Origin of the sequence: Streptomyces sp. NPDC049687, assembly GCF_044465285.1 — a bacterium.
Taxonomy (GTDB): Bacteria; Actinomycetota; Actinomycetes; order Streptomycetales; family Streptomycetaceae; genus Streptomyces.
Genome location: NZ_JBITLN010000013.1, coordinates 1 through 57,671, shown reverse-complemented (window position 1 = coordinate 57,671; position 57,671 = coordinate 1). Strand labels below are relative to the sequence as shown.

The window sequence follows — 57,671 nt, the reverse complement described above, 5'->3', positions numbered from 1 at the left end:
CCGCCGAGGTGTACGCGCTGATCAGCGACCTGCCACGGAGCGCCGAGTGGAGTCCGGAATGCCAGGGCGGCACCTGGGTGGAAGGCGAACCGGCCACGGTCGGTGCCGTCTTCCGGGGCGAGAACGTCCGCAGCGCGGACATCGTTGCCTGGGCACCGGTCGTACGCGGCAGGTGGACCACGTACGCCGAGGTGGTGGCCGCCGAACCGGGCCGCACCTTCCGGTGGGCCATGCGCGACAGTGCGGGCCGCCGTCAGGAGAGTGTCTGGGGCTTCGACATCGTTCCGGCGCCGGAGGGCAGCCTGCTCGTGCACCACTTCCGGATGGGCCGGGCCACCGAGGGCATACGAGGGATCACCGCCGGGATGGACGGCCAGGCCAGACGGCGCTTCTTCACGGAGTGGTCCGACAAAGTCCAGCACGACCTGGAGAGCACCCTCCAGCGGATCAAGGCCGTCATCGAGCAGCACTGAACCGAAGGGCAGTCAGGTGCTTCTGCAACGCGTGGGGAACAGAGGTATCCACCTGGGCAGGCTCTTCGAGCGAGCTGCCGCCCGGCATGCGTCGAACGTCCTCATCCTGGACCATGACCTCGACATCGCCCCGGAGCTGGGCCGCCGTGCCACCATCGCCGAGGTCGCCGACCTGATCGACGACCTCGCCTCGCGGCTGTGGGCGGCGGCTGTCCGGCCGGGTCACCGGGTGGTGGTCTACAAGTCCGACGGCTTCGACATCACGCTGCTCGCCTGCGCTGTCGCCCGCATCGGCGCCGTGCCGGTGCTGCTCTCGCCCATGTTGGACGGCGCGACGGCCGCGGAGCTCGTCCGCCGGACCGGCCGGCCCCACCTGATCACCGACCAGGCGACGCTCGAGCGCGAACTGCCGGGCGACGCGGCCGACGCGGCCGAGCAGGTGCTGCTCACATCCGGCAGCCACCCGGCAGGCATCGGGCTGGGCTCACTGGCGGGTGCCGCCCGCGTCGACCCCGTCACCATGCCCGCCGACCACCCGACGCTGATCACCCACACCTCCGGCACCACCGGCATTCCCAAACTGGCCGTGCACACCGGCTACAGTCTGCAATCGCGCTACCGGCCCCAGGCATCCGTCCTCGCCCCGCTGATCAGCGGGCGGGAGACCATCGCCATGCACGTCTCGTTCGTGCACTCCCGGCTGATCACCGCGCTGGCCATCTCGCTCCTGCGGGGCTTCCCGATCCTGATGCTGCGCGACGCGGACGCCGCACACGTCGCCGAGATCTTCGCCCGGCTCAAGCCCGGCATCCTGGAGGCGCACCCCAACTCCTTCATGGAGTGGGAGGAGCTGGCGGACGACCCGCGCGGCCCGCTGTCCAACGTCAAGCTGTTCAGCAGCACCTTCGACGCCATCCATCCGCGCACCGTGCACCGCCTGCTGCACGCGACCAGCCGCCGCTCGCCGGTCTTCGGCCAGCTCTACGGGCAGAGCGAAGTGGGCCCCGCGGTGGTCCGCGGCTTCACCCGGCGGCGCACCCTGGACGACGACGGCCGCTGCGTCGGATTCCCCTTCCCCGGCTTCACCGATGTGCGAGTGGTGAGCCGGGACGGCCGCCCTCCGTCAGCCGACAACCCGGGCTACATCGAGGTGCGCAGCGACGGACGGGTGGTCACCTACCTGGGCGAGCAGGAACGTTACGACCGGCAGCTCTCGCCCGGCGGCTGGTGGCGGATGGGCGATGTGGGGTACCGCAGCAAGTGGGGCTGCATCCATATGCTCGACCGGGAGGTCGACCTGATCGAGGGCTTCGGCAGCACCCTGGCCGCCGAGGACGCGCTGCTCAGCCGGCTGCCGCAGCTGGTCGAGGTGATCATCGTCCCGGACCAGGACGGCCGCCCGGTGCCCGTCGTGTGCACCCGGGGCGACACGCCGCTCGACCCGGCCGCCTGGCGCGCCGCCGCCGCCGGACTGCCACCCATGCGCGATCCGGTGCAGTGGCAGCACGGCAAACTGCCGCAGACCGCCACCACCAAGATCAAGCGACTGGAACTCGCCCGGCTGCTCGCGGCCGGCCCGGCCACCGAAGGGAAGCGGGGCCGCTAGGACGGGTTGCGGCAGGCAACGTTCGCACGTCAAGGAGTGACGTCATGGGGCCCCTGCCCGAAGAGCTGGGGGGAGCGGGCCGGGCGTCGCGACGGGGGCGCACGGTGCCTGCTACGGCCCTGGATGCCCGAGCCCCCGCAGCCGCGACTTTCGCCCGCGACGCGAACTGCCCGCACTGGGGCGACAGCTACGGCTTCGCCCGGGACCTGAACTGCCCGCACTGCCGACAGCTACGACTTCCGCCGACCTGAACTGCCCATACCGCAAGACCAGTCGCCCGTCTCATCACACACAGCGCGGCCGACTTGATGAAGTCCTCGGCACCTGACGGAGTGCGCGGACGGGCGTTGTCGCAAGCGGCAGCCCGGACCGAGCCTTTCCAGTGCCCCCGCGAGAAGCCGGGGGCCTCTCACCAACCCACCCTTGGGGGACCGTTGTTGACATCTCTGCTGGACGGCTGTGTCGACCGGCCGGTCCTGCACCAGCCGCTATGGGAAGACCGGTCGGAACTCAGGAGCGTCACGGCCGAACTGGCCCAGCGCCCGCAGCTGGTCAGCGCGGCCGACGTGGCCCGGCTGCGCGCCCTGCTGGCCCGGGTCGCCGCCGGCGAGGCGATGGTGGTGCAGGCAGGCGACTGTGCCGAGGACCCGGCCGAATGCGAGCCGGGCTCCGTCGCCCGCAAGGCAGGTCTGCTGGACGTCCTCGCGGGCGTGCTGATGATGGCGACCCACCGGCCGGTGCTCCGGGTCGGCCGTATCGCGGGGCAGTTCGCCAAGCCGCGCAGCAATCCGACCGAGATGGCCGGCGGCATCGAACTGCCCGTCTTCCGCGGGCACATGGTGAACGGCCCGGAACCGGATCCCGCCCGCAGGCGCCCTGATCCGCAACGGCTGCTGCTCGGCTACGCCGCCGCCGGCGAGGCGATGACCCACCTCGGCTGGCTGGGCGAGCCCCGTCGGCCCGGCCTCAGCCCCGAGGTGTGGACCAGCCATGAAGCGCTGCTGCTCGACTACGAGATCCCCATGACCCGCCCCACCGCGGACGGAGGCCTGCTCCTCGCCTCCACCCACTGGCCATGGATCGGAGAGCGGACCCGGCAGGTCGAAGGGGCCCACGTCGACCTGCTCGCGACGGTGGACAACCCCGTCGCCTGCAAAGTGGGCCCGAGCATGACCCCGGACGAACTGCTGGCGCTGTGCGAGCGGCTCGATCCGATCCGGGAGCCCGGCAGGCTCACCTTGATCTCCCGGATGGGAGCGGACCACGTCCGCGAGCGGCTGCCGCGGTTGGTGAGCGCCGTCAAGGGCGCCGGACATCCCGTCATCTGGCTCACCGACCCCATGCACGGCAACACCGTCACCACGCCGGACGGCCTCAAGACGCGTCTGGTGGAGACCGTCCTGCAAGAAGTGGAGGGCTTCCGGGGCGCGGTGCGCGCCGCGGGCGGCGTGGCCGGAGGACTGCACCTGGAGACCACGCCGGACGACGTTACCGAGTGCGCCCAGGACGGCGGGCACCTCGCCCGGGTCGGCGACAAGTACACGTCCCTGTGCGATCCGAGGCTCAACCCCGAGCAGGCGGTGGCGGTCGTCGCCGCCTGGCAGGGCTGAGTCCGGCGGTTCGCAGCCCGGCGGCACCAGCGCAGTCCCCGCAGAACACCCCCACAGAACACCCCGCAGACACGGAGACAGGGAGGCGCGGAGAACGTGGAACACACGGTTGCCATCGTCACCGGAGCGGCCGGAGGCATCGGCGCAGCGGTGGTACGGGCCCTGGCCAAGCGCGGGGCCGTCGTGGCCGCGATGGACCGGGACCAACAGCGCCTGGCCGACCTGACCGACAAGCTGGCCACGGAGGGCCTGACCGTGCACGGCGTCCCGGTGGACGTCAGCGACGCCGACGCGGTCGAGGCCGCCGTCGAGGAGGTCGAGCAGCGGCTGGGCCCCGTCGAGTACCTGGTCAACGCCGCCGGCGTGCTGCGCCTCGGCCCGGTTCTCGGCTACTCCCACGAAGACTGGCGTACGACGTTCGCGGTCAACGTGAACGGGGTCTTCCACACCTCCAGGGCTGTGGTCGACCGCATGGCGCGGCGCCGGCACGGGGCCGTCGTCACGGTCGCGTCCAACGCTGCGTACGTGCCGCGCAGTGCGATGGCCGCCTACGCGGCGTCCAAGGCCGCCGCGGCCATGTTCACCAAGAGCTTGGGCCTGGAGGCGGCCCCGTACGGGATCCGCTGCAACGTGGTGGCACCCGGTTCCACCGACACTCCGATGCTCACCTCGATGTGGCAGGACGAAAGCGGCCCTGCGGCCACCGTGCACGGCGATCTGGACTCCTTCCGGGTGGGCATCCCTCTCGGCAGGATCGCCCAGCCCTCCGCCATCGCGGACGCCGTCGTCTTCCTGCTCTCCGCGGAGGCCTCCCACATCACCCTCAGCCACCTGACCGTCGACGGCGGCGCGGCGCTCGGCGCCTGACCGCCGTCCGGCCCGACCGAAGGGAAGCGATGGCCGGCATACCCACCATCGAGCCGTACCGCATGCCGACCGCGGGCGACCTGCCCGCCAACACCGCCGACTGGGCGGTGGATCCGGCGCGCGCCGTCCTGCTCATCCACGACATGCAGCGCTACTTCGTGGCCCCGCTCCCGCAGGACGCTCCGCGGGCGGAGCTGGTGCGGAACATCGCTGCACTGCGCAGCCACTGCGCCGCGCTCGGCATGCCCGTGGGCTACACCGCGCAACCGGGCGGCATGACCGAGGAGGATCGCGGTCTGCTGCGCGACTTCTGGGGTCCCGGCATGCGGGTCGACCCCGTGGACCGAGACGTGGTCGAGCCGCTCGCCCCGGCCCCCGGGGACTGGATGTTCACCAAGTGGCGGTACAGCGCCTTCTACCGTTCCGACTTGCTGGAGCGCATGCACGCGCGCGGCCGCGACCAGCTGATCGTCTGCGGCGTGTACGCGCACGTCGGCGTCCTGATGACCGCCGTGGACGCTTTCACCCGGGACATCCAGGTCTTCCTCGTCGCCGACGCCGTGGCGGACTTCTCCGAGCGGCACCACCGGCAGGCACTGCGGTACGCGGCGGAGCGCTGCGGCATGGTCGTCACCACGAAGGAGATCGTGGCGTGATGACGCCGAGTCACCGGTACGAGGAGGCGCTGGCGCGGATCCTGGCGCCGAGCCCCCCGGCCTTCGCCCTGCTGCACCGACCGGAGACCACCGGTCCCGGCACCCTCGACGTCCTCCTCGGCGAGACCTCGACGGCGGACACGACCGACCTGATCCCGCCGGCCGGCAAGGTGCTGGCGCTCGTCCCGTACCGGCACATCGCAGAGCGCGGCTTCGACAGCCCCGACGACGGGGAGCCGCTGATCGCGCTCACCGTCACCGAGCACGGCCTGGCCCCGGTGCCCGAGCTGCTCGGCCGGATACCCGACCGCCCCGTCAGGCTGACCGGCAAGCACTTCGACGTGGCGGACGACGACTACGCCGAGATCGTGCAGCGGGTGATCACGGAGGAGATAGGAACCGGCGCGGGCGCCAACTTCGTCATCCGGCGGTCCTTCGTCGCCGACATCACCGACTACACGGTGCACAGCGCACTGGCCTTCTTCAAGCGGCTGATGGTGCGCGAGTCGGGCGCGTACTGGACGTTCATCGTGCACGCCGGAGACCGCACGTTCGTCGGGGCGACGCCCGAGCGGCACATCAGTGTGCGCGAGGGTACGGCGGTGATGAACCCGATCAGCGGGACGTACCGTTACCCGTCCTCGGGGCCGACACTGACGGGGCTGATGGACTTCCTGGCCGACCGCAAGGAGACCGAAGAGCTCTACATGGTGGTCGACGAGGAGCTCAAGATGATGGCCCGGGTCTGCGAGGCCGGCGGCCGGGTGGTCGGACCGCACCTGAGGGAGATGGCCCGGCTCGCGCACACGGAGTACTTCATCGAGGGCCGCACCGAGCTCGACCCGCGGGAGATCCTGCGCGAGACCATGTTCGCCCCGACGGTGACGGGCAGCCCGCTGGAGAGCGCGGCCCGCGTGATCGCCAGGTACGAACCCCGGGGACGCGGCTACTACAGCGGCGTCATCGCGCTGATCGACCGCGATGCGGCGGGCGGGCCGGCACTGGACTCGTCCATCCTGATCCGCACCGCCGACATCGACCGGACCGGCCGGGTCCGGATCGGCGTGGGCGCCACCCTGGTACGGCACTCCGACCCGCGCGCCGAGGTGGCGGAGACGGCGGCCAAGGCGGCAGGCCTGATCGCCGCCCTGGAGGCGGCGGACCGGGGCAGCCTGGGCGGGCACCCCGAGGTCAGGGCCGCTCTGCGGGGCCGCAACGCCGATCTGGCCGAGTTCTGGCTGATCGCTGAGGAAGAGCGGCGTCGCCCCGAGCCTGCGCTGGCCGGGCGCCGCGTCCTGGTGGTGGACGCCGAGGACACCTTCACCTTCATGATCGGGCACCAACTGCGCTCCCTCGGCCTGGAGGTGACGGTCCGCCGGTACGACGAGGACTGTTCCTTCGAAGCGCACGACCTGGTCGTCATGGGCCCCGGCCCGGGCGACCCGCGCGAGACCGGACACCCCAAGATCGCGCGCCTACGAGAGACCGTGGACGCCCTGCTGGCCGAGCGGCATCCCTTCCTCGCCGTCTGCCTGAGCCACCAGGTGCTCTCCATGCGGCTCGGCCTGCCCCTGGTGCGGCGTGACGTGCCGAACCAGGGAGTACAGCGGAAGATCGAGTTCTTCGGCCGCACCGAGCGGGTGGGCTTCTACAACACCTTCGCTGCCCGCAGCGAAGGGGAGACCCTGGAGTGCCCCGGTGTCGGCGCCGTCCGCGTGAGCGGGGACCCGGGAACCGGTGAGGTGCACGGGCTGCTCGGTCCGCACTTCGCGTCGATGCAGTTCCACGCCGAGTCGGTACTCACTCGGGACGGGCTACGGCTGACCGCGGGCCTGATCGCCGATGTGCTGGCCGCTCATGGTGCCTTGGCCGCGACCTCCTCCCACGGTGGCAACCGTGCTCCGGCCAGGACGCCCGCGGGTCGGCCTTGACGCGCCCTGCTCGCCCTCGGCCTCCGGCCCCGACCGGGCGATGACGGCGCCGGTCACCCGCGCACTCGGGGCGGGGAAGCCGGACGACGGCGCATGACCGTGGGCATGACCGGGGACGCCCGCGCCCGGATCGGAGGACGGGGGCTGCTTCCTGCGCCCCCGCCGGGCCCGACGGTCAGCAGGCGGAGCGCGCCCTGACATCGGTCTGGCCGCTCAGGGCTGCCACCGCGTGCGCCGCAGACGCCAGGGTGACGTGCCGGTGCCAGCCGTTGTAGGAACGCCCGGCGAAGTCCCGGATGCCCACCTGCTCGGTGATCCTGCCGAAGTCCCGGTCGACCTGACCGATCAGGCGGCTCAGGCGGAACAGCGAAGGCAGGGGCACGGCCGCCAGTGCCCTGGCAGGCGACGTCTGCCTGTCAAGGAGCCGCGTCCTGGGTGTCCCTCCTGCTCGAGCGAAGTCGAGGGCTTGGGGCAGCGCGAGCTCGGAGGACCGTGCCGGGCCTCGCGACGGGGCGAACGTCGCCTGTCGCGGCGCCAGATCGGTGAGCCAGAACTCCGTGGGCCACTGCGGACCGCACGGCCCGGCACCGAGCAGCAGCAGGTCGGGCCCCGTGGCCGGGGTGACCGCCCGGCTGCGGGAGGCCGGCCGGACCGGAGTCGCCGCCACCAGATGGGTGCGCAGCCGCCCGGCGTGATCGGACCACACCACCGGGCGGCGCAACTCACGGACGGCACCGGCGAGCTGATGCGCCGGCAGCAGGTCGTTCCCGTGCCCGGCAGGCGGCGCCTCGGCCGGCGTGAGCGGCAGTACGCCGTCGACCCGGACCAGGAACGGGTTCCCGGTCGCGCGCAGCCGCCACAGCAGCGCGGCGGCGTCCAGCTCCCGGGCGTCGATGATCACCGGCCTGCGGGGCAGCTCCCGGTCCACGGCGAGCTCCAGGAGGGCCTCCACCGCGCAGTCGCCCAGCGTCTCGGCGCCCGCGCTGTCCGGGATCGCCGCCTGTCTGCGGCGTGGCGCGTCGTCCAGCCAGGACCGGCCCAGGTGCAGCCGCCAGCCGACCGGGAAGCTCAGTTCCTCGGCGGCGGCCCAGACGCCCACCGCGCGCTGCGCATTGAGCACCTGTCCGAGGTCGGGGACGAATCTGCGATCGACGCCGACCGAGTGATCCCCGGCCTTGGGTATGACGATCGGCCGGACCACCCAGGCCTGCGCTGTGGCGGTACGGGCCAGGTACCGGGCCAACGCCCGCCGGACCGGTACCCAGTCCCAGGTGGAGCTGGAGATGAAGTGGTGCAGGCTCTGCTCCGTCGCCGGGCCGCCCACCAGAGCGGCGATCTTGCGAATCGACTTCCGGCCCTCCACCGCCAGCAGGCCCCGCACGTACTGGACCCCCCTCCGGCGCTGGTCACTCCGCGGCAGCGAAGCGAACAGCTTCGAGCAGACCTCGCCGAGGATGTGCTCCTGGGCCTCGGCGCGCCCCCTGCCGACGAGCTCGTGCACAACGGAACTGCTCATGGCTCCCCCCTGCATGCCCTGCGGTTTCCGTCCGGGCTCCCTTGCCAGGCTGGGCGGCGCAGCCGGGCGGAGATGAGCCGGCGCGCTTCATGGGACGACCGGGTGATCGAACGACTGGCCTGGTTTCGCTGTGCCGTAGGTGGATTGAGAACACCTCAGGTACTCAGGTCCTCTGAGGTGTTGTTGTTACTTTACCTACTCCTGGGGACCACGGAAAGACCTTCCCGGTCCCTCCAGCGCCTGCCACGGCCTGGGCCTACGGGCCGGTCGGCGGCTGCGTCGGCCCCGATCAGCCACCGGAGTTGACAAACGATCAACTGGTTCGGCCGCGGGCCGCTCGGCCTCTGCCAGGATCCGAACCATGCGAGCAGCATTCATCGAGCAACTGGGACCGCCGGAGAACATCCGCTGCGCAGAGCTGCCCCCTCCCGTGACCGGCCCGGCCGATGTCCTGGTCGATGTCCTGGCCACCACGGTCAACCCGGTGGACACCTTCGTCCGCTCCGGGGTGTTCCGGACGGCGCTCCAGTATCCGGCCGTGATCAGCCGGGACCTGGTGGGCACGGTGAGCGCCGCCGGCCCGGTCCCCGCCGGCTTCGCCGTGGGCGACCTGGTGTGGAGCAACAGCGCGGGTCACGGCGGACGCCCGGGGGCAGCCGCCGAACAGGTGGTCGTGGCGGCCGACCGTCTCTACCACCTGCCCGAGGGGGTGGACCCGGTGGCGGCGGTGGCCACCGTGCATCCGGCTGCCACCGCGTACCTCGCCCTGTTCACTCACGGGCGGCTGCGAGCCGGGGAAACCGTGCTGGTGGCCGGCGCGGCCGGCAACGTCGGCAGCGCTCTCGTCCGCTTCGCCGCCGACGCCGGTGCCAGGGTGATCGCCACGAGCTCGGCCGACGACGCCACGTACTGCCGCACCCTTGGCGCCGAAGCCGTACTCGACTACCGGGACCCGAAACTCGCCGAGGACATACGCGAGTTGAGCCCCGAGGGCATCGACCTCCATCTCGACACCTCGGGCGGCAACGACCTGACCTCCGCCGTCGAACTGCTCGCCCACCGCGGCCGGATCGTGCTGCTGGCGGGGGCCCGCTCCACCCCGCGCCTGCCGGTCGGCCCGCTCTACATGAAGGACGGCTCGATCGTCGGCTTCGCCATCTCCCACGCCACCGCGGCGGAGCTGTCCGAGGCAGCCCGCGCCATCAACCGGCTGCTCGCGACCGGCCGTCTGCGGCCCCGGACCGTCGACATTTGGCCGCTGTCCGCCGCCGCCGAGGCCCACCGACGGATGGAACGGGGCGAGTTGCACGGCAAGCGGCTGGTCCTCGAGGTCCGGGCCGCCGATGGGTGACGGTCAGTCCAGCGATGCCTGAACTGCCTGCGGGTCCCGATCGGTTGTCATCACGCGGCGCAGGATGTCCGCCACTTCGTCGGCGTGCTGTTGCGTGAAGAAGTGGCCCCCGGGCAGTACATGAACACGCAGACCGGAAGTCGTGTGCTGCTCCCATGCCCGTACGCCGAGAGCGCTGGTGAGGGGATCCGCAGCGCCCATGAGGGCGACGACGGGGCAGTCGACCGCCGAGTCGGCTTCCGGGCGGTAACGGCTGTGCGCCATGAGGTCGCTGCGTATGACAGGCAGGAACATGCGGCGCAGCACCGGATGGTCCAGGAGGTCGGCGTCGGCACCTCCCAGTGATGTGATGAGTTCGATCAGCGGGCCGTCGCGGTCCTCCGCATCGTCGCCGACAGGGTCCAGGGCAGGCAGTGTGATGCGTGAGGGGGCGGGATGCCCGGAGGCCACGAGAACGATCTGCCGCTGGTCGGGCGTGCGCCGGACGACTTCGTAGGCCACTACCGCGCCCAGGCTGTGGCCGAAGAAGATCATCGGCCCTTCCTCGCGTACGTCGGCGAGCGCTGCGGCCACCTGGTCCGCGAGGACGTGGACATCGGTGAAGAGGGGCTCTCGATCGCGTTCCGCACGCCCCGGGTACTGGACACACGCCGCCCATGCCCTGTCGGCCACCCGCTCGGCGAGGTGCTGGTAGGAGCCTGCGGAGCCTCCGGAATGCGGGAAGAAGAGGACTGTCCAGGGCGTGGCGGGCGATGCGGCGGTGGTCAAGCGCCGTATCCACGGTTCGGCATGGAGCATGGTCACCGCTCTTTCGAGACGACGGCGCAGGTCACAGGGAGGAGAGCAGAGCGAGCGTCTGCTCGAGCTCGTCCCGCAGCGCGCGTCCGGCCGCCTCGGCGTCTCCCCGGACGATGGCGTTCACGAGTTCGGCGTGCCCCTCGTCGCCGTGGTTCGGGTTGTCGGAGCGCAGGTTGAGCAGCTCGAGCAGATCGAGCAGCCGCTGCTGCAACACAGGTACGAACTCGCTGAACAAGCCGGTGAGTACCGGGTTGTGCGCCGCGGCGACCATGACCTCGTGCAGTGCGATGTCGGCCTCGACGAACTCGGCGTTCCCGGCGTGCGCGGCCTCGCGACGCCTGGCCAGGGCCCCGTGGAGAGCGGCGACGTCGTCGTCGGTCCGGCGCTGCGCGGCCAGCTGTACGGCCTCGACTTCGACGAGCATCCGGACCTCGTAGACATCGGTGATGGCCGCCTGGCGGAGTTGGGTGGACCAGTCCTCCTTGGGCTTGGTCGCGATGACGAAGACACCGGATCCCTGGCGCGCCTGCACCAGCCCGGCTCCGGACAGTGCACGGAGGGCCTCACGGACGGTCGAGCGCCCCACACCGAGGGACTTCGCCAGGGCGGTCTCGCCGGGGAGCTTGGTTCCCACGGCCCACTCACCGCCGGTGATCTGTTCCCGCAGGCGCACGGTGGCCTGCTCGACCAAGGGGGACGGCCGCAAGGCACTTAGTGACATGTGAGGTTCACCTTCCCACACCTCTCGGGTTGTCTGAGGAGCTGAGTTGTCGTTACTGTACCCCCATGCTGCTGCACGAGCTCCTTCTTCTCGGCTGCCGCTGCGGGGCCTGACACGACCGGCACCCCGCAGCGGGTGCCGGGCTGCGCCGGTCGCGGATGGCCGACTGAAGGAACCTCAGCACCATGACTCACTCCTCCCCGAGCATGTTCCCCACCCTGCGCACTCCTGCCGGCGAGGTGCCGGCCGACGCGCCGCGCTGGAATCCCCAGCGTCCCAGCGCGATGCCGCATCACCGCTACCGGCCCGCGCACGAGCGGGTGGCCCTGCCGCTGACGGACCGGACCTGGCCGTCGCGCCGGATCGAGCGGGCCCCGCTGTGGGTGCCGGTCGACCTGCGGGACGGCAACCAGGCGCTGGCCGAGCCGATGGACACCGAACGCAAGCGCCGGATGTTCGATCTCCTGGTCACCATGGGCTTCAAGGAGATCGAGGTGGGTTACCCCTCCGCCAGCCAGACCGACTTCGACTTCGTCCGCCACCTGGCAGACAGCGGCGCCGTCCCCGACGACGTGACCGTTTCCGTCTTCACCGCGGCCCGCCGGGACCTGATCGACCGAACCATCGCCTCGATCGAGGGGCTGCCCCGCACCCTCGTACACCTCTACACCGCGACCGCGCCCACCTGGCGGGACGTGGTCCTCGGCCGCTCCCGGGCCGAGGTCCACGCGCTGATCCGGGAATCCGCCACCTATCTGATGCGCCGGGCCGAGCAACGCCCGCAGGCCGACATCCGGTTCGAGTTCTCCCCGGAGGTCTTCAACCTCACGGAGCCGGACTTCGTCCTGGAGGTGTGCAACAGCCTGACGGAGCTGTGGGACGCGAGTCCGGACCGGCCAGTGGTGCACAACCTGCCGGCCACGGTGGAGATCGCCACGCCCAACGTCTACGCGGACCAGATCGAGTACATGCACCGCCACCTGGCGCGCCGCGAGTCCGTGATCCTGTCGGTCCACCCGCACAACGACCGCGGCACCGGCGTCGCCTGCGCCGAACTCGCCGTCCTGGCGGGCGCGCAGCGGGTGGAGGGCTGCCTGTTCGGCAACGGCGAGCGCACCGGCAACGTCGACCTGGTGACCCTTGCCCTGAACCTGTACGCACAGGGCGTGAACCCGATGATCGACTTCTCCGACATCGACGCGGTGCGCGAAACGGTGGAGCACTGCAACCGCCTGCCGGTCCACCCCCGCCACCCCTACGGCGGCGACCTCGTGCACACAGCGTTCTCCGGCACCCACCAGGACGCCATCGCCAAGGGCATGGCCCACCACGCCAAGCAGGCCGCCGAGCAGGGCGTCCCCGCCGGGGAGGCCGCCTGGGCGGTGCCGTATCTGCCCATCGACCCGGATGACATCGGCCGTACGTACGAGGAGGTCATCCGGATCAACTCCCAGTCCGGCAAGGGAGGCATCGCCCATCTGCTCCAGACCCACCACGGTCTGGACCTGCCCCGGGCGATGCGCCCGGACTTCTCGCGCGCGGTGCAGAAGGTCACCGACGCCACCGGTCAGGAGCTGTCCGCCAAGGAGCTGTGGGAGCTGTTCCGCACCACGTACATCGCCCCGGCTCTGGAGGGCCCGGTCACACTGGCCTCCTGGGCCGCCACGGAACCCACGCCCGGCGAGCACCGGTTCACCGGCACGCTGGTCGTCGGCGGACGCGAACGTCCCTGCCAGGGCACCGGCAACGGCCCGCTGTCCGCCCTCGCCGACGCTCTGCGTACCGTCGGGATCGGCGTCGACATCCTCAGCTACACCGAGCACTCCACTGCCACCGGCCCGGGCAGCCCGGCCGCCGCCTACGTCGAATGCCGTGTGGACGACATCCCCTGCTGGGGCGCGGGCTGGGACACCTCCGTGCTGACCGCGTCGGTCCACGCCGTCATGGCCGCCGTCAACCGTTCCGGGCGGGCCTCCTCGTGACGGCAGCCCCGGTCCTGCGTGTGGCGGATGTGGACGTCGTCCGCGACGGCAATCCGATCCTGAGCGAGGTCTCACTGACAGTACGAGCCGGCGAGCACTGGGCGCTGCTCGGTGCCAACGGGGCGGGCAAGAGCACCCTGCTCGGTCTCCTGGGGGCGCTGGCCCACCCCACCCGTGGCACGGTCGAGGTGCTGGGCCACCGACTGGGGCGGGTCGACATGCGCCAACTGCGCTCCTACGTCGGCCACGTCAACCCCCGGCACGACCTGCGCTCCCCCCTCAAGGTGCGGGACGTCGTGCTGACCGGGCTGACCAACACCCTGGAGAAGGTTCCCCGTTGGCGGCCGACACCCGAACAGGTCGCGACGGCGGAGCGTCTCATCGCCCTGCTCGGTCTCGGCGAGCGCGTGGAGGCGCGCTGGCCGACCCTGTCGCAGGGTGAGCGGGGCCGGGCGCTGATCGCCCGTGCACTCATGCCCAGTCCGCAGCTCCTGCTGCTGGACGAGCCGGCGACCGGCCTGGACGTCGCCGGCCGCGAACAGCTCATCGAACGCATCGACACACTGCAGCACACGTACTCGGACCTCGCGTCGGTCCTGGTCACCCACCACCTGGAGGAACTGCCTCCCGGGACGACCCATGTGATGCTGCTGCGCGACGGGCGCTGTCTGGCCGCCGGCCCCGCCGACGAGGTCCTCACCAGCGACCAGGTCAGCAAGTGCTTCGACCATCCGATCCGGCTCACGCGCGTGGACGGACGGTGGAGCGTGCGCGCGGGCCGCCCGGCCGGCAGCGGAAGCGGCTGACGTGGTGGTCGCGGTGGCACATGCCGACGGGCACGCGCCACCGCGACCGGCTCTGTCAGGCCAGCGATGTCCCGGCCTTCTCGACGGCGTCCTGTGCCTGGCTCCAGTCGCCGTCGAAGTGGTCGGCCAAGGCGTGCAGCCATCGCTCGATGCCGAAGCCGACGCAGCTGGTGGAGACGGGGCCGCCGCCGGACAGTGCTATCGAGCACCGCTCTCCGAAGAAGGCGTGATGGGTGTTGACGGAGGCGATCGCCATGCCCTTGTAGACGTACTCGTGCTTGACCGGGACCATCTGCTGGAAGGCGGCGCGCGCTCCGGACCGGTCGTAGAACGGGTCGGACGCCGCCCGCCGTTCCAGCGGCAGACCGATCGCACCGGCCAGCGCGTCCAGGAACCGCGCCGAGCGGTCGAGGTGGGCCGTGGCCTGTTCCGGCGTGCCCAGCGCCACGACCTCGCGCATCCGGAAGGCCTTGAGGCGGCGGAGTCCGTCGAAGTGGTCCTCGTTGCGGAAGCACTGTCCCAGCAGGGTCACCAGCTCACCGTCCTGAGGCACCTGCCGGTGGCGGTAGTGGAGATAAACCCCGTAGCAGGCGCTGGAGGGCAGGGCGAGGCCTGCCGGGCGCAGGGAGCCGGGGGCGAACCGGCCGGCGACAGCCTCCTGTTCGAGCTGCCCGGCCCCGACGGTGTCGACGTCGAGGGCCGAGGAGACCAGGGCGAGCTGGGGGAAGTTCCGGTAGACGTCGAGCACGGCGAGATCGGCGACCGGCAGCAGCGGTGGCACGGTCAGTGCGACAGCGCCCACCCCCTTTGCCCACCGTGTGCAGAGGCCGTCCAGCGTCTCAGCGAGCCGCGTCGGCTCCTGCTCCAGAGCGACGAGTCCTTCCCACACCTGAACACCGGTCATGACGCTCATCACAAGCTCCTTGGTGTGAATGCCTGATCTGGCGAGAAACCCCCCGTCGGCAGCGTCGAAGCGACATGTCGGCCGCCCGGACAGGCCTGCGGCCTCTCGTTCGGGCGGCGGGGAGCGCAGGGGGGTACAGCGGGCGAAGTAGGCCCAACGCGCTTGACGGGCATGGACTTTCCGCGCCCGGCAGCTCTCGCTAAGGTAACACCAGCAACACCTCAGAGGACCTGAGGACCTGAGGGTTTCACGTCACCCAGCGATCGAGGCAGACGTTTCATGAAAAAAGGGCAACTCGGCTTCCTGACCGGCACGCACGCGGTCAACGACCTGTATCAGGGCGCGATCCCCGCGATGCTGCCCTTCCTGATGTCCGAGCGCGACTACAGCTACGCCGCGGTCTCCGGCCTCGCGTTCGCGGCGAGCGGCGTTTCCAGCCTGTTCCAGCCGCTGTTCGGCGTCCTCTCCGACCGCAGGCCGCGGACCTGGCTGGTCCCGGCGGGCTTCATCACTGCCGCACTGGGCGTCGTCGCGGCCGGACTGTCCGGGAACTATCCGGTCACCTGGCTCTGTGTCGCGCTGGCCGGGATCGGCATCGCGGCCTACCATCCGCCCGCGACCAGCCAGGCACGAGCCGCGGGAGGTTCCTCGCAGAAGGCCATGAGCATCTTCTCCGTCGGCGGCACGGTCGGCGGCGCGATCGCGCCCTCGCTGGTCACCCTCGTGATCGGGTCGGCGGGATTCGACAGGAGTTACCTGTTGGCCGTCCCGGCCCTGGTCATGGCAGTTCTGTGGGGCCTCAAGGGACCGTGGATGCGATCTCGGGGCCATGTCGAGGCGGCCCCGCTGGTGACCGGAGCCGCCGCGAAGTCGTCGGCGCACGGCGCGCGGCAGGCCGACGACTGGCGTGCCTTCGGCCGGCTGGTGGCCGTCATCATCGGGTGGTCCATCCCCTTCGTCACCGTCACGTCGATGGTGTCCCTGCACGCGCAGCGCGACCTGGGGCAGTCGTCGGCGGCCGGTGCCGCCGCGCTCACCTCGTACACGGCCGCCGGTGCCGTGGGCACACTGCTGGGCGGCTGGGTCGGCGACCGGTACGGCCGGATGACCTCGGTGCGCGTGGGCTACCTGGTGGCACTGCCGGCCCTGCTGGGCGTCGCCTGGGCGCCGACCTTCCCGGTCCTCTTGGTGAGCGCCGTGGCGTTCGGCGCCGCCATGTTCGTACCGTTCGCCGCACAGGTCACGCTCGCGCAGGACTATCTGCCCCACCGCCCGGGCACGGCCAGCGGGCTGACGCTGGGTCTGGCCATGGCGGCGGGCGGCCTGTGCTCCCCCGCGTTCGGATGGTTGGCCGATTCCAGTGGCCTGCGGGCGGCCTTCTACGCCCTGCTCCTCGTCTTCGTCGTCCCCGTCGCCCTGGCCCTGCGCCTTCCCGACCGCGTTCTGGACACGCCGGACGCATCTTCATCGGAGCGGGTCGAGGCGACGAATACCACCGGCGCACAATAGAAATCTCGGCCACTTTGCAAGCACGAACGCCTGCCTGACCGTTACTCCGGTGCCCGAAATATGAGATGGCCGTTGAAAGTAACTACGTAGCTACGTACTGTCAGATGCGGCTCGAGAAACGTCCTAAAGGCTATGTCCACCCGACCCAAAAGGTCCCGGACCGGCCAACCTGTGAATCAGCAAGGAGAAACCTGATGAAGATCAACTGGGACGAGCACGAGGAACTCAAGGCCGAGGGGATTGCGCTGTCACGACGCTTCGCGTTCGGGCAGGAGATGTCCTGCCTCAAGGTGGTCGCCGACCAGTCCGGAGACCTGAACCTCCCGCCGCACTGGCACGAGAACGAGCAATGGGTCGTGGTCACCGAGGGCTCCATTCGCTTCGTCTGCGAGGGGACCGAGTACGAACTAAACGCCGGCGACGTGGCCTACATCCCGTCACGTCAGCGGCACACGGCCACCTTCGTCGGAGAGGAAGGAGCCGTCCTCATGGAGTTCTCCGCTCCCCCGCGGCTCGACCTCGCACCCGGTTCGATCATCCCGTCCTCGATGAAATTCGACTAAGGCCCGCATGTAAATCCGCCGCTCCTCACCGACTACGCCGATGGGGGATCAAACGTGCGTAGCAGCATGTACGGAAGGGCCAATTCACAGACAACCATCCACGAGGCATTCGAGCAGGTCGCACGGGAATTCCCGGAACGGAATGCCGTCATCACCGCAGATCGGGCGGTGACCTACGCAGAACTCGCGACCGCATCCCGGCGGATCGCCCACCGCCTGATCGGCCGCGGCGTGCGGCCCGGCAGCATCGTCCCTGTCGTGGCCCGCAGGTCACCGGACCTGGCCGCCGCCCTGCTGGGCGTGCTCATGGCCGGCGGAGCCTACGCCGTCCTGGACGTCAGGTGGCCGATTACCCGCATCACCCCGTTACTGCGCAGCATGCGCCCCCCAGTCGTGCTGGCGGACGCCGCCGGTTCCGCCCACCTCGACCGGGCCGACATCGGCCACACCACCTTCGACGACCTGCGGCAACCGGCCGCGGTCCCGGAAGCACCCGCCGACCTGCCCCGTGTCCCGCCGGAGGCCTGCGCAACCCTGTTCTGGACCTCGGGAAGCACCGGCAGCCCCAAGGCGGTCCTGTCCCCGCACCGGGCCACCACGCGACTGTTCACCCCGGACGCCTTCATGGACTTCGGCGGAGATCCGGTGATGATCCACGGGGCGGCAGTCGCCTGGGACGCCTTCACGCTGGAGCTGTGGGGCATGCTGCTCACCGGCGGAACCGTCCTCGTGCACGAGGAGGACCTCCTGCTGCCGCCCGCGATCCGCGCCTACGTCGGCGACCTGGGCGCCACCCACCTCTTCCTCACACCCTCGCTCTTCGACGTGATCGCGCACGGCGACATCGGCTGCCTCGGCGGTCTGCGGGCCGTGCTCCTCGGCGGGGACAAACCCTCTCCGGCCAACTGCCGGAAGCTGCTCGACGTCTACCCGGACATCGAGCTGTACAACGGCTACGGCCCCGTCGAATCCTGCGTGTTCGCCACGGTCCACCGCATCACCGGCACCGACACGGACGCGGCGAACGCCATCCCGGCCGGTCTTCCCGTGCCCGGTACGGAGCTGTACATCACACGCGACGGCACTCCGGTTGCCCGGGGTGAGACGGGCGAGGTCGCCATCGGCGGCGCAGGGCTCGCCCTCGGCTACCTGAACGCGCCCGGCCAGACGGCCCGCGTGTTCCGGCAGGTCATGGTCGACGGGGCGGAGGTCCCCGTCTATCTGACCGGTGATCACGGCTGGATGGACGACTCCGGCGTCCTCCACTTCGTGGGCCGCAAGGACGCCCAGATCAAAATCGCCGGCCATCGAATCGAGCCGGCCGAGATCGAGTCGGCCGTCCGCACTCTGGGCAGCACCCGGTCGGTCATCATGCCGATCCCCGACCGCAATGGAACGCCCCGCATCATCCTGTTCGCCGAGCGGCCGCACCAGGCCATGACCGAGCTGGAAATGCAGGGCCGGCTCAGGGAAACCCTGCCCGCCTACATGGTGCCCGCCAAAGTGCACTTCGTCTCCTCCATGCCGCTCCTGGAGAACACGAAAATCAACAAGCGAGAGCTCTCCGCGCGCTTCGGCTACACATCCTGAGCGCACCTTCGGATTCCCGAAGCACACGTGCCAAACCCGTGCACAGGCAAGGAATCGAATCTTGAGTACCCAGAACCTCACCGAAGAGAGATTCTCCGTCGCGCTCGAATCCATTCAGAGCAAACGCCGGATGGAGCGAGTCATAGAAGCGGCGAACGCCCTCCTCGACCGGTACACGACCCAACAGGACCCCGACGAGCGTCTCAAACTGGCCTTCGAACTCATCCGGCGGAACTTCACCCCGGAAACAGCCATCGTCTTCGGAAGCCTGGCCCTGGGCAGCGACGGACTGGTCGGTCTTGCCGGAACCGAGGCCGTTCCTCCTGTACCTCCCGGAGGAAATCGAGGAAATACAGTTTTCCATTGCAAAATACTGGTTCCGGGCGGCAGGAGCGGATCGCTCACCGCGTTCTACACGGCACCCGGCTCCATGGGACTGACCGACGACGAGTGGCTCGCGGCGATGCGACTGCTGGCCGGCATCGCCGGACTGGGCGTCGGGGGGCATGTGACATGCCCGGCGTAGCAACCGTGGAGTCCCCGGCGCACCTGCTGTCACAGCCGTACTGGTACCGGCACCTGCCGGCCGAGTCCGACGTGCACCAACTGGACGACGGCCTGTTCGCGGTGACGGGCAACGCGGCCGTGCAGGAGGCACTCTCCCACCCCTCGATCGTGGCCGAACACCCGCTGAAAGCCAGTGCACGTGCCTTCGGCCCCAACGTGCTCGACGCCGACGGGCCGAGCCACCGGGCCTTCAGGGCCCTCCTCGCCCCGATCCTGTCCGCCGGACGCGTCGCCGAGTACCGGCAGTCGCTGATGCCGGGGCTCGTCCGCGACCTGGTCGACGGCATCGCGGGCGTCGGGACCGACGACTTCTACAACTCCTTCGCGCACAAGGTGCCGTACGGAATCGTGTGCACGATCCTCGGTATCGACGCCTCGCTGGAGGACCGGTTCCACGAGCTGACCCGCCCACTGGCGCAGCTGCTGGACTATCCCACCCGGGAGACGGACCAGACGCACGCCAACGTCGCCGAGCTGCTGCGGCTGATCGAGGAACAGCGGGCGGCCGGGAGAGGCGGCGGGCGTTCCCTGCTGGAGACGATCGAGCGGACCCGGGACCGCAAGGGCATCTCACTGACGGACAGCGAAGTGCGCTCGACGGCACTGCTGTTCTTCCTGGCCGGCACCGAGACCAGCAGCGCGTTCATCACCTCGCTCGTGTACTGCATGGGGCGCGGCATCTTCGGCCTGGAAGAGCTTCGCGACGAGGCGGCCCGGGACGACTTCATCGAAGAGGTCCTGCGGCTCTACCCGCCCGTGCAGACGATCGTCCGGTTCGCGTGTGAGGACCTGACCCTGCACGGCGTGGACGTGCCCCGGCACTCGGCGGTACTGGCCTCGATCGCCGGAGCCAACCGGGACCCCCGGGTCTTCGACCATCCCGACCGGTTCCGCACCGGCAGAAGCCCGAAGGGCTCGATCCCCTTCGCGGTCGGAGCGCACGCCTGCCCGGGAGCCATGCTCGCCAAGACGGAGTTCTCACTGCTCATCGAGGAGATCGCCCAGCGCTGCTCGGATGTGGTGATCACCCGCGACCGCCTCGGCATGGAGAGCCAGTCGTTCTCCCATCCCGCCGACTTCTCCGTCGAGTTCAGGGCGAAGTAATGCGTTCGGCGTCCAGTCCAGAACCAGTTGCAGCACAAGAGAAAGAGGGCACGGTGGAAAGCAAGATAGCCTCGCTGCGCAAGTGGCTCGACGGCCTTCACGAGAAGCCGCTCGACATCCGGGACGACACGGACCTGATCCAGTCCGGTGTGGTGACGAGCCTCCAGTTCGTCCAGATGGTGATCGAGATCGAGCGCCTGCACGGGCAGAAGCTCGACCCGGGCGTGATCAGCATCGAGTCGATGCGCACGCTCAAGGCCATCGACGCGGCCGTCTTCCAGGCTGCCTGATGGGGGCGGACACCTCCAGGGCGGCGGTGGTCTCCGGAACCTCGTCGGGGATCGGCGCGGCCGTGGCCACTGAGTTCCTGCGGCGCGGATACACCGTCATCGGCCTGTCCCGGCGCGGCAACCCGGGCCTCGCCGAGGAAGGGGGCTACGTCGACCTCGTCGCCGACCTGCGCGACGGCGACGCCGTACGGACCGCCTTCGCCTCGGCGGCCGATGTCACCGCGGACGGGGTCGACGCCGTGGTGCTCAACGCCGGCGCCTCACCGGATCCGGCGGACCTGGTGAAGGTCGAGTGGCAGGTGGCGGCGGACACCTACGAGACCAACGTCCGCACGGCGCTGAACCTCATCCAGGTGACGGCTCCGCTGCTGGCCCGGCGCGGCGGCTCACTGACGTTCGTCGGAGCGAGCCTGGCCAACGGCTACGCCCCCGAACGCTGGGCCTACGCGGCCAGCAAAGCCGCCATGACCACGCTGATGCGAGCGTGCTCGGTCGAGTTCGCCGACGACGGCGTCGTGGCGAACGAGGTACGTCCCGGCCCCGTGGCGACCGCCATGACGATGGCCGGGCTGGATGGCGAGGTGAACGACCAGATCATCCGCGCCATCAACGCGGGATTCGGAACGGACTGGCTCAAGGCGCCGCGCACCGTGGCGGAGTGGATCGTCGCCATCGCCGAGTTCCCGTCGAACGGACCCACCGGTCAGGTCTTCAACTACAGCCGCAAGGTTCTGTAACCACAGAAAGGCACACACCCATGTCCCGCTACCCCTCCTCCGAGCAGCTTCTCGACCTGTTCAACTGGGCCTCCCCCGGCATGGTGATCACCGACGCCGCCGGTGCCGTGGTGATGGCGAACAAGGCCGCCACGGACCTCCTCGCGGACAACGCCGCGGTCGGCAGCAAGGTCGCCGGCGCGCTGGGCATCGATGACTACGACGCCCTTGCAAAGGCCGGCGCTCCGGTGGAGAACCGGGAGGCGACCTTCTCGGACCCCGACTTCCCGTCCGGGTACGCCAACATCGGCTTCGGCGAGGTCGACGGCAAGACGTACGGCTTCTGGGCCCTGCGCCCGGTCACCACCCACCCGACCCCCTCCCCCGCACCGGGTGAGGGCTCCTCCACCGCCCAGGCGTGGATCGACCGGGTGGACCGGCCCAGCGACTCGTACACGCCCGTCGGCGCGGAAGCGGTCCCGTTCATCCAGGCGTACTACGACACCTGCCCCGTCGCCATCCACCTGATCGAGGAGGACGGCACGGTCGCCCACGCCAACTGGAAGGACATCGCCATCGTCGGGGCGAGCGGACAGCCGGACACCTACGTCGGGCACCACATCAGGCGGATCTACGCCGACCAGGACGTCGTGGAGGACTTCCTGGGCCGCTGGGGCGAGGACGCGCCGATCATCGACTTCCGCGCGGACTTCCTCAACAAGGGTCAGCGGGTACCGGTCGTGATCTTCTCCACCGCCAAGGTCGAGAACGACAAGCTGAAGAACACCCGCTGCTTCGTCTTCCCCGACAGCCACCCGGGCCGCGAGCGGGACAAGGTGAAGGCGCTGGACCTCAGCTTCTGAGCATCCGTGAAGTGATCCGCCGCTCCACGAGGACGGCGCTGCGCACCACTGACGCCGGGCCCCGGCGAGCAACCCTCGCCGGGGCCTTTCCGTGCCCACGAGGCCCGATACACACGGAAGTGCACATGGCTCACGCATCTACCCGCCAGGGCGGCTGGCTCACCGGCTGGGATCCCGAGGACGAGGACGCCTGGCACCGGGGAGGCCACCGGGTCGCCCGCCGCAACCTGATCCTCTCCGTCCTCTCCGAGCACGTGGGATTCTCGGTATGGACCCTGTGGTCCGTCCTCGTCCTGTTCATGTCGCCAAAGATCGGTCTCGGTTTCAACCCCGGTGAGAAGTTCCTCCTGGTGGCCACGCCCACCGTCGTGGGCGCCCTGCTGCGGCTCCCCTACAGCTACGCGGTGACCCGGTTCGGCAGACGGACCTGGACCGTGTTCGCCACCGGAATCCTGCTCGTGCCCACGCTGCTGGCCGTGTACTTCGTGCAGCGGCCCGGCACCCCGCTGTGGGTGTTCCTGGTCATCGGCGCTCTCGCGGGTGTCGGGGGAGGGAACTTCGCCTCCTCCATGACCAACATCACCGCCTTCTTCCCGCAGCGCCACCAGGGCTGGGCGCTCGGTCTCAACGCGGGCGGCGGAAACCTCGGTGTCGCGGCGGTCCAGCTGATCGGGCTCCTGGTCATCGCCGTCGCGGGCGACACCCATCCCTCGTACCTCGCCGCCGCGTACCTGCCCCTGATCGTGCTGGTCTCGCTGCTGGCAGCGTGGAAGATGGACAACGTCGACGCCGTACGGGCCGCGCCCGGCGCCCAGCGCGAGGCCGCCCGGGACCGCGACACCTGGTGGATCTCGCTGCTCTACATCGGCACGTTCGGCTCGTTCATCGGCTACGGCTTCGCCTTCGGCCTCGTCCTGCAGAACGAGTTCGGAGCCTCACCCAGGGAGGCCGTCGGTTACACCTTCCTCGGCCCCCTGTTGGGATCGTTCTTCCGGCCCCTCGGCGGCTGGCTGGCCGACCGGATGGGCGGCGCGCGGGTGACGCTCTGGAACTTCCTCGGCATGGCCGCCGGCACCGTCGTCCTCATCGCGGCGGCCGGGCGGGGCTCCTTCGGCCTGTTCGTCGGCGGCTTCACCGCCCTTTTCGTGCTCAGCGGCCTCGGCAACGGCTCGACGTACAAGATGATCCCCGCCGTCTTCGCGCAGAAGGCCGAGGCCGAGATCACCTCCGGCCGCGACGCGAGCGCCGCCTTCGCCCGGGCACGCCGCCTGTCCGGCGCGGTCATCGCCATCGCGGGTGCGATCGGCGCGCTCGGCGGTGCCGCCATCAACCTCGTCTTCAAGCTCTCCTACACCGGCGCAGCCGGCTCCGGCACACCCGCGTTCGTCGCGTTCCTCGCCTACTACGCACTGTGTCTCGCCGTGATCCGCGCCGTGTACCTGCGCCGTATTCCGGTCCCGGTCCGGAAGGCCGCTGACGCAGTGAAGGAAACCAGCCGTGTCTGAACTGCCCGCGCCCATACCCGAGACGAACACCCACTGCCCGTACTGCGCCCTGCAGTGCGGCACCCACCTGCACGGTGACCTGGATGTCGGAGTCAAGGTGCGGCCGGCGGACTTCCCCGTCAACCGGGGCCGGTTGTGCCAGAAGGGCTGGACCGCCACCGAGGTCCTCACCGCGGCGGACCGGCTGACCCGGCCGCTGGTCCGCGGTTCCGACGGCCGCCTCAGGCAGGCCTCCTGGGACATGGCGCTGGACACCGTGGCGGAGGGGCTGCACAGGATCCGCGCCGAGCACGGCCCGGACGGCACGGCGGTCTTCGGCGGCGGTGGCCTGACCAACGAGAAGGCGTACCTGCTCGGCAAGTTCGCCCGCCTGGCCCTGGGCACCAGCCAGATCGACTACAACGGCCGGTTCTGCATGTCGTCCGCCGCGGCGGCCGGCAACGCGGCGTTCGGCGTCGACCGGGGCCTGCCCTTCCCGGTCACCGATCTCAGGAGCGCACAGACCGTACTGCTGGCGGGGGCGAACGTCGCCGAGACCATGCCGCCGCTGATGCAGCACCTGGAGCAGGCTCAGCTCATCGTCATCGATCCTCGGCACACCGCCACGGCCCAGCGCGCGGCGCTGCACCTGCAGCCTGCGCCCGGCACCGACCTCGCGCTCGCCCTCGGCCTGCTGCACGTAGCCGTCGCGGACGGGCTGACCGACCAGGACTACGTCCATGAGCGCACTCACGGCTTCACTGCCGCAGCACAGCGCGCCATGGCGTGGTGGCCGGAGCGGGTCGAGGAGCTCACCGGTGTCCCGGCCGGGGCACAGCGCCGAGCGGTGCGGATGCTCGCCGAAGCGCCGAACGCGTACGTCCTGACCGGCCGGGGCGTGGAGCAGCACAGCGACGGCACCGACACCGTCGCGGCGTTCATCAACCTCACGCTCGCCCTCGGCCTGCCGGGGCGGCGCGGCAGCGGGTACGGCTGCCTGACCGGCCAGGGCAACGGTCAGGGCGGCCGGGAACACGGGCAGAAGGCGGACCAGTTGCCCGGCTACCGCTCCCTCACCGATCCCGGGGCGCGCGCCCACGTGGCCCGTGTGTGGGGTGTGGCACCGGACGATCTGCCGGGCCCCGGACGCACCGCGTACGAGCTCCTGGACGCCCTGGGCGGCGAGCGGGGGCCACGCGGACTGCTGGTCCTCGGCTCCAACCCCGCTGTGTCGGCCCCGCACTCCGCGCACGTGACCGAGCGGCTGGCGTCCCTGGATCTGCTGGTCGTGGCCGACTTCGTCCCCTCCGAAACGGCTCGCATGGCCGACGTGGTGCTGCCTGTCACGCAGTGGGCCGAGGAGGAGGGAACCCTGACCAACCTCGAAGGCCGCATCCTGCGGCGACGGGCGCTGCTGCCGCCCGCGCCGGGTGTTCGCAGCGACCTGGAGGTGCTGCACGGCCTCGCCGTGCGACTGGGCGAACCGGCGAGCCGCTACCCGACAGATCCGCGCCAGGTCTTCGAGGAGCTGCGTGCCGCGTCCCGTGGAGGAAGGGCCGACTATTCGGGCATCTCGTACGAACGTCTGGACGCCGGGGAGGTCCTGCACTGGCCCTGCCCGGACACTCCCGGCCCGCACCCCGGCACGCCCAGGCTGTTCCTGGACCGGTTCGCGCACCCCGACGGCAGAGCCCGTTTCGCGGACGTGGACTACTGGGGGCCGGCGGAGGAGACCAGTTCCGCCCATCCCCTGTACGCCACGACCGGCAGAGTCCTGGCGCACTATCAGTCGGGCGCCCAGACCCGCCGGGTCGCGGAGCTTACGGAAGCCGTCCCCGAGCCCTTCGTCGAGGTCCACCCCGACACCGCGGCCCGGTGCGGCCTGTCCGAACGGGGCCTCGCCACGGTCACCTCCACGCGCGGCAGCATGACCGCCCGGGTCAGGCTGGATCCGACGATGCGTCTGGACACCGTGTTCGTGCCCTTCCACTTTCCCGGCGAAGGCCGGGCCAACCTGTTCACCCACCCGGCTCTGGACCCGCACAGCGGCATGCCCGAGTTCAAGGTGTGCGCCGTGCGGGTTGCCCCCCACCAGGAGTGACGCCATGAGCATGGTCCTTGTCCTCGGCAGCGGACCGGTGGTCCGACGGTTCGTCGAACGCATGCGCCACCACGGTGATGAGCAAACGGTCACCGTCCTGACGGCCGAACCCGAGACCTGCGTTGTCGAGCCGGAACAGCACCGGGTACTGACGCAGGTGAGCGGGGCGGAGGTCGCGTACTCCTACGACATCCTGGTCCTTGCCCAGGAGGCCCGGCCAGTGATCCCTGACATCCCCGGCCTGACCAGCGGCGAAGGGCACCTCGCAGAGGGCGTCGTCGCGCCGGCCACGGCCGCCCACACGGTTCGGATCACCGGCGACACCGTCGTCGTCCTCGGTGAGGGGCCCTTCGCGGTGGAAACAGCGGGCACGCTGGCCGCCCGCGGTCTCAGGACCACCTTGGTCTGCGCAGCCCCCCATCCCCTCTATGAACAACTGGGCGAAACCTGCAGCAGCATGCTCTCCGAGAAGCTGGAGCAGGCCGGTATCAGCGTGGTCGGCGGAAAGAGCGCGCTGCGCCGCGTACCGGGCCACCTCCTCCTGGAGGACGACATCACGCTCCGCGCTGACACTCTCGTCCTGTGTACAGGCACCGTTCCGGACACCCGGCTGGCCCGGGACACGGGTCTGGACGTTCATGACGGCATCGTGGTCGACGACCGGTTGCGCACCAGTGACCCGGCCATCCACGCCGTCGGCGGCTGCGCCGAACACGATGGCCGGATCACGGCCGGCCTCCACACCGCCCTGGAACAGGCCGAAGCCCTTGCCGGGATTCTCACCGGCCGCCCCGCTGTCTACCGTCCGCGGTCGGCAGGGCTGCGTCTGCGCTCCGATGCCGTGGAGGTGTCCAGCATCGGCTCACCCGCCGACTGGGAACAGCCCGGTACTCGGCTGGTCTGCCTCACTGACAGGGTCAACCAGCGCTACGCGCGTCTCGCACTGCGGGACGAGTACGTGGTCGCCGCCGTACTGTTCGGGCTGCCGCGGGCCATCGCCACGATCGGGCACCTCCACCGGCACGGTCAGCGCCTTCCGTCCGACCGGCTGGGCCTGCTGCTGGAGCTGCCGCCCCGGCAGACATCGGGCAGCACCAGGGTCGATGACGACGCTCCGATCTGCCTGTGCAACAACGTCTCGCGGCAGGCACTGCTGCGGGCGTGGCAGGCGGGCAGGCGCACGGTCACGGCGCTCGCCGCCACCACCCGGGCCACGACCGGATGCGGCGGCTGCGTCCAGCTGGTGGAGGAACTGTGCGACACCTGGGCTCAAGAGCCCAGCGACGAAAGCGAACTGGAGAAGGCATCGTGACGCGCACGCTCGTCGTCGTCGGACACGGCATGGTCGGCCACCGGCTCGTCGACCGGCTCAGGTCCCTGGACACCGACCACCTCTGGCGCATCGTCATCGCGGGCGAGGAGCACTACCCCGCCTACGACCGAGTCGGCCTCTCCTCGTACCTGGACGGCAAGAGCAAGAGTGACCTCACCCTTGCCGGAGCGGACCTCCTCAACGACCCACGGGTGGATCTCTTACTGGGCTGCCCTGTCGTTTCGGTGGACCGGACCGCCCGCACGGCCCGGACAGCCCACGGCGACCCGATCCCCTACGACGCCCTGGTCCTGGCCACCGGCTCGCGTCCGTTCGTTCCCCCGGTTCCCGGCCACGACCTGACCGGCTGCTTCGTGTACCGCACCTTCGGCGACCTCGACGCCCTACGCGCCGCCGCGCGTCCCGGGCGCACGGGCGTCGTCATCGGAGGCGGACTCCTCGGCCTGGAGGCAGCGAACGCCCTGCGTCTGCTGGGCATGCGCCCCCACGTCGTGGAAACCGCCCCTCACTTGATGCCGGCGCAGCTCGACGCGGGCGCCGCTCGCGTGCTTCTCCGCCGTGTCACCGGGCTCGGCCTGCGGGTGCACTGCGGCACGGCCACGGCTTCGATCGATCCCGGGAGCGACGGCACGGTGCGCGCCGTCACGCTCTCGGACGGGACGGTTCTGGAGGCCGACGTGGTGGTCTTCGCCGCAGGCGTACGACCGCGGGACGAGCTGGCCGACACGATGGACCTCGAGTGCGGCGAGCGCGGTGGCATCGTCGTCGACGATCTCTGCCGCACCGCTGACGAGCGGGTATGGGCCATCGGTGAGTGCGCTGCCGTGAACGGGCGCTGTTACGGCCTGGTCGCTCCCGGATACCGCATGGCCGACAGTGTGGCGCGCCAGCTGGCTGGCCGTACCGCCGAGCCCTTCAACGACACCGACACCTCAACCACCCTGAAGCTTCTCGGCGTGAAGGTCGCCACCTTCGGCTCCACCCGTCCCGACGACGGCCGCGCGGTCGAAGCCGTCTTCGCCGAAGGATCCGACCGCTACGCCAAGATCCTTCTGAGCCGGCACAGCGGTGACCTGCTGGGGGGAATCCTCGCAGGCGACACCGGCTCGTGGGCGACGGTCCGGTCCCTGGTCGGCCGCCGGCCACCCACGGACCTGGAGCAACTGCTCCTGCCCTGATTCCTCCCTCACTCGCCCTCACAAAGGAGCTTCGCGTTGAAGACGATCGGTTTTCTCGGCCTCGGCACGATGGGCAGCCCGATGGCTGTCAACCTGTGCAAAGCCGGATACACCGTGTACGGCTGGAACCGCAGCGACGACAAGGCCGGGCCTCTGTGTGCGGCAGGCGGACGAACCGCCGCGTCGATACGCGAGGCGGTCCGCGACGCCGATGTGGTGATCACCGTGCTTCCGGACGCGCCCCAGGTCGAGGAGGTCGCTTACGGCCCCGAGGGAATCCTGGCCAACGCCCGGCCGGGGTCTCTGCTGGTCGACATGTCCACCGTCGCTCCGCAGAGTTCGATCAAGCTTGCCCGCAACGGCGCCGCACACGGAATCCGTGTCCTCGACGCCCCGGTCGCCGGCGGTGAGACCGGTGCGATCGAAGGCACCCTGTCGATCATGGTCGGCGGTGAGGCCGACGACGTCGAGGAGGCAAGGCCCGTCCTCGAGGCTCTCGGCAGGACCATCACACACTGCGGCCTGCATGGTCTCGGTCAGACGGTGAAAGCCGCCAACCAGCTGATTCTTGCGATCAACATTCAGGCGTGCGCGGAAGCCGTGGTCTTCCTCGAGAAGTCGGGCGTGGATCTCGAAGCCGCCCTCGAGGTACTGAGCGGCGGCCTCGCCGGCTCAAACGTGCTCACCCGCAAGAAGACCACCTTCCTGAACCGCGACTACACGCCCAGCTTCAAGATGGGCCTCCACCACAAGGACATGGGCATCGTCACCGACACCGCACGTGCCATGGGTGCCGCCATCCCCCTCGGCAGCATCGCCGCGCAGCTCATGGCGTCCGCCGTGGCCCGCGGAGACGGAGAGCTCGATCACTCCGCCCTGCTGCGTGGCGTCGAACTCCTGAGCGGACACCGACGACCGCAGGAGTAGGAGATACGTCCAGCACCTCCGGTGGGTATGTGCGACGCGTGGTCAGATCTCTCCGGTGGGCCATTCGACGGCTTCCGCCTCGGTCGGGGTGAAGTTCGAATCACGACCGCTCCTGAGCAACCCCCGCGTACTCCAGACGGCCGTGGCGGAGTCTCACTTCGCCACGATCACGGTGGCGCTGTCGTCGGCGATCGCCGCCACTGCCGCGACGGCGGTCCGGATGAGCGGGGTTCTGCCGGCCGACGGGTATGGATGCTCTCTGGGCGAGAGAGGCAGTGTCATCCAGGACGGCGCGCTCACACGGTTGAGCGGTACCTTTCCGCCATGTGCATCTCGACGGGTGAAGCCGCGTTCTCCGGCACGATCGTGTACTGCGGAAGGCAGCACCACCCCGTGCATGGCCTGATCCACGTCCTGGGCTACCAGAACACCGCCGTCAATCTGGCGGACGGCCCGAACGCCATGCTGCTGCACCTGCCCACCACGCAGCTCACCCCCAGGCACTTCCTCTCCGCTGGGCGCACCGGCGACGTCCTGCGCCGTATGGTCGCCGCTGTCGAACCCGTCGCCGCCGGAGCCGACGACATCGCGTGGATGAGCGCGGAACCGCAGCCCGTCCAGGTCTTCGACCACGACGTCTACACGGTGCTCCTGGCCACCGACCCCACCGCGGTCCCCACCGCGCTGCGACAAGTGCCGCTGCACCGCCGCCCTGACCTCGACCCGGACCTCCTGCGCTTCTACGCCGACCACTTTCCTGACCACACCATCGCCGTGTGCTGCTTCGACAACGCCGACGCGCAACGCGCCAAGCCCCTGCTGCTGTGGTACCCGCCCCTCGACCCCGACCAGTTGACCGTGCCGGCCCTGGACAGCCACACCGGAGCGGCACCGGACCTCGACGCCGCCGTGACCGTGGACCACTGGGTCCTGCTCTCCACCGACCAAGCCCCTGCCGGCTGGGGCGAACCCGTCGACTACCCCAGGAACATGCGCCACAGCCTGCGCGCCTTCCTTCCCACCGCCGTTGTGGGCCGGTACTACGGCGAAGGGCAGACCCTCCTCAACGGAGACTTCACCATCAGCCACCGGAGCCTTCTCGCTGGCGACCTTGACCGAATCGAGCGCCTGCAACCGACTCGCCGCTGACAAGGCAGGACGACCGGGCTGTCGCACGTCAGCCGAACCCGACCTCACCCATCGTGCGACCGGCGGGCAGCCATGCGCCGCAGTCTCGCGGGGCCGCGGCGCGGGGCACGCGGGGGCGTCGCTTACGTCCCGTCGTGTCTCCGGTGCTGCGGGCCCTGTCGAGCGTCGCCCTGCGGATGGGCGGGGCGGTCAGCGGTGGGCGGCGCGGTTCATCTCGACGATGTCGTCGAGGGTGGGGTTGTCGGGGAGGGCTGCCCTGCGCTCGAGCATGCTGTCGCGCACGGCCCCGTCCTTCACGGGGTCAGCGGCGGCCAGGGCGGCGGGGAGCTCGTCGAGGGTCAGCTCGGTGCAGTAGGCGGGGCCCATCGGCTGCTGACGCCAGGAGTCGGCCAGGGGGCCGGCGTCGTAGGGGTCGAAGCCGGTGTCGTCGACCAGGCTCATGGCCACCTTCTTCGCATCCTCTGAGTCGCCGGCCACCGGGATCGCGATGCGGCCCGGAGTGCCCGCCGGAACGCCCCGGGTGCGCTGGGTCTCGGCCAGCGCGGCGTTCCACGCCTTGATGACGGGCCGGCCAAGGAGCTCGGAGGTGTACACGCTCTCCACCTGGCCGTTGTCCACCGCCTCGATCTGCCCGCTGAGGACGCCCGGGTAGTAGTTCGAGGTGTCGATGACCACCGTCTCGGCGGGCACCGACGCGAACAGGTCCGCCAGCTGCCCCGCCACCCCGAACGGGATCGCCAGGATGATCGCGTCCCGGCCCTGGACCGACTCGTCCAAGGCCACAGCACGGGCCCCGGCCTCCAGCACCTCGGCCGTGACGGCCTCGGGGCCGCGGGCGTGCGCGACCTGGACGTCGTGACCGGCCAGGCTCAGCTTGCGGGCCAGGTTTCCGCCGATGGCTCCAGCGCCGATAACAGTTATTTTCATGATTTGTCCCTTGGAAGGTCGGACCGCCCCTGCGGGCGGGGTGATGCTGATGTCGTCGAGGCGTGATCGCCGGGCCTTGCCCGATCCCGCGGGGTGTCGAGGGTGTTGCGGCTGCCCGGCCGTGGATGAGGCGCCGACCGCTAGGCGCGGTCACCCGGCTCGCGGTACCCGTGGGCGACGAGCGCCCGCAGCCGCTCGACCGACTCCCCAGTGGCGCCGGTGCCCTTGATCCAGGCGACCGAACAGGACGCGAGGAACAGGTCGTAGCCCGTCACCGACCGGCGCACGTACCCGGTGCGCTGCGCGGCTCGCACGTACGCGTCGGTGGTGGCGATGAGCTCGTCACAGGGGACGGTGAGCGGATTGTCCGGGTCCTGCGCCCGGGTCGCCGCCATGAGCGGTTCGGGCAGTCCGCTGTAGGCGCTGAGGTAGTCCTCCATCGCCCGCAGCCACTGCGTCAGCGCCGTGCTGGCGTCGTCGATGCCGGCGATGTCCTCGCGGCGGGTCACCAGTTCCGCGGTGCGGGACTGGAGCACGGCCGCCAGCAGGGCCTCACGGGTGGGGAAGTGCCGGTACAGCGTTCCCGGCCCGACGCCCGCCTCCTTGGCGACCGCTTCCAGTGACGTACCGACCCCGTCGCGCAGGAAGTGGCGCTGGGCGGCCTCCAGGAGGGCCGCGCGATTGCGCTGGACGTCGGCGCGGGGCTTGCGCCCCTGCTGCTCCCTGGTGTTCATGCGTCCTCCTGCGCTCTTCCGGTCCGGCGACCCACGAAAACGGAGGCGGTCTCCGAATCGCCTCCACGATAAAGCGGAGGCCCCCTCCGGTCAAATCGGGTGCCACCGCCCCGCCTGCGAGCACGGCACGATGCGTGCACCCACCGGAAGCACACGGTCCGAGGCGGAGCGGACCGACCGAACCGAACCGAACCGAACCGGACCGCCCGACCGGACGGGGCCGATGCGCGAACGTGGGCGACGACCGGCCCGGCCTGCCGGGCGTACGGGCCACCCATGGTGGCGAATCACCCCAACCGCGACAGTTCCGCGCGGCCCCTCGTCACGGGCCGAGCCTCGCGCAGCGCCCGCTTCAGTCCGTCGGTGACCGCGCCGATGATGTGAGCGTGGACGCGAGGGTCGTCCGGCAGAAACAAGGGTTCTACAGCCCTTGGGTGTTCTTCGCCGTCCCCGGGGCGGCGAAGAGCAGTCCTCCGGTGCGATCTCCAGGCCATGGCAGGGGCGTCTTGCTGTAGCGGGAGCGGGGCAGGCGTATAGGGAGGCATGACGCCGTGTACGGAGACCGGCATGACGAATGAGCGTCTGCCGTGGTGTCGGGGCTGATGCACTTTGGGCGAGGTCCGCGATGGGCGGGTGGACGCGGCCGCCGTAACAGGCGTGGAGCCGCCCGCGTTGGATCGTCCGGCCAGGAAGGAGGGGCCAGGACATGCCGGGATCCTTCTGCCGGGGAGGGGGCTGAGGGCGCCGGTAGGCCTGCTGGCGGGATGTGCCGGCAGCGCAATGCGAGCGCAACCGCGTGGCTCGGCGCGCGGAAACATCGGCGAGCCAGCTTGGGGTTATGTTTCATTTGGGCTGGTTCATGGGCAGTGGCTTCAGCGTTCAGACCTGGGCGCAGGATCCGTGGGCGGGTAACACCGGCCGCGACTGGATGAAGGGCGACCTGTTCGTCGACCTGGCAGCGGCGCTAGAGCGGGCTTGCTTCGACTACTTGCTGGTCGAGGACACGAGCATGGTCGAGGACGCCTACGGCCGCTCGATGGAAACGACACTCAAGTACGGTCTGCTGGCCCCGAAGAACGACCCCGTCCCGCTGATTCCGCTGCTGACGCAACGCACGAAGCACATCGGCATCGCGGTGACCTTGTCGACGAGCTTCTACCACCCCTTCATGGCGGCCCGGACGATGACCACCCTCGACCACCTGACCGAAGGGCGCGTCGGACTGAACGTGGTCACCGGAAGCTCGTCGCGGGCGGCGCAGCAGTACGGATACGACACGCTGATGAAGCACAGCGAGCGGTACGAGATGGCCAAGGAGTGGATGGAGGCCGTCGGGGCGTTGTGGGACTCCTGGGAGGAGGGTGCCGTCCTCGTCGACCAGGAGACGCCGCGCTACGCCGACCACACGAAGGTGCATCCGGTCGATTTCGAGGGGAAGTACTTCAGGACCCGCGGACCGCTCAACACCATCCCAGGGCCGCAGCGTCGTCCGGTCATCGTGCAGGCCGGGGCCTCGCCGGCGGGCCGTGACCTGGCCGCCAAGTACGCCGAGTCGATGCTCGCGCACGGCACCGGCATCGAGCAGATGAAGGCGTTCCGGCAGGACATGCACCGCCGCATGAAGGAGTACGGTCGCGACCCGGCCACGCTGAAGATCCTCTTCCTCATCGACCCGGTACTCGGTGACACCGATCGCGTCGCGCAGGCGCGCGTGGAGGACATGCAGGCCGCCCGCTGGAGCGACCACGCGATCGAGCGGGGGCTGTGGGGGCTGAGCTACACCTCCGGCGGAGAATTCGACTTCTCCACGTTCGATCTCGACAAGGAAGTCCCCGACGTCTGGGGCAACGGTGAGACGAGCACCCTGCGTACGTTCGTCGAAGGCGCCCGCGGCAAGACGCTGCGCGAGGCCATCGCCACCGTCGACACCCACGCCGGCCTCGCGTTCGTCGGCTCGCCCGACACGGTGGCGTCGAAGATGGGTGAGGCGATGGAGGAGATCGGCGGCGACGGCTTCCTCATGTCGCCGACCGTCACGCGGCGCAACATCGCCGAGATCGCGGACGGCCTGGCGCCCGCCCTGCGGAAGCGCGGCCTCATCAGGGACGGCTACAACCACAGCACGTTCCGCGAGAACCTCCTCGAATTCTGACGGCGCAATCCGAGAGGTACTGATGCGACGCGAGTGTGTCACCTGGCGCACTTTTACTGCTCGCAAGATGGAGGCACGCCAGCGACTGCCGTGCTTTCAGGTCGACAGTGGGCCCAGAGCAGGAGGCATTGGTGGCTACTACGGAACCCCGACAGCAGAGATCGGCGGACTTTCCGGCTGGATTGGACCGCCGCGGATTCTTGAAGGCCGGCGGTCTCGCCATCGGCGGTGTCAGCCTCGCGTCACTGATCGCCGCGTGCGGTCCCGAGGGCAGCGGTGGCGGGGGGTCGGGCGGTTCGGAGCTCACCCTGCGGATTCCGTTCCTGGCCGATATGCAGGTTCCCGACCCGGACATCATGTACGAGGGCGAAGGCGTCCAGGTCATGGAATCCGCCTATGAAGGACTTGTCCGCTACAAGCCAGGTACCTCGGAGTTCCTTCCGGGGCTGGCGAAGTCATGGACGCTATCGCCGGACCAGCTGACGTACACGTTCACGCTGCAGCCGAACGTGAAGTTCCACGACGGGACCATCGCGGACGCGGAGTCGTGGCGGAAGACCTTCGAGCGGCGCGCCAAGATCGCCCAGGGCCCCGCCTACATGGTCGCGGGAGTGGCCAAGACCGAGGCGCCCGATCCCACCACGTTCGTCGTGACGCTCAAGTCGCCGAACAACGCGTTCCTCCACTACATGGCCTGCCCATGGCAACCGCTGGCGACGAGTCCCACCGCGGTGAAGAAGTACGCCGCCGGCGGCGACCTCGCGCAGAAGTGGCTGAAGACGCATGACGCGGGCACCGGGCCGTACATCATCAAGGAGTTCGTGCCGGGCAGCCATTACACGCTTGAGGCATTTCCCGGCTACTGGGGCCAGAAGCCCGCGTTCAAAACCGTCCGTATCGCGATCACGCCGAGCATCGCGACGCAGAAGCTGCAGCTCGACGCGGGCGCGTTCGACATGGTGACCAAGGGCTTCGCGGTCCGGGACGTGCTGCAGTACCAGAAGAACCCGCAGTTCCGGGTCATCAATTCCTACGGCGGCGTGGGCGAGGCGATCTGGCTGAACCCGAACGCCGGCGTCTTCGCCAACCGGGCGCTGCGCAAGGCCATGCTCACCGCCCTGGACCGCAAGTCGATCGTCGACACGGCGTGGAGCGGCCTCGCCACGGTCCAGAAGGGTCTCTTTCCCGAGAACACGCTCTCCTCGAAGCTGGCACCGTTCCCGGCTCAGGTGGACACCGCCCCGCTCAAGGCGCTGGCGGCAAGCCTGAAGGGGAAGACGATCGACCTGGCCTGGGGCTCCGACGGCGGCGCGCCGCGGCAGCAGATGGCCGAGCTCATCCAGACCCAGCTGGCGGCGCTGGGCCTCACCGTCACCGTCCGCGAGCTGCCGACGTCCGAGGAGTTCGACCTGCCCAACCAGCCGGCCTCCAAGCGCCCGGACATCCTGGTCTCCTTCCTCGGCGGGGACGCGCTGCACCTCGACACCACGCTGCGGATCCTGCTGCGCACCGGTGCCAAGCCGCTGAACTTCTTCCAGTACTCGAACCCGGAACTCGACAAGCTGATGGACCTGGCGGTCAAGCAGCCGACGCCCGCGAAGACGGACGCTGTCTACGCGACCTGCAGCAAGATCATCGTTGATGAGGCCATCTGGATCCCGCTGTGCATCACGCCGAACTCCACGATCGCGCACAGCTACGTGACCGGGATCGAGGACAACTCCTACTACCCGGCGATTTTCTGGCCGCAGTCCCTGAAGAGGGTCTGATCAAGACCTGGTCAGGCCTTCTTGAGGGCCTGACCAGAAAGTTCTGGCGTCATACGAGAGCGGCAGTGTCCTGAGGCAGGCAGTGTGTACGTAGCTGGGCATGAAGATCGGCGTGGATCCCTCACGAAGCTGTTGATCAGCTCGTGGATGTGGCATCTGACGCGGTGGGACGGACTTTTCCTCGGGACCTACCTGGTGACTCACCTGGGCGGGCGTCCTATCGCCAACCAGCTCGCCGGGTTCGCGATGTTCTCGCCGATGCTGCTGGGGGCGTATGTCGCGTCCAGGACGCGACGCGACGTGGAGCCGCGCCGGCTCGTGCTCTGGACAGAACTCACGCTGCTGCCGATCTCGGCGGTGATGATCGCGGTCGTGAGCACCGGTGCCGTCCAGACCTGGATGGTGTACCTGTTCATGCTCGCATACGGGTTCGGCGGCCTGGTGAACATGACCGCGCAGCGCGAACTGCTGTTCCGCATCGCTGGGCCTGAGCACTCGCATCGCGCGCTCAGCGCCGAGATGGCGGGCCTGGCGAGCGCGACGATGCTCGGCCCGCTGATCGGCGGCGTCACCATCGGAGTGTTCGGCCTCGGCACCGCGTTCGCCGTTCCCGGGGTGCTGCTCGGCTGCTCCACCGTCCTGCTGTGGCGCGCGACCCGCGGGATGCCGGCCGACGCGCCGGCGACCGTCGGGCCGGACTCCGCGTCCACGGCCGCGCCGGGCCCGACGGGCTGGCAGTTGCTGCGGCGCTCTCGAGGGCTCAGGGTGGTCCTCCTGGTGACGGTGATCTGCAACCTCTCCTACTTCGCGTTCATGCCGCTCGTCCCGGTCATCGCGAAGGGCCTGGGCGCCGGGGCGGCGATGGCCGGGGTGATCGGCGCCGCCGCCGGCACGGTGCAACTGGTGACGGCGGCGGCGCTGGTCATCTGGCCGGCCCGGCGGCCGGGCGCGTCCTACGCCTTCGCGGTGGCTCTCTGCCTGTGCTGCCTGGGCGTGCTGGCCTACGCCCCCGTAGTCGCGGTGGCTCTCCTCGCACTCGGCGTGGCAGGGATCGGTCAGGCCTACTTCGGCACGATGCAGGCGACCCTGTCGGTGGACGCCGTCGACCCCCACGAACGCACCGCCGCGCTCGGCCTGCTGAGCACCACGATCGGCCTCGCGCTGCCGTCCGGCATGGTGATCCTCGGCGTTACGTCCAGTCTGCTCGGTACCCACCTGGCCATGCTCGTGTCGGCCGTGGTGGGGCTTGCCGCGCTCACGACGACGCTGCTGGGCAACCCGCAGCTGATGCGGTCACCCACGACGGCAAGGCCCATGACGGTGAGCACGGAGACCGCGACCACGGAAACCTGACGGGCTGTAACGCGGACCGGTGTCGCGGAGAAGGCAACCCGGTCGCCGCGCGGCCGGAGCTACTTCCTGCCGGGCGCGGCGTCGCCGATGGAGGCGTGCCCCGAAGGCGAACGAGCGGCGCGGCTGCCGCTGACTCACACGGGGCGCAGCTCAAGCCAAGGACAAGGCGACGTCCGCTCATCCACGGCGAAGCCGGCGGACCGCTCCTCCCCGAGGCCGCACAGGTGACGCCGAGCTCTGGAAGACAGCGCGCGCACGGGCGGCAGCCGCAGCCGCAGCCGGTCACGGACCATCGGCGGCCGACTCAGGGACTACGTCTCAAGGGCAGCGCCACGATCCGACGGGACGCCTCGTCGTCGAAAGGGACACCAAGCCGAGCGCGTCGACGGGCAGCGGCACAGCGGCCGTGGACGCGGTGTCCGGTCTCGGGTCCGCGGGTGACCAGTCCCTCGTCGGGCCGGCGGCTACGCGATGGCCACACGACGCCCGACGAAGTGGGTGAGCTGCACGCTGCCCAGCAGGACGACGGCGATGAGCCAGAAGAGCGCGGCCATCCCGGCCTGCGTGCCGAGCACGGCGCAGCCGACAGTCCCGGCGAGGACACCGATGCCGGCCGAGATGCGGAATTTCGCCAAGCCGGCCGAGGAGTCGCCGACCTGGGCGACCACCAGCACGGGAAGGCTCGCGGTCGCCCCGGCGAGGCTGACCCCGAGCAGCACCGACATCGCCAGGTAGACCGTCAGATCGGAGGTGAGGGCGAGCACCGTCGCGCATACCGCGCCCAGGGCGAACGCGGTGAGGAGCACGGCGACGACTCCGACGCGCCGGATGATGCGGTACGCCACGGTGAGAACGGCGATCTCGGAACCGGACATGAGCGCGATCCCGACGGCGATCGCGACGGTGGGGTACTGGCGTGCCGCGCCCGCGAGCGGCAGAGCGGTGAACAGCACGCCGCCGCGGAGGAATTCGCCGCTCATCGCCAGCACGAGAGCGGCGCCACCGCCGGTCGACCTGCCGAATCGAGGCAGGCCGAGCCGCGGTCGCGGCATGCCGGGGGGCGGCGTCAGGCTGGGCAGCGCGAAAGCGAGCACGACGGCGGCTGCCAGCGCGCAGACTCCAGTGACGACGAACGCGATCTGATAGCCCGCCTTGCCGCTGATCAGCCCGGCGAGCAGCAGCCCGCCGGGCGACCCGACCGCACCGCCGAAGAGGAAGGCGGCGTTGAACCGCCCCAGGGCACGGGGCGTCTCCCCGGGCACCGGGTGCACCCGCACAGCCGCCTGCAGGCCGGCACCGAGCATCATCCCGCCGCCGAACCCCTGCACGACACGGGACGCCATCAGCAGCACGGTGTCGGGCGCCAGTCCCATCCCGATGGACGACACGCCGAACAGGGACAGTCCGGCGGTGAGGGCGACCCTGGCGTCGAGGCCGGGCACCAGCCGGGTACCGAACACGTCGATCAGAATGACGCCCACTGCCGAGGCCAGCATGAAGATGCCGATGTACACGCTGCTTCGCGAAAGCTCGCGGCCGTAGAGCACCTCCAGCGGGGCCGTGAAGCTCATCGTGACTCCACCGGCCGCCATCAAGGGGAGGAACCATCGCGCCCGACGCGTCCATACGGCACCACGTTCGGCGTACTCGACCGACAGTCCCACCGGCCACCTCCCGACCTTGGGCAGTGGGCGCACCGACGGTTCGACGCCCCAGAGATCCGCCTGCCTCAAGAGACCGCGCCGACATGAACCCGGTGATTCGTTGTGGTTCTGGACGTATTGCGCGGGCGCGTCGCCCGCGAGACAGCCGGACACCGGCGTAATCACCAGCGCCGACTCCCGTCACGCGGCCAAAACGATCTCCCGGTTCGATGGCGTAAAACCAAGGAGACGGTCATGACCCGCGACAAGCGCATCCACCTCGCATGGTTCCTCGGCCACGGCTTCGGGGTCAGCGACTGGCGCAGTCCGTGGCACGGCACGGGCGGGCACGACTGGATGCGCCCCGACTTCCACCAGGACTTCGCGCGTTCCCTGGAGCGTGCCTGCTTCGACTACCTGATCATCGAGGACAGCAGCTTCGTCTGTGACGCCTACGGCCAGTCGTCGGAGATCTACCTGAGCAACGCGATGACGGTGCCCAAACACGATCCGGCGGTACTCGCCTCGGTCATGCTGCTGGCGACGCGGCGCCTGGGCGTCGTCCCGACGCTGACCGTGACGGAATACCCGCCGTTCCTGCTGGCCCGGCTCGTCGCCACACTCGACGGTCTCTCCGCCGGCCGCGCCGGGTGGAACATCGTCACCGGCAGCTCCGACCGGGCGGCCCAGAACTACGGCAAGGATGCCCAGCCGCCGCACGACCTGCGCTACGACATGGCGCAGGAGATGACGGACCTGGTGAAGCAGCTGTGGGGGTCGTGGGAGCCGGACTCTATCCGGGCCGACATCGCCGCCGGGGTCTTCGCCGAGCACACCAAGGTCAACCCGGTCGACTTCAGCGGCACGTACTTCACGTCCCGTGGTCCGCTGAACACCGCCCCTTCCCCGCAGGGCCGTCCGGCCCTGGTCCAGGCGGGCGGATCGGCGCGCGGACGCGAGTTCGCGGCGCGTAACGCCGACAGCGTCATCGCCTCGGCCAACACGCCGGAAATGATGAAGGAGTACCGCGACGACGTGCGGGCCCGCGCGGCGGCCGCCGGACGCGACCCGGACGAGATCAAGATCCTGTTCCTCATCACCCCGTACCTCGGCGAGACCACGGCCGAGGCACGCGACCGCAAGGCCCGCCACGACGACGAGGCGTGGCAGCACCCGGAGCGTGGGCTGGCCGGCATGGGGTTCATCACCGACATCGACTTCTCCGGCTACGACGTCGACACGCCGCTCGGGCAGCTCCAGACCACGTTCAGCACCAACGGCCACCAGAGCTCGCTGGCGCTGCGGCTCGGCAAGGGCGAGCAGGCGACGCTGCGTGAAGTCGCGGCCGGGGGTTACGCGTTCGAGCCGGTCGGCACCCCCGCCGAGGTCGCGGACCAGGTGGACACCATCATGTCGGAGGTCGGTGGCGACGGGCTGCTGTTCAACGTCAGTCCGCTCAACCGCCGCACCATCGCCGAGATCACCGACGGGCTGGTCCCCGAACTCCAGGCCCGCGGCCTGTCCCGCACCCGCTACGACCACCCGCATCTGCGCGGCAACCTGCGCGCCTTCTAGACAGGCCGCCGGGCGAGCAGTTCGTAGGACCGCAGGCGGGCGGTGTGATCGCCCACGAGGTCGCAGATCATCAGCTCCTGAGCTCCGCTCTCGGCGCCGATCAGCGCGAGCTGCTCGCGCATCCGCTCCGGTGACCCGGACAGGTGGCGTGGCCAGTGACCCGGTTTGACGGCGACCGGTGCCGGAACGTGGCCGAGTTCGGCGAGCGCGCGCGCCGGGGTCGGCAGTGGCAGATCGACGGCGGGGTCCCGGTCCGCGACACGGCGGGCGTGCAGTTCGGCGCCCGCGCGCAGCATGTCGGCCTCTTCGTCGGTCGGGGCGCAGACCGCGCTGACGGCGAGCATCGCGTGGGGCACCGCCCCGCCGGAAGACGGGCGGAACGCCGAGCGATAGATCGACAGCACCGACGGCGCGTCCCGCGGATTGAGGAACGCGGCGAAGCAGTACCGCATGCCGAGTTGGCCGGCCAGGACGGCGCTCTCGGCACTGGACCCGAGCAGCCACGGCTGTGGCCCGCCCGCCACGCCCGGGGAGAGCGGATACGCGGTAAAAGGGTGCTCCGGCGGGAAGTCGTGCGAGAGCCACGCCAGCAGCTCGGCCAACTGCTCCCGATACCCCATCAGCGCGGTCGCCGCGGCCAGCGCGGCGAACTTGGGGTCGTCGTCGTAGTCGTCCGCGCCACCCAGGGCCGCCTCCACCGGCGGTGGGCTGCTGCCCCGCCCGACGCCCAGGTCGATGCGGCCGGGGAACAAGGCGTGCAGCACGCGGAAGGTGTCGGCCACCTTGTACGGACGGTACTTGTCGACCAGCACCGCCCCCGAGCCGACGCGGATGCGCGAGGTCAGCGTGGCCAGGTGCGCGATCAGCACCTCGGGTGCCGACCCAGCGTTGCGGTGACCGATGCCGTGGTGCTCGGCGACCCAGTACCGTTCGTAACCCGCTCGCTCCGCGACCGAGATCAGCGACGCGCTCTGCTTGAAGGCATCCGTGCCCGTCCCGCCGGGCGGGACGGGCGACATGTCCAGGATCGAGTAACGCAATCAGAACTCGCGCAACGTGTCGCGCAGCTGCGACGTCGTGTACTGCGTGCGGGTCAGCCCGCGACGCTGCAGCGCGGGGATGAGCCCTTCACAGATCTCGGTGATGTACTGCTTGCTGACCCGCATGTACGGGGCGCTGATCAGGAAGCCGTCTCCACCGCCCATCGCCTCGTTGGCCTCTTCCATCTTCTCGGCGACCTGATCGGGCGTGCCGACCAGTTCGATGGAGTCCGACGTCCCGCCGTTGTCGAGGACGAGCTGGCGCAGCGTCTTGTTGCTGCCCCACTGGGCGAACTTGTCCAGCGATCCCCGCTCACCGTTGGTCTCCAGACGGGGAAGCGGCTTGTCGAGGTCGAACTGGGAGAAGTCGATGTCGGTGACGGACGACAGCCCGGCCAGCGACTGCATGATCGCGTCAGGATCGGAGTCCATGCGCTGCTTCTTCGCACGCGCCTCCTCCTCGGTGGCACCGAGGACGGGGCCTATGACGAACAGCACCTTGATGTCGTCGGGGTTGCGGCCCTGCGCCGCGGCCCGGGCCCTTACGTCATCCCGGTAGGACTTCATTCCCTCCACCCCGTTGGCCACGGCGATGATCGAGTCGGCGGACTTGGCGGCGAACTGCCTGCCGCGCGGCGACCCGCCCGCCTGGACGAAGACCGGACGGCCCTGCGGGGAGCGCACTGTGTTCAGCGGGCCGCGGGACTTGTAGTACTTGCCCGAGAAGTTGATGGGGCGGACCTTCTTGAAGTCCGCGTACGTGTTGGTCTCCCGGTCACGGACCACCGCGTCCGGCTCCCACGAGTCCCAGAGCCTGCACACCAGGTCGACGTACTCGTCCGCCTTGTCGTAGCGCAGGTCGTGCTCGGTGAGCTTGTCCATGCCGAAGTTCTGCGCCGAGCCGTCCTCGCCCGAGGTGACGATGTTCCAGCCGAAGCGCCCCTCGGCGATGCTGTCCAGCGTGGAGCAGAGCCGGGCCAGCATGAAGGGCGGGTAGAAGGTCGTCGACATCGTCGCGACCACGCCCATCCTGGAGGTGGCCGCCGCCATGATCGCGGCCAGCGGCGACGGGTCGCCCTTGGGCGCCATGCTGGCGTACTTCAGATACGCCTCGGAGGTTCCACCGTAGGCCTCGGACACCATGAGCGTGTCCTCGATCATGATGTAGTCGAAGCAGGCCCGCTCCATCGCCTGGGCCATCTCGATGTAGAACTTCCCGTTCCAGGGCATGCCGTCGTTGCCGAACGGTGTGTTCCACTCGTTCGTCGTGAAGTTCATGAACCAGCCCATGTGGAACTTCTTGGCGGCCATGTCAGAACTCCCGCAGGTGATCGCGCAGCATGGTGGTGGTGTACTCCTGACGGGTGCGGCCCATTTTCTGCAACGCGGGTATCAGTCCGTCGGTGATCTCGGTGACGTAGCGGCGGTTGAGCCGCATCACCGGACTGGTGATGAGGAACCCGTCGCCGCCGACCTCGTCCATCACCGCGGCCATCTCCGCGGCGACCTCCTCGGGCGTGCCGGTGAACTGGACGTTGCCGCTCAGGCCGCTGCCGGTGACCAGCTCGCGCAGCGTCTTGTCCTTGCCGCGGGAGATGAAGCTGTTCAGCGCGCCGCGTTCGCCGTTCGTCCACACTTCCGGCAGCGGCTTGTCGAGGTCGAACTGGGCGAAGTCGATCTCGGTGATGGACGAGATCTCGGCCAGCATGTACTCGATGTAGCGGGGGTCGTTGAACCACCGCTCCCGCTTGGCCAGCGCCTCCTCCGTCGTGTCGGCGACGATCGGGGCGACGATGTAGAGGACCTTGCAGTGCGCGGGGTCGCGGCCATGGGCGCGCATCCGGGCGTGGATGTCGTCGCGGTAGGCCTTCATCGCCTCGACTCCGTCCGACGGGGCGACGATCGTGTCGGCATGCTGGGCCGCGAGCTCGCGTCCCGGCGGTGACGCGCCGGCCTGGGCGATCGAAGGGCGGTGCTGCGGGGACGGTGCGGTGTTCAGCGGGCCTCGGGACTTGAAGTACTTGCCTTCGAAGTCGATCGTGTGGACCTTGGTGTGGTCGGCGTACGTACCGGTGGCGTAGTCGCGCACGATCGCGTCCGGCTCCCACGACTCCCAGAGCCTGCTGACCAGCTCGAGGTACTCACTGGCACGGACGTAGCGCTCGTCGTGCTCGTAGAGCTTGTCGAGGCCGAAGTTCTGCGCGGCCCGGTCCTCGCCCGACGTCACGACGTTCCAGCCGAACCGTCCCTTGGTGATGTGGTCGATGGTGCTGGACAGCCGGGCCAGCAGGAACGGGGGATAGAAGCTGGTCGACATCGTCGGGATGACGCCCAGCCGGCTCGTGGCATTGCCCATCAGCAGGGCGAGCGGAACGGGGTCGTGCTTGGGGTTCACCCCGTGTTTGAGGTCGTGCTCCATCGTGCCGCCGAAAGCGGTCGACACCATGAGCTTGTCCTCGATCAGCACATAGTCGAACTTGGCCCGCTCCAGATCCTTGGCCATCTCGACGTAGAAGTCACCGGTGAAGTCGCGTCCGCCGTCCCCCCAATTCCCGTTCCATTCGTCCGCGACGAAGTTCAGGAACCATCCCAGATGAAACTTTCCTGCCATGCCCTACCGTCCTCTCGATGTGCTCGTATCGAGAGGACCAGCGGGCCATTACCCCGCAATGTCTGCTTGGTACCCCCGCCATTGCGCTGCCGCCGGGTCGTCGAGGCCGCCGCTGCCGGAGCGGTAACACACGCGGCGGACGAACGGTGAGCAGGTCTGGGGTGACCGGCGCGACCCAAGGCGCGCGGATCGAACGAACGGTGCGCGGCCGGTCCGGGCGCTTGTCCGGGATCTCCCCGCGTGGCGGCTTGCGAGCAGGTCGCGGTGCCGGCGCGGTGCCGTCTCCGGGCGCACCAGCGGCCACAACCGGCCCAGCACCCGGGACTGGAGCGCCGCCGTCCGACCGCCGCCACCGGGCTCAGAGGCCGGGCGCCGGCGGAACCCCGCGTACCGCGGCGAAATAGGTACGATCCGCACCTCGGCGTCCGCCCGCTGCTCCAGACGGCGCCGATCACACGGCCCACCGGAGTCGGTCCACGCCTTGCCCGCCGTCGGACGCTCAGGCCGCCCCGGCAGGCCGCCGCAGGCAGTCGTCCTTCTCATGGGGCCCTCTTCCAGGGTCCTGGCAGCATGCCCGCCCTGGACCGCGTCAAGGCCGTAGGCGGACGCCTCGTCACCGGCGGCGCCCGCCGCCAGGCCTCCGACGCACCGCACGCGTACCGCGTCGAGCCGCCCTCGTGTGAATGGCGTCCCGGACTCCCGTCGCCACGACAGGAGGCCTTCGCCCCGGTCCTCTACGTCCGGCCGCTGATCGCGCCCGTCGACTCGCCGGGCCATGGACCGGAGCGCGGCTTACATGGACAGCGAGGCGAGGACACGCAGGTCCGCGGCGGTCGGGTATCGCCAGACGAGATAACCGAGCGGGACCCCCGTCCGGTCGGCCAGCCACTCGTGGTTGAGTTCCGTGGGGTCGGCCTGCCGGGCGGCGTCGACCAGCAGCCGGATGCGGCGAGTGGCCCGGTCCGATGCGATGGCGCGATGGTCGCGAGGCGTCTTGCGCCGAGCGCCGTTCCAGCGCCCGTACCTGGTGTCTCCGGACTTCATGCCGAGGAGTCAAGCGCGCCGCTGTTGCTCGGGGGTCACTCACTGGTTGCGGGTCCTTTGCGCTGGCCGTGGCGCCTCGGGGAGGAAGGCGTGCGGTGTCCTCGCCGACGCCCGAAGCGCTCGGCGGACATGCGCATCGCGGACCCGAACGGCGTAATCCAGACGTCACCGCCGGTTCGGTCGCCCGCAACGGGGATCCGGCGCACTGGTCCTTGACCAACCCGTCCCCGTGCCGCAGGAGGCAGACATCATGGACTCGATCTTGGCCGGCGCCGTCCTCCGCATGCCGTTCGGTGCGCGACCGAGGCATCGCCGCTCCCCGGACAGAGCAGCTCCCACGCAGGCGGGGCTCATCCAAGGACCGGTCGAGCATGGCGACCGGCGAGGCCGCGAGCTCGGCTTCCCCACCGCCAACCTCGTGCTGGGCGACGGGAGCGCGAGCGACGGTGTATGGGCCGGGCTCGTGCAGCTGCCCGAAGGCGACACCTACGGCGCAGCCGTGTCGGTCGGGCGGAGGGCCACCTTCTACGGTCGCGACGGGGTCCGCCTCCTCGAAGCGCACCTGTTGGACTTCTCCGGCGACCTCTATGGCCAGTGGCTGCGGGTCGGCCTATGCCACAGGATTCGACCGCAGCGCCGCTTCTCCGACGGCGAGGCACTGGTCAAGCAGATGCACCAGGACATCGCCGACGTCCGGCTCTGGCTGTCCTCGAACGCCCGTCAGCTGGTCTCCGACGCCAACGCCGACCGCACCTGAGAAGCGACCTGCTGTCCGAGTGTCACAAGAGCGCAATATGCACGTCGCATTTGAGGACGATTCAGGCAACACTCCGGTGCTTCCCTGGCCACGCTGGATTGAACGCCTTTTTGAAGGGGGTTTTCTCGTGCGAATGACTTCCTGCCTCGTCACTCTTCAGAACCATGGCGGTCGGCGGTGACGCCCCACCCCATCGGGCCGCTGCGCCCGGAGACGCAGTACCAGCGGCATCGCCAGACTCCGGACCGGTTGAACAACTCGATGCGCAGGGCCTACGACCTCCTGCGTTCCTCCCTGCAAAGCAGCCCCGAGAGCCTGTACCTGGTCGAGGGTGAGCTGACGGAGGCCTTGTCGGCGAGCCGCAACACCGTGCGTGCGGTCCTGCAGCTGCTGGCCAAGGACGGACTGGTCACGCGCAGCCCGAAGCGCGGCACGCGCTCTGCCAACGTGACGACCTTGCGGGTCAACGAGATCGCCCCCGTCGAGGCGTTCGGCGGCGAGCGCGCCGTCCACGCCCAGCTCCGTGCCCTGGACTACCAGATCCTGGGTTGCCCGGGCTTGGTGCGTGAGCGGCTGCAGCTCGTCGGGGAATGGATCGTGGTCATGATGGAGTCGCTCCTCGTGCAGCACGACATGGTGCTGGGCATCTCGGTGAACTATGTCGCGCTGAGCCCCGAGGAGTCCCGAGATGTCGTCGTCGACGAACCGGACGCGATCTTGTTCCTGGAGAAGCACTTCGACATCAGGATCCGCGGAACCAAGTCGACGACGATCGGTGCGACCGCGGCCGACGCGCAGTCGGCGCGGTTGGTGGGCGTGGGGGTCGGAGCGCCCATGCTCTTCCTGGAGGACATCCTTGAGGACGAGCAGGGCCAGGCCAGGGCGCTGTCGCAGTTCCGGCTGCGGAGCGACCTCGTCGCCTTCCAGGCGAATGCCGTCCGATCGGCCTGACACAGGCCGATCATCCTGCCGGAGGACAGCTCACAACCCCGCCCGGCAGGCCGCGACCACCGCGGCCTGCCGGGCGGGCGTGTGTCCGGCTCTCACTCGTGGCTGTGGGCGGCACTTGCCACCATCGCCGCCCACAGCGCCGCATAGGCGCCGTCCTGCTCGATGAGCTCGTCGTGGGAACCGTCCTCCACGATCAGCCCGTTGTCCACGACCAGGATGCGCTGACAGGCTCGTGCCGTCTGCAGCCGATGCGCGATCAGCAGCGTCGTACGCCCCCTCGCGACCAGTCCCATCGCTCGCTGGACGCGTGCCTCCGTGGCGAGGTCCAGGTTGGCCGTCGCCTCGTCGAGCAGCAGGATCGCGGGGTCGACGACAAGTGCCCGTGCCAGGCTCAGCAGCTGGCGTTGGCCGGCCGACAGGGACCGGCCCTGCTCGCTCACCGGGGTGTGGTAGCCGAGCGGCAGCTCCGCGATGAAGGCGTGTGCCCCCACGGCGCGGGCAGCCCGCTCCACGAGGAGATCGGGTGCCTCGGGGTTCCCGTAGGCGATGTTGGAACGGATCGCGCCCGAGAAGAGGAAGGGTTCCTGGGGGACGAACCCGAGCTGGTGGCGGTAGGCCGCCAGGTCGAGTTGCCGGATCGGGATGCCGTCGACGCTCACCGTGCCCGCGGACGTGTCGTAGAACCGGGCGACCAGCTTGACCAGAGTCGACTTGCCCGCACCGGTGGTGCCGACCAAGGCGACGACCTGCCCGGGCGGGATCTCGAGGCTCACGTCGTCCATCGCGACCAGGCCCGTGCTCTGGTAGGCGAACGTCACCTGGTCCAGGGAGATCCTGCCGGACAGGCGCTTCGGAGTGACGGCGTCCTCGGCGAGCGGGGTACCCGTGGGCGTCTGCAGGAGCTCTCGCAGCTGGACCACCGCGACCTTTGCCTGCAGCCATTGGTCGAAGACGAAGGACAACTGCTGGATCGGCGTGAAGAACTGGTCGAGGTAGAGCAGAAACGCGATCAGCAGCCCGTAGGACAGGTCGCCCTCGATGACACGCGGAGCGGCGACCGCGAGCGCGATGGCCTTGGCGACGGTGCTCAGCAACTGGAGTACCGGGAAGAACCGGGCGATCAGCTCGGCCGAACGGACCCGGGCCTCGCAGTAGGAGTCGGCCAGCCTCGCGAACCGCTGTTCGTTGGCCTCCTGCTGACCGTAGGCCTGGCTGACCGCGGCGCCGGCGAGGCTCTCCTGCATGTTGGCGTAGAGAGCCGACACCCGATCGCGCGCGATCAGGTAGGTCTTGCCGGAAGCGGAGCGGAACCACAGAGTCGAGACCAGCAGGAGCGGCAGCACCGCCGAGACCGCGAGAGCGAGCCGGGCGTCGAACACGGCGAGGCCGACGGCGATGCCGGCACAGGACAGCAGACTCACCATCGCGGTCAGCAGTCCCTGCTGCAACAGCTGGGCGAACGCCTCGACGTCGGAGGTCATCCGGGTCATGATGTTGCCGGCCATGTGCTGCTCGTAGTAGTCGAGCGAGAGTCGTTGCAGGTGTGCGAACGTACGCATCCGCAGCCCGAGCAGCATGCGTTCGGCGGTGCGCTGGGCGAAGTAGATCATCACCCTGCTGTTGACCCAGATGACGCCTTGCACGGCCAGGAGGGCCGCACAGACCCAGGCCAGCATCCGGAAGGAGTCCCGGAGGACGCCGTTGTCGATGCCGAACCTGATCAGTACCGGCGTCGCGATCCACGACACGGCGTCGACGACCACCATGAGCGAGGCCAGCATCAGCGGCTTTGTGAAGGACCGGAAGGCGCTCCCCATGGTGAACCGGTCGTCTGGCGCGGCTGCCTGCGCGAGGTCGATGTCGGGCTCGCCGCGCAGCTCGGGAAGACGCTCCACGGCCTCGATCAGCGTGGGCGACACCGTGGCCAGGCCGGCGAGGGTCGAGGTGTCGCCACTCATACCGGGGCCCTGCGAGCCGGACGCCGCCCGCGTGGCGGCTTCGCTGGTGTGGCTGCTGATCTTCGGCGCGCCCAGCCTTGACACGCCCTGCGGCCAGGCGGCGGGGTCCAGCTCGGCGACCGGTTCCTCGGGCTCTGCCACGAAGTCCGCGTCGGGTCCGGTCAGGAGCTCTCTGAAGAGCTGGGAGCTTTCGAGCAGCTCATCCGCGGTCCCGACGTCGACGATCCGACCGTGGTCGAGCACGATGACCCGGTCCGCCAGGAGCAGGGTCGAATGCCGGTGGGCGATCAGTACGGTCGTCCGCTCGGCCAGGACCTCCCCGAGCGAGCGGTGGATGGCGTGCTCCGTGCGTGCGTCGATGGCCGACGTGGCATCGTCGAGGACCAGCACCTGAGGGCTGGTCAGTGCGGCACGGGCGAGTGCGAGTCGTTGCCGTTGCCCGCCGGACAGGGTGAAGCCGCGTTCGCCCACCACGGTTTCGTAGCCGTCGGGGAGTCCGGCGATGAAGCCGTGCGCATGGGCTGCGACCGCCGCGTGCTCCACCTCGTCGATGGTGGCCGCCGGCCTGCCGAACGCGATGTTGTCGCGGATCGTCGTCCCGAAGAGGAAACCCTCCTCGAACACGATCCCGACGGCGGCACGCAGCGAGGCCAGGGTGTAGTCGCGGACGTCGCGGCCGTCGATGCGCACCACCCCCGACGTGGGGTCGTGGAACCGGGCGATGAGGTGGGCCAGGGTGGACTTCCCCGAACCCGAGGCCCCCACGATGGCGATCCGTTCTCCTGGGTTCACCAGCAGCGAGATGTCGCGCAACACGAGGTCGCCGCCGGGGTAACGGAAGTCGACGTGGTCGAGCTCGAGCAGGCCTGCGGGGTTCTCCAGCCGGACGGCGTGGGGACGCTCCTGCACGCGTGCCTGCACCGACAACAGCTCGACGACCCGCTGGGCGCCGGCTCGCGCCTGCTGGCTGGTGGCCATCAGCCCGGACAGGAAGCGGACCGGGGCGACCAGCTGCAGGACGTAGCTGGAGAAGGCGAGGAACACGCCGAGGGAGACCTGGTCCTCCATGACGAGCCAGCCCCCGAAGCCGAGGATGGCCAGCTGGGTGAGACCGGGAATGGCATCCAGGCCGGCGCCGAACACCGCGGTGATCCTCGCGGTACGGAGCCGGGACTGGAAGAGTTTGCGTGCCTCCTCGTTGAGCGAAGCCTGCTCCTGCTCCTCCTGTCCGAAGGCCTTGACGACCCGGACTCCCGTGACCGCCTCCTCCACGACCCCGGCCACGCTGCCCTGGAACCGCTGGTCCATCCAGCTCGCGGGGAACGACCGGCTGCGGAACCTCATGGCCACGACGAGGAACGCGGGTACGGCCACCACCATCACTGCTGCCAGGAGGGGGGAGAGGGCGACCATCACGGCCAGCGACACAACGAGCAAGGTGACGTTGCCGTAGGCCAGTCCCAGCTGCTGGAGGAACATCTGGATCAGGGTCAGGTCCGATGTCGCTCGGGACATCACGTCCCCGGCACGCAACTCGTCGCGCCGGGATGCGTCCAGGTACTGCATGTGCCGGTGCAGCTTGATCTGCAGGTCGCGCTGGACGTGCACGGCGACTCTCCCGCCGATCGTACGGCGCAGGTAGTTTGCCAGGAAGCTGACGAGTCCGGTGACGAGCAGGAGCGTGATCCAGACGGATCGGGAACGTCTCTCGGAGAGGATCGTGTCATCGAGAACGACCTGCTGGATCAGCGGAACGAGGCCCATCAGACCCATCGCGGCGACGGCGAACCCGACGCCGAGCCAGATGCGCAAGCGCGCCCGCCTGTCGAGCAGGGGAGCCAGCAACTGGAGGGTCCCACGCGCGTACACCGGACGATACTGGTTGTCCACCTCCACGTCGGGCTCGAGGGAGTCTGCTTCGCGCGTGTCGAGTGGAGTGGTCATGGGCACAGGAGAAGGGGCGCGGATTTCCGCGCCCCTTCTCCCGCATTGCCGAACAATTGCGCCCCTCGACGCCTCGGGGCGCTGCGTCGAACTCCCGCCTGCTCTCCGGCGAACGACCGGACTTTCCCACACCGTTCCTGAAGACTGAGCAGAGGCCCGCTCAGCCGCACGCGCGAACGGACTCGGGCGCAAACCGGGGGCCCCGCACGACCACGTCGACCCGGTCGGCCAGAGCGCCGCAAGCTCGCGAGCCGACCATCACACGATCGAGCCAACTCGACGTCGTGCGCACTCTCCTGCGAGGAGTTCCCGACCCCTAGACAGCGATCCGTGGGTCGGCTGCGGCTTGGAGGACGTCGACGACGATGTTGGCCACCACGTAGAGGAGGCCGACGACCAGCGTGATTCCGGCGATGGTGTTGAAGTCTCCCTTGGAGATCGACTGCGAGATGTACAGGCCGATCCCGGGTCTGGCGAAGATCGCCTCGACCAGGATGCTGTTCCCGATCATCCCGGCGAGCTGCAGTCCCATCAGCGCGAGCACCGGGCCGAGGGCGTTGCGCAGTGCGTGCCTGACGAGGATCTGTGTCCCGCCCAGGCCCTTGGCCTTGGCCGTACGGGTGTACTCCGCTCTGAGGGTGCCCTCCAGGCTGCTTCTCAAGACGCGGCCGACGGCCACCGCTGGTGCGATCGCGATGCACAACGCCGGGAGGATGAGATGTTTCAGGTCGTCGAAGAACAGGCTGGGCCGACCCGCCACCAGGCTGTCCGCCAGGAGGAAGCCGGTCGGGCCCGACGGTGCGTCGTACGCTGATGTCTGGCCGGTGACCGGCAGCAGGTCGAGCCAGCGGTAGAAGACCAGCATCGCGAGCAGGGAGGCCAGGAACACGGGCACCGACGCGCCGGAGATCATCACCACCCGCAGCACCCCCGATCCGCGCCACCCTTGCGCCGTGGCCAGCCCCAGGAAGAACCCGATCACGGTGATCAGCACGAGAGCCGTGAACACGAGCTCCAGTGTGACCGGCAGGAATTTCATGATGTCCGACGCGACCAGCGTGCGCGTCACCGACGAAGTCCCGAGGTCACCCTGCACGGCGTGCGCCAGGTAGAGGAAGAACTGCGCCGGCACCGGCTTGTCGAGTCCCAGTTGATGGCGTGCGGCCTCGTACACCTCCGGTGGCGCTTTCTCCCCGACCAGTGCCACGACCGGATCGACCGGCGCCACCTTCTGCAGGATGAAGACCACCAGGACCAGTGCGGTCAGGACGGGAAGCGCTCCGAGGAGCCGACGACCCAGGATCAGCAGCATGATGTCACCTTCACGTTGGTCCGAACCGGTCAGCGGTCACGGATGCGGTCCCTGAGTGCGTCGCCGGCGAAGTTGCTGACGATGGCGATCAGGGCGACGGCTGCAGCGGGAAACACGGGGATCCACCACGCGCTGAAGATGTTGGTCATGCCTTGGGCACTCATCGCCCCCAGTTCCGGCGCCGGCTGCGGCGCGCCCAGACCGAGGAACGACAGGCTCGAGAGCATCAACACCAGCGCCGACACGTCGAGGCTCGCAGTGATGATGGTGACCGGGACGGCTCCGGGCAGCAGGTGCCTGGTGAGCCGGCGCCTCCGTCCGGCCCCCGAGATCTTGGCCGCCTCCATGTGGGGAGAGGCCCGCAGCTTGCGTACCTCCGCGCGGATGATGCGCGTGTACAACGGCCACCACACGATCGAGACGCCGACGAGGGTGTGGAAGTAGGACGGGCCGAGGGCCGCGACCACCGCGACCGCCAGGATCGGCCCGGGCAGCGCCAGGAACACGTCGGTGATCCGCATCAGGATGCTGTCGACGACGCCGCCGACGGCCCCGGCGACGAGACCGATCAGCCCACCGAAGAGGACACCGGAGGCGACGACCGCCAGCGCGCCCCACCAGCTCGTGGACATGCCGACGAGAACGCGACTGAGCACGTCACGTCCCACCGTGTCGGTGCCTAGGAGATAGCCGGATCCGGGCGCGGACATCGCCGGCCCGGCAGGCACCAGCGGGTCATAGGGCGCGATGGCCTTGGCGAAGACCGCGACGAAGAACATCATCGCCAGTGCGGCGAAGGCGGCCCAACCGGCCACCGGCGTGCCCTGGAAGTACTGTCTGAGGCCTTGACCGAACCTGGTCCCGACCGGGACCAGATCCTTGGCGACGTAGGGCTCAGCAAGAGCCATGGCTCCTCCGTAACTCGACGGCCCGCTCGTCCTCGACCTTGCGGTCACGGGCTCCTGATGAGATTCACCGGGCACCAGTGCACATCTCGGTGGTATCGCCGCAAGTTCACTTGCGTTGCTGGTTCATTGCGCGCGGGACGGGCGCATTTCACCCAGGAATCTCGACCCGGCCAACGCAGCTGTGCACAGCAGGACCAGCCCTCCGCCGACCACGCATCCCGTCGTCCCCAGCGCCCCGAAGAGCAGGTTGACGCTGCCCGAGCCGCTGAACGAGCCCACCCCGCAGGCGATCCGGTAGTTGGCCACGGCGATCGACGGGTCCGGGCTGGTGGCGACGACCAGCACCGGTGGTGCTGCCAGAGCGACTCCGTCGACGAGCCCGAACAGCACAGCCGCGGCGAGGAAGCCACTGAGCGAACGGGCGACCGCCAGCGTGCCCAAGGCGACCACACCCAGTCCGAGCGCCCACACGAGCGCCCGAGCAGGAGGGACCTTCTCGAACAGCGAACCCGAGGTGCCCAGGACCGCGATCTCCACCATGGAGAGCACGCCCAGGGAGATTCCGATGCCGGCGGCGGTGAGACCCGCCGCGTCTCCGATCAGCGGGAAAGCGGTGTTCTCGATCCCGCTGCGCAGGTAGTTGCCGATGAGCCCGAGCGCGAGCGCGACGCGGGCTGCTCGGCCGACCGTGAGGCGGGGCAGACCGATACGGGGTCTGCCGACCTCGTCCGAGGCCGGCAGACGCGGTAGCAGCACGACCACCAGCGCGCCCGCCGCCAGGCCCGCTCCGCAGCAGACCGCGAAGGCGATCCGGTATCCGTCGACCCCCGCGTGCTGTGTGGCCAGGATGCCGCCGACCGGTGTACCGACGGAGCCGCCGAGCATCTGCAGGCTCGCGTTCGAACCGAGAGCGCGGTGCGGGCGGGCGCGCATCCGAATCGTCACCTGCAGTGCCGCTCCGGCGACCACAGCGCTGGCCAGGCCCTGCACGACCCGGGCGGCGATCAGCGCCGGCGCGCGGTCAGCCAGCCCGTAACAGGCCTCGCTGACCGCGAAGAGCACCATCCCGACGACGGCGGTCGAGCGAGCGTCGATCCGGGTGACGACCCGCGTTCCCAGGACGTCGACCAGCATCAGTCCCGCCGCGGAGCTCACGATGAAGACGGTGACGAGGAACGGGCTCAGTCCCAGCTTGATCGCGTAGAGCAGCTCGATCGGCGCGGTCATGGCCATCACGAACCCGACCAGGACCATGGTCAGCTCAGGCCCGGCCGATTTCCGGAACCGGGCAAGCGCGCTGCCGTGGGACGTGTGCTGTGTGGTCACACCCGCACGCGATCAGAACTCACGGAGTGTCTCGCGCAGGGTGGACTTGGTGTACTCGGTGCGGGTGAGGCCCTGGCGCTGCAGCGCGGGCATCAGGCCGTCACAGATGGCGCTGATGTAGTTGCGGGACAGGTCCCAGCCGGGCTTGCTGATGAGGAAGCCGTCGCCACCGACCTCCTCCATCGCCTCGCCCATCTTCTTGGCGACCTGCTCCGCAGTGCCCACCAGCTCCAGCCCTCGCTTGGCGCGGTGCAGCACCAGCTCGCGCAGTGTCTTGGGGCCGGGAGTGCCGTCGCCGCGCATGAAGTACTCGAGGGATCCGCGTTCGCCGTTGGTGGTCAGGCCCTCGGGGAGCGGCTCGTCCAGGTCGAACTGCTTGAAGTCGATCTCGGTGTTGGAGGAGATGTTCACCAGCGACTTCTCGATGTACGACGGGTGATGGTGAAGCCGCTCGACCTCGGCGCGGGCTTCGGCTTCGGTGGCGGCGATGGTGGGCGAGACGACGAAGAGGAGTTTGATGTCGTCGGGGTTGCGGCCGGCTGCTTCGGCGCGGGCGCGGATGTCGTCGCGGTACTCCTTCATGCCCGCGATGCCGGTGCCGACCGCGATGATCGCGTCGGCGGCGCCCGCGGCGAACGCACGGCCCCGGGGAGAGGCTCCCGCCTGGAGGAACGCGGGGCGGTGCTGGGGCGAGGGGACGGTGTTGAGAGGACCGCGGGACTTGAAGTACTTACCGTCGAAGTCGATGGTGCGGACCTTGCGGTAGTCCGCGAAGGTGTTCGTCTCGCGGTCCATGACGACCGCGTCGGGCTCCCACGAATCCCAGAGTTGGTTGACGACATCGAAGTATTCTTCCGCGACGTTGTACCGCTCGTCGTGTTCGGGCAGCCCTTCGAGACCGAAGTTCTGGGCGGCGCGGTCCTCGGCGGAGGAGACGATGTTCCAGCCGAAACGGCCCTCTGCGATCGAGTCGACCGTGGAGCAGGCCCGGGCCAGCAGATACGGCGGGTAGAACGACGTCGACATCGTCGCCACCACACCCATCTTGGAGGTGTTGGCGGCGAGCAGAACGGCCAGCGGGATCGGGTCCTGCTTGGGCGCGAACGCCGAGTGCTTCAGCGCCCCTTCCATGGTGCCGCCGTAGGCGTCGGCCACCATGACGGTGTCCTCGATCATGATCAGGTCGAAGCAGGCCCGCTCCATCGACTGGGCCATGTCGACGTAGAACCTGCCGTTGGCCCAGTTCTTCACGTCCGGGGAGGCCCACTCGCTGTCCCACTCCGGCGGGATGAAGTTCATGAACCAACCCATGTGGAACTTCTTCGGCATGATGTCTCCTACTCGGTCCTGGCGCGGTTCTCGTGGAAGTCCGTGAATGTCTGCGGTGGGCTCAGAACTCGCGGAGCGTCTCGCGCAGGGTGGACTTGGTGTACTCGGTGCGGGTGAGGCCCAGGCGCTGCAGCGCGGGGACCAGGCCGTCCGTGATCGAGTGGATGTACTTCCGGTTCAGATCCCAGCCGGGCTTCATGATGAGGAAGCCGTCGCCGCCGATCTCCTCCATCGCCTCCCCCATCTGCTGGGCGACCTGCTGCGCGGTCCCGACGAACTCGACGCCTGTCTTCGCCCAGTCGATCGCGAGCTGACGCAGTGTCTTGGGGCCGGGGGTGCCGTCGCCGCGCATGAAGTGTTCGAGGGATCCGCGTTCGCCGTTGGTGGTCAGCCCTTCCGGGAGCGGCTCGTCCAGGTCGAACTGCTTGAAGTCGATCTCGGTGTTGGCCGAGATGCTCACCAGGGTCTTCTCGATGTAGATGGCGGACGAGGTCAGCCGTTCCACCTCGGCGCGGGCTTCGGCTTCGGTGGCGGCGATGGTGGGCGAGACGCAGAAGAGGAGTTTGATGTGGTCGGGGTTGCGGCCGGCTGCTTCGGCGCGGGCGCGGATGTCGTCGCGGTACTCCTTCATGCCCGCGATGCCGGTGCCGACCGCGACGATGGCGTCGGCGGCGCCCGCGGCGAACGCACGGCCCCGGGGAGAGGCTCCCGCCTGGAGGAACGCGGGGCGGTGCTGGGGCGAGGGGACGGTGTTGAGAGGACCGCGGGACTTGAAGTACTTACCGTCGAAGTCGATGGTGCGGACCTTGCGGTAGTCCGCGAAGGTGTTCGTCTCGCGGTCCATGACGACCGCGTCGGGCTCCCACGAATCCCAGAGTTGGTTGACGACGTCGAAGTATTCTTCCGCGACGTTGTACCGCTCGTCGTGTTCGGGCAGCCCTTCGAGACCGAAGTTCTGGGCGGCGCGGTCCTCGGCGGAGGAGACGATGTTCCAGCCGAAACGGCCCTCTGCGATCGAGTCGACCGTGGAGCAGGCCCGGGCCAGCAGATACGGCGGGTAGAACGACGTCGACATCGTCGCCACCACACCCAGGTGGGTGGTGTTCGCGGCCACCTTGACCGCCAGCGGCACGGGGTCGTGCTTGGGCGCGAAGATCGAGTTCTTCAACGCGCCTTCCATGGTGCCGCCGTACGCGTCGGCGACCATGACGGTGTCCTCGATCATCATGAAGTCGAAGCAGGCCCGCTCCATCGACTGGGCCATGTCGACGTAGAAGTCGCCGTTCGCCCAGTTCTTCACGTCCGGGGAGGCCCACTCGCTGTCCCACTCCGGCGGGATGAAGTTCATGAACCAACCAAGGTGGAATTTCTTCGTCATCGTGCCCGTCCTCAGAACTCGCGGAGCGTCTCGCGCAGGGTGGATGTGGTGTACTCGGTGCGGGTGAGGCCCAGGCGCTGGAGTTCGGGGACCAGGCCGTCGCAGATGTCGGTGATGTACTGCCGGGACAGGTCGCGACCGCCCTTGTTGATCAGGAAGCCGTCGCCGCCGATCTCCTCCATGGCCTCACCCATCTTCTGGGCGACCTGCTGCGGAGTGCCCACCAGCTCCAGGCCCCGCTTGTTGCGAGCCATGACCATCTGACGCAGGGTCTTGGGGCCGGGGGTGCCGTCGCCGCGCATGAAGTGTTCGAGGGATCCGCGTTCGCCGTTGGTGGTCAGCCCTTCCGGGAGCGGCTCGTCCAG

At 69.5% G+C, this 57,671-nt stretch carries 45 protein-coding genes and 2 pseudogenes (1 of these 47 running past the window's edge); 29 read left to right on the top strand and 18 right to left on the bottom strand.

Features of this window, described 5'->3' with window-relative positions:
• The 6 genes from ACIBVL_RS33000 to ACIBVL_RS32975 all read left to right on the top strand — a co-directional run.
• Nucleotides 1-473 carry the 3' portion of an SRPBCC family protein gene (locus ACIBVL_RS33000; protein WP_399102955.1) on the top strand. It extends 73 nt beyond the left edge of the window, so only the last 473 of its 546 coding nucleotides appear in the window; its start codon lies beyond the left edge, outside the window; it ends in the stop codon at nt 471-473.
• A 16-nt stretch (nt 474-489) separates the two neighbouring features.
• Entirely contained in the window at nt 490-2,079 is a 1,590-nt protein-coding gene (locus ACIBVL_RS32995) for a class I adenylate-forming enzyme family protein (RefSeq protein WP_399102952.1), read from the top strand.
• Between the two features lie 437 nt (nt 2,080-2,516).
• A complete protein-coding gene (locus ACIBVL_RS32990; RefSeq protein WP_399102949.1) occupies nt 2,517-3,689 on the top strand; it encodes a 3-deoxy-7-phosphoheptulonate synthase in 1,173 nt (390 codons plus the stop codon).
• Between the two features lie 96 nt (nt 3,690-3,785).
• On the top strand, nt 3,786-4,556 hold the full coding sequence (locus ACIBVL_RS32985; RefSeq protein ID WP_399102946.1) for a 2,3-dihydro-2,3-dihydroxybenzoate dehydrogenase: 771 nt from the start codon (nt 3,786-3,788) through the stop codon (nt 4,554-4,556).
• 29 nt (nt 4,557-4,585) lie between these two features.
• Nucleotides 4,586-5,212, top strand: a complete 627-nt coding sequence (locus ACIBVL_RS32980; RefSeq protein ID WP_399102944.1) for an isochorismatase family protein — start codon at nt 4,586-4,588, stop codon at nt 5,210-5,212.
• Nucleotides 5,212-7,143 carry an anthranilate synthase family protein gene (locus ACIBVL_RS32975; RefSeq protein ID WP_399102942.1) on the top strand — a complete coding sequence of 644 codons (1,932 nt, stop codon included), beginning with the start codon at nt 5,212-5,214 and terminating at the stop codon, nt 7,141-7,143. Before ACIBVL_RS32980 ends, ACIBVL_RS32975 begins: the two co-directional genes overlap by 1 nt.
• 175 nt (nt 7,144-7,318) lie before the next feature.
• Here the strand turns inward: ACIBVL_RS32975 and ACIBVL_RS32970 are convergent, their stop codons facing one another.
• Nucleotides 7,319-8,659, bottom strand: coding sequence for an IS701 family transposase (locus ACIBVL_RS32970; protein ID WP_399102941.1), 1,341 nt, complete (start codon nt 8,657-8,659; stop codon nt 7,319-7,321).
• A 361-nt stretch (nt 8,660-9,020) separates the two neighbouring features.
• Here ACIBVL_RS32970 and ACIBVL_RS32965 point away from each other — a divergent pair, with 361 nt between their 5' ends.
• Nucleotides 9,021-10,010, top strand: coding sequence for an NADPH:quinone reductase (locus ACIBVL_RS32965; RefSeq protein WP_399102938.1), 990 nt, complete (start codon nt 9,021-9,023; stop codon nt 10,008-10,010).
• A 3-nt stretch (nt 10,011-10,013) separates the two neighbouring features.
• Here the strand turns inward: ACIBVL_RS32965 and ACIBVL_RS32960 are convergent, their stop codons facing one another.
• Nucleotides 10,014-10,778 carry a thioesterase II family protein gene (locus tag ACIBVL_RS32960; protein ID WP_399102936.1) on the bottom strand — a complete coding sequence of 255 codons (765 nt, stop codon included), beginning with the start codon at nt 10,776-10,778 and terminating at the stop codon, nt 10,014-10,016.
• 61 nt (nt 10,779-10,839) lie between these two features.
• Nucleotides 10,840-11,529: a FadR/GntR family transcriptional regulator gene (locus tag ACIBVL_RS32955; protein ID WP_399102934.1), complete on the bottom strand. Its 690-nt coding sequence runs from the start codon at nt 11,527-11,529 to the stop codon at nt 10,840-10,842.
• 185 nt (nt 11,530-11,714) lie between these two features.
• Between ACIBVL_RS32955 and leuA the strand changes: the two genes are divergently transcribed.
• Both leuA and ACIBVL_RS32945 read left to right on the top strand, forming a co-directional pair.
• Entirely contained in the window at nt 11,715-13,511 is a 1,797-nt protein-coding gene (gene leuA, locus ACIBVL_RS32950) for a 2-isopropylmalate synthase (RefSeq protein WP_399102932.1), read from the top strand.
• A 20-nt stretch (nt 13,512-13,531) separates the two neighbouring features.
• Nucleotides 13,532-14,317 carry an ABC transporter ATP-binding protein gene (locus ACIBVL_RS32945; RefSeq protein ID WP_399102930.1) on the top strand — a complete coding sequence of 262 codons (786 nt, stop codon included), beginning with the start codon at nt 13,532-13,534 and terminating at the stop codon, nt 14,315-14,317.
• A 55-nt stretch (nt 14,318-14,372) separates the two neighbouring features.
• On the opposite strand, the gene ACIBVL_RS32940 is transcribed toward ACIBVL_RS32945, so the two are convergent.
• Nucleotides 14,373-15,230, bottom strand: coding sequence for a hypothetical protein (locus tag ACIBVL_RS32940; protein ID WP_399102928.1), 858 nt, complete (start codon nt 15,228-15,230; stop codon nt 14,373-14,375).
• Between the two features lie 270 nt (nt 15,231-15,500).
• Here ACIBVL_RS32940 and ACIBVL_RS32935 point away from each other — a divergent pair, with 270 nt between their 5' ends.
• From ACIBVL_RS32935 to ACIBVL_RS32870, 14 genes and pseudogenes are all read left to right on the top strand, one after another.
• Nucleotides 15,501-16,730, top strand: coding sequence for an MFS transporter (locus ACIBVL_RS32935; RefSeq protein ID WP_399102926.1), 1,230 nt, complete (start codon nt 15,501-15,503; stop codon nt 16,728-16,730).
• A gap of 194 nt (nt 16,731-16,924) precedes the next feature.
• Nucleotides 16,925-17,293 carry a cupin domain-containing protein gene (locus ACIBVL_RS32930; protein WP_399102924.1) on the top strand — a complete coding sequence of 123 codons (369 nt, stop codon included), beginning with the start codon at nt 16,925-16,927 and terminating at the stop codon, nt 17,291-17,293.
• A gap of 66 nt (nt 17,294-17,359) precedes the next feature.
• Complete coding sequence (locus tag ACIBVL_RS32925; protein ID WP_399103330.1) at nt 17,360-18,883, top strand: amino acid adenylation domain-containing protein; 1,524 nt, start codon at nt 17,360-17,362, stop codon at nt 18,881-18,883.
• Between the two features lie 61 nt (nt 18,884-18,944).
• Complete coding sequence (locus tag ACIBVL_RS32920; protein ID WP_399102922.1) at nt 18,945-19,409, top strand: hypothetical protein; 465 nt, start codon at nt 18,945-18,947, stop codon at nt 19,407-19,409.
• Entirely contained in the window at nt 19,397-20,554 is a 1,158-nt protein-coding gene (locus tag ACIBVL_RS32915) for a cytochrome P450 (RefSeq protein WP_399102920.1), read from the top strand. The genes ACIBVL_RS32920 and ACIBVL_RS32915 overlap by 13 nt, the downstream gene beginning before the upstream one ends.
• Before the next feature lie 53 nt (nt 20,555-20,607).
• A complete protein-coding gene (locus ACIBVL_RS32910; RefSeq protein ID WP_399102917.1) occupies nt 20,608-20,844 on the top strand; it encodes a phosphopantetheine-binding protein in 237 nt (78 codons plus the stop codon).
• Nucleotides 20,844-21,581 (top strand): SDR family NAD(P)-dependent oxidoreductase, encoded by a 738-nt coding sequence (locus ACIBVL_RS32905; RefSeq protein WP_399102915.1) that lies wholly within the window; start codon nt 20,844-20,846, stop codon nt 21,579-21,581. Before ACIBVL_RS32910 ends, ACIBVL_RS32905 begins: the two co-directional genes overlap by 1 nt.
• A 20-nt stretch (nt 21,582-21,601) precedes the next feature.
• Nucleotides 21,602-22,423 carry a PAS domain-containing protein gene (locus ACIBVL_RS32900; protein WP_399102913.1) on the top strand — a complete coding sequence of 274 codons (822 nt, stop codon included), beginning with the start codon at nt 21,602-21,604 and terminating at the stop codon, nt 22,421-22,423.
• Between the two features lie 125 nt (nt 22,424-22,548).
• Nucleotides 22,549-23,928: an MFS transporter gene (locus ACIBVL_RS32895; protein WP_399102912.1), complete on the top strand. Its 1,380-nt coding sequence runs from the start codon at nt 22,549-22,551 to the stop codon at nt 23,926-23,928.
• Nucleotides 23,921-26,008 (top strand): molybdopterin oxidoreductase family protein, encoded by a 2,088-nt coding sequence (locus tag ACIBVL_RS32890; protein ID WP_399102910.1) that lies wholly within the window; start codon nt 23,921-23,923, stop codon nt 26,006-26,008. Before ACIBVL_RS32895 ends, ACIBVL_RS32890 begins: the two co-directional genes overlap by 8 nt.
• 4 nt (nt 26,009-26,012) lie before the next feature.
• Entirely contained in the window at nt 26,013-27,320 is a 1,308-nt protein-coding gene (locus ACIBVL_RS32885) for an FAD-dependent oxidoreductase (protein ID WP_399102908.1), read from the top strand.
• The gene (locus ACIBVL_RS32880; protein ID WP_399102906.1) at nt 27,317-28,519 is read left to right on the top strand and encodes an NAD(P)/FAD-dependent oxidoreductase; all 1,203 of its coding nucleotides are present in this window, start codon (nt 27,317-27,319) and stop codon (nt 28,517-28,519) included. The genes ACIBVL_RS32885 and ACIBVL_RS32880 overlap by 4 nt, the downstream gene beginning before the upstream one ends.
• Nucleotides 28,520-28,546: 27 nt before the next feature.
• Nucleotides 28,547-29,446, top strand: a pseudogene (locus ACIBVL_RS32875) (2-hydroxy-3-oxopropionate reductase); the annotation flags it as partial.
• A gap of 324 nt (nt 29,447-29,770) precedes the next feature.
• Nucleotides 29,771-30,595 carry a hypothetical protein gene (locus ACIBVL_RS32870; RefSeq protein WP_399102904.1) on the top strand — a complete coding sequence of 275 codons (825 nt, stop codon included), beginning with the start codon at nt 29,771-29,773 and terminating at the stop codon, nt 30,593-30,595.
• A 189-nt stretch (nt 30,596-30,784) separates the two neighbouring features.
• Here the strand turns inward: ACIBVL_RS32870 and ACIBVL_RS32865 are convergent, their stop codons facing one another.
• Together ACIBVL_RS32865 and ACIBVL_RS32860 are read right to left on the bottom strand one after the other, a co-directional pair.
• Complete coding sequence (locus tag ACIBVL_RS32865) at nt 30,785-31,522, bottom strand: NADPH-dependent F420 reductase (protein WP_399102902.1); 738 nt, start codon at nt 31,520-31,522, stop codon at nt 30,785-30,787.
• A gap of 140 nt (nt 31,523-31,662) precedes the next feature.
• Complete coding sequence (locus tag ACIBVL_RS32860) at nt 31,663-32,256, bottom strand: TetR/AcrR family transcriptional regulator (protein WP_399102899.1); 594 nt, start codon at nt 32,254-32,256, stop codon at nt 31,663-31,665.
• An 838-nt stretch (nt 32,257-33,094) separates the two neighbouring features.
• On the opposite strand from ACIBVL_RS32860, the gene ACIBVL_RS32855 reads away from it, so the two are divergent.
• The 3 genes from ACIBVL_RS32855 to ACIBVL_RS32845 all read left to right on the top strand — a co-directional run bounded on the left by ACIBVL_RS32855 (nt 33,095) and on the right by ACIBVL_RS32845 (nt 37,530).
• The gene (locus ACIBVL_RS32855) at nt 33,095-34,408 is read left to right on the top strand and encodes an NtaA/DmoA family FMN-dependent monooxygenase (RefSeq protein ID WP_399102897.1); all 1,314 of its coding nucleotides are present in this window, start codon (nt 33,095-33,097) and stop codon (nt 34,406-34,408) included.
• Between the two features lie 107 nt (nt 34,409-34,515).
• Nucleotides 34,516-36,177, top strand: a complete 1,662-nt coding sequence (locus tag ACIBVL_RS32850; protein WP_399102895.1) for an ABC transporter substrate-binding protein — start codon at nt 34,516-34,518, stop codon at nt 36,175-36,177.
• Between the two features lie 147 nt (nt 36,178-36,324).
• A complete protein-coding gene (locus ACIBVL_RS32845; RefSeq protein ID WP_399102893.1) occupies nt 36,325-37,530 on the top strand; it encodes an MFS transporter in 1,206 nt (401 codons plus the stop codon).
• Nucleotides 37,531-37,994: 464 nt separating this feature from the next.
• Here ACIBVL_RS32845 and ACIBVL_RS32840 read toward each other — a convergent pair whose 3' ends face one another.
• A complete protein-coding gene (locus ACIBVL_RS32840) occupies nt 37,995-39,122 on the bottom strand; it encodes an MFS transporter (RefSeq protein ID WP_399103328.1) in 1,128 nt (375 codons plus the stop codon).
• 306 nt (nt 39,123-39,428) lie between these two features.
• On the opposite strand from ACIBVL_RS32840, the gene ACIBVL_RS32835 reads away from it, so the two are divergent.
• On the top strand, nt 39,429-40,748 hold the full coding sequence (locus tag ACIBVL_RS32835) for an NtaA/DmoA family FMN-dependent monooxygenase (protein WP_399102891.1): 1,320 nt from the start codon (nt 39,429-39,431) through the stop codon (nt 40,746-40,748).
• Here ACIBVL_RS32835 and ACIBVL_RS32830 read toward each other — a convergent pair.
• From ACIBVL_RS32830 to ACIBVL_RS32815, 4 genes are all read right to left on the bottom strand, one after another.
• The gene (locus ACIBVL_RS32830; RefSeq protein ID WP_399102889.1) at nt 40,745-41,767 is read right to left on the bottom strand and encodes an MsnO8 family LLM class oxidoreductase; all 1,023 of its coding nucleotides are present in this window, start codon (nt 41,765-41,767) and stop codon (nt 40,745-40,747) included. The genes ACIBVL_RS32835 and ACIBVL_RS32830 overlap by 4 nt on opposite strands.
• Nucleotides 41,768-41,788: 21 nt before the next feature.
• Nucleotides 41,789-43,099 carry an NtaA/DmoA family FMN-dependent monooxygenase gene (locus tag ACIBVL_RS32825; RefSeq protein ID WP_399102887.1) on the bottom strand — a complete coding sequence of 437 codons (1,311 nt, stop codon included), beginning with the start codon at nt 43,097-43,099 and terminating at the stop codon, nt 41,789-41,791.
• Nucleotide 43,100: 1 nt separating this feature from the next.
• Nucleotides 43,101-44,399, bottom strand: a complete 1,299-nt coding sequence (locus ACIBVL_RS32820; protein ID WP_399102885.1) for an NtaA/DmoA family FMN-dependent monooxygenase — start codon at nt 44,397-44,399, stop codon at nt 43,101-43,103.
• Nucleotides 44,400-45,191: 792 nt separating this feature from the next.
• Nucleotides 45,192-45,443 carry a hypothetical protein gene (locus ACIBVL_RS32815; protein ID WP_399102883.1) on the bottom strand — a complete coding sequence of 84 codons (252 nt, stop codon included), beginning with the start codon at nt 45,441-45,443 and terminating at the stop codon, nt 45,192-45,194.
• Between the two features lie 250 nt (nt 45,444-45,693).
• Here ACIBVL_RS32815 and ACIBVL_RS32810 point away from each other — a divergent pair, with 250 nt between their 5' ends.
• Nucleotides 45,694-46,200 (top strand): riboflavin kinase, encoded by a 507-nt coding sequence (locus ACIBVL_RS32810; protein ID WP_399102881.1) that lies wholly within the window; start codon nt 45,694-45,696, stop codon nt 46,198-46,200.
• Between the two features lie 177 nt (nt 46,201-46,377).
• Nucleotides 46,378-47,151 carry a GntR family transcriptional regulator gene (locus ACIBVL_RS32805; protein ID WP_399102879.1) on the top strand — a complete coding sequence of 258 codons (774 nt, stop codon included), beginning with the start codon at nt 46,378-46,380 and terminating at the stop codon, nt 47,149-47,151.
• A 92-nt stretch (nt 47,152-47,243) separates the two neighbouring features.
• Here the strand turns inward: ACIBVL_RS32805 and ACIBVL_RS32800 are convergent, their stop codons facing one another.
• From ACIBVL_RS32800 to ACIBVL_RS32770, 7 genes and pseudogenes are all read right to left on the bottom strand, one after another.
• Nucleotides 47,244-51,053 carry an ABC transporter ATP-binding protein gene (locus tag ACIBVL_RS32800; RefSeq protein ID WP_399102876.1) on the bottom strand — a complete coding sequence of 1,270 codons (3,810 nt, stop codon included), beginning with the start codon at nt 51,051-51,053 and terminating at the stop codon, nt 47,244-47,246.
• Between the two features lie 316 nt (nt 51,054-51,369).
• The gene (locus ACIBVL_RS32795) at nt 51,370-52,365 is read right to left on the bottom strand and encodes an ABC transporter permease (RefSeq protein ID WP_399102874.1); all 996 of its coding nucleotides are present in this window, start codon (nt 52,363-52,365) and stop codon (nt 51,370-51,372) included.
• Nucleotides 52,366-52,394: 29 nt separating this feature from the next.
• A complete protein-coding gene (locus ACIBVL_RS32790) occupies nt 52,395-53,273 on the bottom strand; it encodes an ABC transporter permease (RefSeq protein WP_399102872.1) in 879 nt (292 codons plus the stop codon).
• 123 nt (nt 53,274-53,396) lie between these two features.
• The gene (locus ACIBVL_RS32785) at nt 53,397-54,599 is read right to left on the bottom strand and encodes an MFS transporter (RefSeq protein WP_399102870.1); all 1,203 of its coding nucleotides are present in this window, start codon (nt 54,597-54,599) and stop codon (nt 53,397-53,399) included.
• Nucleotides 54,600-54,611: 12 nt separating this feature from the next.
• Nucleotides 54,612-55,928: an NtaA/DmoA family FMN-dependent monooxygenase gene (locus ACIBVL_RS32780; protein ID WP_399102868.1), complete on the bottom strand. Its 1,317-nt coding sequence runs from the start codon at nt 55,926-55,928 to the stop codon at nt 54,612-54,614.
• Nucleotides 55,929-55,989: 61 nt separating this feature from the next.
• A complete protein-coding gene (locus ACIBVL_RS32775) occupies nt 55,990-57,306 on the bottom strand; it encodes an NtaA/DmoA family FMN-dependent monooxygenase (protein ID WP_399102866.1) in 1,317 nt (438 codons plus the stop codon).
• Nucleotides 57,307-57,317: 11 nt separating this feature from the next.
• Nucleotides 57,318-57,671, bottom strand: a pseudogene (locus tag ACIBVL_RS32770) (FMNH2-dependent monooxygenase); the annotation flags it as partial.

What these genes read in the sequence shown, in the direction of transcription:
- ACIBVL_RS32980 (WP_399102944.1), top strand. Translation starts at nt 4,586, where the DNA reads ATGGCCGGCATACCCACCATCGAGCCGTACCGCATGCCGACCGCGGGC.
- ACIBVL_RS32975 (WP_399102942.1), top strand. Translation starts at nt 5,212, where the DNA reads ATGACGCCGAGTCACCGGTACGAGGAGGCGCTGGCGCGGATCCTGGCG.
- ACIBVL_RS32970 (WP_399102941.1), bottom strand. Translation starts at nt 8,659, where the DNA reads ATGAGCAGTTCCGTTGTGCACGAGCTCGTCGGCAGGGGGCGCGCCGAG.
- ACIBVL_RS32965 (WP_399102938.1), top strand. Translation starts at nt 9,021, where the DNA reads ATGCGAGCAGCATTCATCGAGCAACTGGGACCGCCGGAGAACATCCGC.
- ACIBVL_RS32955 (WP_399102934.1), bottom strand. Translation starts at nt 11,529, where the DNA reads ATGTCACTAAGTGCCTTGCGGCCGTCCCCCTTGGTCGAGCAGGCCACC.
- leuA (WP_399102932.1), top strand. Translation starts at nt 11,715, where the DNA reads ATGACTCACTCCTCCCCGAGCATGTTCCCCACCCTGCGCACTCCTGCC.
- ACIBVL_RS32940 (WP_399102928.1), bottom strand. Translation starts at nt 15,230, where the DNA reads ATGAGCGTCATGACCGGTGTTCAGGTGTGGGAAGGACTCGTCGCTCTG.
- ACIBVL_RS32935 (WP_399102926.1), top strand. Translation starts at nt 15,501, where the DNA reads ATGAAAAAAGGGCAACTCGGCTTCCTGACCGGCACGCACGCGGTCAAC.
- ACIBVL_RS32930 (WP_399102924.1), top strand. Translation starts at nt 16,925, where the DNA reads ATGAAGATCAACTGGGACGAGCACGAGGAACTCAAGGCCGAGGGGATT.
- ACIBVL_RS32925 (WP_399103330.1), top strand. Translation starts at nt 17,360, where the DNA reads ATGTACGGAAGGGCCAATTCACAGACAACCATCCACGAGGCATTCGAG.
- ACIBVL_RS32915 (WP_399102920.1), top strand. Translation starts at nt 19,397, where the DNA reads ATGCCCGGCGTAGCAACCGTGGAGTCCCCGGCGCACCTGCTGTCACAG.
- ACIBVL_RS32905 (WP_399102915.1), top strand. Translation starts at nt 20,844, where the DNA reads ATGGGGGCGGACACCTCCAGGGCGGCGGTGGTCTCCGGAACCTCGTCG.
- ACIBVL_RS32900 (WP_399102913.1), top strand. Translation starts at nt 21,602, where the DNA reads ATGTCCCGCTACCCCTCCTCCGAGCAGCTTCTCGACCTGTTCAACTGG.
- ACIBVL_RS32895 (WP_399102912.1), top strand. Translation starts at nt 22,549, where the DNA reads ATGGCTCACGCATCTACCCGCCAGGGCGGCTGGCTCACCGGCTGGGAT.
- ACIBVL_RS32885 (WP_399102908.1), top strand. Translation starts at nt 26,013, where the DNA reads ATGAGCATGGTCCTTGTCCTCGGCAGCGGACCGGTGGTCCGACGGTTC.
- ACIBVL_RS32870 (WP_399102904.1), top strand. Translation starts at nt 29,771, where the DNA reads ATGTGCATCTCGACGGGTGAAGCCGCGTTCTCCGGCACGATCGTGTAC.
- ACIBVL_RS32865 (WP_399102902.1), bottom strand. Translation starts at nt 31,522, where the DNA reads ATGAAAATAACTGTTATCGGCGCTGGAGCCATCGGCGGAAACCTGGCC.
- ACIBVL_RS32860 (WP_399102899.1), bottom strand. Translation starts at nt 32,256, where the DNA reads ATGAACACCAGGGAGCAGCAGGGGCGCAAGCCCCGCGCCGACGTCCAG.
- ACIBVL_RS32855 (WP_399102897.1), top strand. Translation starts at nt 33,095, where the DNA reads ATGTTTCATTTGGGCTGGTTCATGGGCAGTGGCTTCAGCGTTCAGACC.
- ACIBVL_RS32845 (WP_399102893.1), top strand. Translation starts at nt 36,325, where the DNA reads ATGTGGCATCTGACGCGGTGGGACGGACTTTTCCTCGGGACCTACCTG.
- ACIBVL_RS32840 (WP_399103328.1), bottom strand. Translation starts at nt 39,122, where the DNA reads ATGGCGGCCGGTGGAGTCACGATGAGCTTCACGGCCCCGCTGGAGGTG.
- ACIBVL_RS32835 (WP_399102891.1), top strand. Translation starts at nt 39,429, where the DNA reads ATGACCCGCGACAAGCGCATCCACCTCGCATGGTTCCTCGGCCACGGC.
- ACIBVL_RS32830 (WP_399102889.1), bottom strand. Translation starts at nt 41,767, where the DNA reads ATGTCGCCCGTCCCGCCCGGCGGGACGGGCACGGATGCCTTCAAGCAG.
- ACIBVL_RS32825 (WP_399102887.1), bottom strand. Translation starts at nt 43,099, where the DNA reads ATGGCCGCCAAGAAGTTCCACATGGGCTGGTTCATGAACTTCACGACG.
- ACIBVL_RS32820 (WP_399102885.1), bottom strand. Translation starts at nt 44,399, where the DNA reads ATGGCAGGAAAGTTTCATCTGGGATGGTTCCTGAACTTCGTCGCGGAC.
- ACIBVL_RS32815 (WP_399102883.1), bottom strand. Translation starts at nt 45,443, where the DNA reads ATGAAGTCCGGAGACACCAGGTACGGGCGCTGGAACGGCGCTCGGCGC.
- ACIBVL_RS32810 (WP_399102881.1), top strand. Translation starts at nt 45,694, where the DNA reads ATGGACTCGATCTTGGCCGGCGCCGTCCTCCGCATGCCGTTCGGTGCG.
- ACIBVL_RS32800 (WP_399102876.1), bottom strand. Translation starts at nt 51,053, where the DNA reads ATGACCACTCCACTCGACACGCGCGAAGCAGACTCCCTCGAGCCCGAC.
- ACIBVL_RS32795 (WP_399102874.1), bottom strand. Translation starts at nt 52,365, where the DNA reads ATGCTGCTGATCCTGGGTCGTCGGCTCCTCGGAGCGCTTCCCGTCCTG.
- ACIBVL_RS32790 (WP_399102872.1), bottom strand. Translation starts at nt 53,273, where the DNA reads ATGGCTCTTGCTGAGCCCTACGTCGCCAAGGATCTGGTCCCGGTCGGG.
- ACIBVL_RS32780 (WP_399102868.1), bottom strand. Translation starts at nt 55,928, where the DNA reads ATGCCGAAGAAGTTCCACATGGGTTGGTTCATGAACTTCATCCCGCCG.
- ACIBVL_RS32775 (WP_399102866.1), bottom strand. Translation starts at nt 57,306, where the DNA reads ATGACGAAGAAATTCCACCTTGGTTGGTTCATGAACTTCATCCCGCCG.